Source organism: Streptomyces sp. NPDC002788 (genome assembly GCF_053592115.1).
The window spans coordinates 1-55,180 of record NZ_JBSFVB010000013.1; the positions used below are offsets into that span (position 1 = coordinate 1).

General features: G+C 71.9%; 52 protein-coding genes and 3 pseudogenes (1 of these 55 cut by a window edge). 21 read left to right on the top strand and 34 right to left on the bottom strand.

Annotation, left to right across the window (positions count from 1 at the left end; translation table 11 throughout):
* The first annotated feature begins 523 nt into the window (after nt 1–523).
* Together ACWD1U_RS23550 and ACWD1U_RS23555 are read left to right on the top strand one after the other, a co-directional pair.
* Nucleotides 524–649, top strand: coding sequence for a hypothetical protein (locus ACWD1U_RS23550; protein ID WP_451110231.1), 126 nt, complete (start codon nt 524–526; stop codon nt 647–649).
* Nucleotides 625–1,005, top strand: a pseudogene (locus ACWD1U_RS23555) (tryptophan--tRNA ligase); the annotation flags it as partial. The gene ACWD1U_RS23550 and the pseudogene ACWD1U_RS23555, both read left to right, overlap by 25 nt.
* Nucleotides 1,006–1,052: 47 nt before the next feature.
* Here ACWD1U_RS23555 and proC read toward each other — a convergent pair.
* From proC to ACWD1U_RS23580, 5 genes are all read right to left on the bottom strand, one after another.
* Nucleotides 1,053–1,865: a pyrroline-5-carboxylate reductase gene (gene proC / locus ACWD1U_RS23560; RefSeq protein ID WP_451110233.1), complete on the bottom strand. Its 813-nt coding sequence runs from the start codon at nt 1,863–1,865 to the stop codon at nt 1,053–1,055.
* Between the two features lie 137 nt (nt 1,866–2,002).
* The gene (locus ACWD1U_RS23565; RefSeq protein ID WP_451110235.1) at nt 2,003–2,791 is read right to left on the bottom strand and encodes an ABC transporter permease; all 789 of its coding nucleotides are present in this window, start codon (nt 2,789–2,791) and stop codon (nt 2,003–2,005) included.
* The gene (locus ACWD1U_RS23570; RefSeq protein WP_451110237.1) at nt 2,788–3,603 is read right to left on the bottom strand and encodes an ABC transporter ATP-binding protein; all 816 of its coding nucleotides are present in this window, start codon (nt 3,601–3,603) and stop codon (nt 2,788–2,790) included. Before ACWD1U_RS23570 ends, ACWD1U_RS23565 begins: the two co-directional genes overlap by 4 nt.
* Nucleotides 3,604–3,666: 63 nt before the next feature.
* Nucleotides 3,667–4,491, bottom strand: coding sequence for a class I SAM-dependent methyltransferase (locus ACWD1U_RS23575; protein ID WP_451110239.1), 825 nt, complete (start codon nt 4,489–4,491; stop codon nt 3,667–3,669).
* Nucleotides 4,492–4,887: 396 nt separating this feature from the next.
* Nucleotides 4,888–5,211 carry an SH3 domain-containing protein gene (locus tag ACWD1U_RS23580; RefSeq protein WP_451110241.1) on the bottom strand — a complete coding sequence of 108 codons (324 nt, stop codon included), beginning with the start codon at nt 5,209–5,211 and terminating at the stop codon, nt 4,888–4,890.
* 185 nt (nt 5,212–5,396) lie between these two features.
* Here ACWD1U_RS23580 and ACWD1U_RS23585 point away from each other — a divergent pair, with 185 nt between their 5' ends.
* Nucleotides 5,397–7,505 (top strand): serine/threonine-protein kinase, encoded by a 2,109-nt coding sequence (locus ACWD1U_RS23585; protein WP_451110242.1) that lies wholly within the window; start codon nt 5,397–5,399, stop codon nt 7,503–7,505.
* A 63-nt stretch (nt 7,506–7,568) separates the two neighbouring features.
* Here the strand turns inward: ACWD1U_RS23585 and ilvD are convergent, their stop codons facing one another.
* The 4 genes from ilvD to ACWD1U_RS23605 all read right to left on the bottom strand — a co-directional run bounded on the left by ilvD (nt 7,569) and on the right by ACWD1U_RS23605 (nt 12,066).
* Nucleotides 7,569–9,422, bottom strand: a complete 1,854-nt coding sequence (ilvD, locus tag ACWD1U_RS23590; RefSeq protein WP_451110243.1) for a dihydroxy-acid dehydratase — start codon at nt 9,420–9,422, stop codon at nt 7,569–7,571.
* Nucleotides 9,423–9,492: 70 nt separating this feature from the next.
* A complete protein-coding gene (locus tag ACWD1U_RS23595; protein WP_451110245.1) occupies nt 9,493–10,194 on the bottom strand; it encodes a TetR/AcrR family transcriptional regulator in 702 nt (233 codons plus the stop codon).
* Nucleotides 10,191–11,015 carry a sugar phosphate isomerase/epimerase family protein gene (locus ACWD1U_RS23600; protein WP_451110247.1) on the bottom strand — a complete coding sequence of 275 codons (825 nt, stop codon included), beginning with the start codon at nt 11,013–11,015 and terminating at the stop codon, nt 10,191–10,193. The genes ACWD1U_RS23595 and ACWD1U_RS23600 overlap by 4 nt, the downstream gene beginning before the upstream one ends.
* 118 nt (nt 11,016–11,133) lie before the next feature.
* Nucleotides 11,134–12,066 (bottom strand): Ppx/GppA phosphatase family protein, encoded by a 933-nt coding sequence (locus ACWD1U_RS23605; protein WP_451110249.1) that lies wholly within the window; start codon nt 12,064–12,066, stop codon nt 11,134–11,136.
* Nucleotides 12,067–12,137: 71 nt separating this feature from the next.
* On the opposite strand from ACWD1U_RS23605, the gene ACWD1U_RS23610 reads away from it, so the two are divergent.
* On the top strand, nt 12,138–12,938 hold the full coding sequence (locus tag ACWD1U_RS23610; RefSeq protein WP_451110251.1) for a hypothetical protein: 801 nt from the start codon (nt 12,138–12,140) through the stop codon (nt 12,936–12,938).
* 173 nt (nt 12,939–13,111) lie between these two features.
* Here ACWD1U_RS23610 and ACWD1U_RS23615 read toward each other — a convergent pair whose 3' ends face one another.
* Nucleotides 13,112–14,815 (bottom strand): BACON domain-containing protein, encoded by a 1,704-nt coding sequence (locus ACWD1U_RS23615; protein ID WP_451110253.1) that lies wholly within the window; start codon nt 14,813–14,815, stop codon nt 13,112–13,114.
* A gap of 196 nt (nt 14,816–15,011) precedes the next feature.
* Here ACWD1U_RS23615 and radA point away from each other — a divergent pair, with 196 nt between their 5' ends.
* Nucleotides 15,012–16,421 (top strand): DNA repair protein RadA, encoded by a 1,410-nt coding sequence (gene radA, locus ACWD1U_RS23620; protein WP_451110255.1) that lies wholly within the window; start codon nt 15,012–15,014, stop codon nt 16,419–16,421.
* Between the two features lie 80 nt (nt 16,422–16,501).
* Complete coding sequence (gene disA, locus ACWD1U_RS23625; protein ID WP_451110257.1) at nt 16,502–17,626, top strand: DNA integrity scanning diadenylate cyclase DisA; 1,125 nt, start codon at nt 16,502–16,504, stop codon at nt 17,624–17,626.
* A gap of 70 nt (nt 17,627–17,696) precedes the next feature.
* On the opposite strand, the gene ACWD1U_RS23630 is transcribed toward disA, so the two are convergent.
* Nucleotides 17,697–18,557 (bottom strand): hypothetical protein, encoded by an 861-nt coding sequence (locus ACWD1U_RS23630; protein ID WP_451110258.1) that lies wholly within the window; start codon nt 18,555–18,557, stop codon nt 17,697–17,699.
* A gap of 175 nt (nt 18,558–18,732) precedes the next feature.
* On the opposite strand from ACWD1U_RS23630, the pseudogene ACWD1U_RS23635 reads away from it, so the two are divergent.
* A pseudogene (locus ACWD1U_RS23635) lies at nt 18,733–19,400 on the top strand (phosphatase PAP2 family protein).
* Between the two features lie 111 nt (nt 19,401–19,511).
* Here ACWD1U_RS23635 and ACWD1U_RS23640 read toward each other — a convergent pair.
* Together ACWD1U_RS23640 and ACWD1U_RS23645 are read right to left on the bottom strand one after the other, a co-directional pair.
* Nucleotides 19,512–19,595 (bottom strand): annotated as a pseudogene (locus tag ACWD1U_RS23640) (DNA-binding response regulator); the annotation flags it as partial.
* Between the two features lie 23 nt (nt 19,596–19,618).
* Nucleotides 19,619–20,398: a histidine kinase gene (locus tag ACWD1U_RS23645; RefSeq protein WP_451110260.1), complete on the bottom strand. Its 780-nt coding sequence runs from the start codon at nt 20,396–20,398 to the stop codon at nt 19,619–19,621.
* Between the two features lie 246 nt (nt 20,399–20,644).
* Between ACWD1U_RS23645 and ACWD1U_RS23650 the strand changes: the two genes are divergently transcribed.
* The 5 genes from ACWD1U_RS23650 (at nt 20,645) to cseC (ending at nt 25,235) form a co-directional block, all read left to right on the top strand.
* On the top strand, nt 20,645–21,583 hold the full coding sequence (locus ACWD1U_RS23650) for an A/G-specific adenine glycosylase (protein WP_451110262.1): 939 nt from the start codon (nt 20,645–20,647) through the stop codon (nt 21,581–21,583).
* A 282-nt stretch (nt 21,584–21,865) separates the two neighbouring features.
* On the top strand, nt 21,866–22,405 hold the full coding sequence (locus tag ACWD1U_RS23655) for a SigE family RNA polymerase sigma factor (protein WP_053673910.1): 540 nt from the start codon (nt 21,866–21,868) through the stop codon (nt 22,403–22,405).
* Complete coding sequence (locus tag ACWD1U_RS23660) at nt 22,393–23,046, top strand: hypothetical protein (protein ID WP_451110264.1); 654 nt, start codon at nt 22,393–22,395, stop codon at nt 23,044–23,046. The genes ACWD1U_RS23655 and ACWD1U_RS23660 overlap by 13 nt, the downstream gene beginning before the upstream one ends.
* 128 nt (nt 23,047–23,174) lie before the next feature.
* Nucleotides 23,175–23,876, top strand: coding sequence for a two-component system response regulator CseB (gene cseB, locus ACWD1U_RS23665; RefSeq protein WP_451110266.1), 702 nt, complete (start codon nt 23,175–23,177; stop codon nt 23,874–23,876).
* 9 nt (nt 23,877–23,885) lie between these two features.
* Complete coding sequence (gene cseC, locus ACWD1U_RS23670) at nt 23,886–25,235, top strand: two-component system sensor histidine kinase CseC (protein ID WP_451110268.1); 1,350 nt, start codon at nt 23,886–23,888, stop codon at nt 25,233–25,235.
* A gap of 19 nt (nt 25,236–25,254) precedes the next feature.
* On the opposite strand, the gene ACWD1U_RS23675 is transcribed toward cseC, so the two are convergent.
* From ACWD1U_RS23675 to ACWD1U_RS23685, 3 genes are all read right to left on the bottom strand, one after another.
* Nucleotides 25,255–25,701 (bottom strand): VOC family protein, encoded by a 447-nt coding sequence (locus ACWD1U_RS23675; RefSeq protein WP_451110269.1) that lies wholly within the window; start codon nt 25,699–25,701, stop codon nt 25,255–25,257.
* A 63-nt stretch (nt 25,702–25,764) separates the two neighbouring features.
* Nucleotides 25,765–26,247, bottom strand: coding sequence for a helix-turn-helix transcriptional regulator (locus ACWD1U_RS23680; protein WP_451110271.1), 483 nt, complete (start codon nt 26,245–26,247; stop codon nt 25,765–25,767).
* A gap of 102 nt (nt 26,248–26,349) precedes the next feature.
* Nucleotides 26,350–27,948 (bottom strand): MDR family MFS transporter, encoded by a 1,599-nt coding sequence (locus ACWD1U_RS23685; protein WP_451110273.1) that lies wholly within the window; start codon nt 27,946–27,948, stop codon nt 26,350–26,352.
* Nucleotides 27,949–28,072: 124 nt separating this feature from the next.
* Between ACWD1U_RS23685 and ACWD1U_RS23690 the strand changes: the two genes are divergently transcribed.
* Complete coding sequence (locus ACWD1U_RS23690) at nt 28,073–28,669, top strand: TetR/AcrR family transcriptional regulator (protein WP_451110274.1); 597 nt, start codon at nt 28,073–28,075, stop codon at nt 28,667–28,669.
* A 13-nt stretch (nt 28,670–28,682) separates the two neighbouring features.
* Here the strand turns inward: ACWD1U_RS23690 and ACWD1U_RS23695 are convergent, their stop codons facing one another.
* Entirely contained in the window at nt 28,683–29,363 is a 681-nt protein-coding gene (locus ACWD1U_RS23695; RefSeq protein ID WP_451110276.1) for a M23 family metallopeptidase, read from the bottom strand.
* Nucleotides 29,364–29,802: 439 nt separating this feature from the next.
* On the opposite strand from ACWD1U_RS23695, the gene ACWD1U_RS23700 reads away from it, so the two are divergent.
* A complete protein-coding gene (locus ACWD1U_RS23700) occupies nt 29,803–30,441 on the top strand; it encodes an HAD family acid phosphatase (protein ID WP_451110277.1) in 639 nt (212 codons plus the stop codon).
* A gap of 339 nt (nt 30,442–30,780) precedes the next feature.
* On the opposite strand, the gene ACWD1U_RS23705 is transcribed toward ACWD1U_RS23700, so the two are convergent.
* Nucleotides 30,781–33,306 carry an ATP-dependent Clp protease ATP-binding subunit gene (locus ACWD1U_RS23705; protein WP_451110278.1) on the bottom strand — a complete coding sequence of 842 codons (2,526 nt, stop codon included), beginning with the start codon at nt 33,304–33,306 and terminating at the stop codon, nt 30,781–30,783.
* Nucleotides 33,307–33,736: 430 nt separating this feature from the next.
* Here ACWD1U_RS23705 and ACWD1U_RS23710 point away from each other — a divergent pair, with 430 nt between their 5' ends.
* Nucleotides 33,737–34,573, top strand: a complete 837-nt coding sequence (locus tag ACWD1U_RS23710; RefSeq protein WP_451110279.1) for an SCO3374 family protein — start codon at nt 33,737–33,739, stop codon at nt 34,571–34,573.
* Nucleotides 34,574–34,582: 9 nt separating this feature from the next.
* Here ACWD1U_RS23710 and ACWD1U_RS23715 read toward each other — a convergent pair whose 3' ends face one another.
* The 10 genes from ACWD1U_RS23715 to ACWD1U_RS23760 form a co-directional block, all read right to left on the bottom strand.
* A complete protein-coding gene (locus ACWD1U_RS23715) occupies nt 34,583–34,918 on the bottom strand; it encodes a histone-like nucleoid-structuring protein Lsr2 (protein ID WP_451110280.1) in 336 nt (111 codons plus the stop codon).
* A 273-nt stretch (nt 34,919–35,191) separates the two neighbouring features.
* Nucleotides 35,192–35,725 (bottom strand): amino-acid N-acetyltransferase, encoded by a 534-nt coding sequence (locus ACWD1U_RS23720; RefSeq protein ID WP_451110281.1) that lies wholly within the window; start codon nt 35,723–35,725, stop codon nt 35,192–35,194.
* A gap of 9 nt (nt 35,726–35,734) precedes the next feature.
* Complete coding sequence (locus ACWD1U_RS23725; protein WP_451110630.1) at nt 35,735–36,190, bottom strand: BlaI/MecI/CopY family transcriptional regulator; 456 nt, start codon at nt 36,188–36,190, stop codon at nt 35,735–35,737.
* 203 nt (nt 36,191–36,393) lie between these two features.
* Nucleotides 36,394–36,582, bottom strand: coding sequence for a hypothetical protein (locus tag ACWD1U_RS23730; RefSeq protein ID WP_451110283.1), 189 nt, complete (start codon nt 36,580–36,582; stop codon nt 36,394–36,396).
* An 18-nt stretch (nt 36,583–36,600) separates the two neighbouring features.
* Nucleotides 36,601–37,257, bottom strand: coding sequence for a hypothetical protein (locus ACWD1U_RS23735; RefSeq protein WP_451110285.1), 657 nt, complete (start codon nt 37,255–37,257; stop codon nt 36,601–36,603).
* A gap of 247 nt (nt 37,258–37,504) precedes the next feature.
* Nucleotides 37,505–38,302 (bottom strand): type III pantothenate kinase, encoded by a 798-nt coding sequence (locus ACWD1U_RS23740; protein WP_451110287.1) that lies wholly within the window; start codon nt 38,300–38,302, stop codon nt 37,505–37,507.
* A gap of 16 nt (nt 38,303–38,318) precedes the next feature.
* Nucleotides 38,319–39,293, bottom strand: a complete 975-nt coding sequence (gene nadC, locus ACWD1U_RS23745; protein ID WP_451110289.1) for a carboxylating nicotinate-nucleotide diphosphorylase — start codon at nt 39,291–39,293, stop codon at nt 38,319–38,321.
* A gap of 5 nt (nt 39,294–39,298) precedes the next feature.
* Nucleotides 39,299–41,008, bottom strand: a complete 1,710-nt coding sequence (locus ACWD1U_RS23750; protein WP_451110290.1) for an L-aspartate oxidase — start codon at nt 41,006–41,008, stop codon at nt 39,299–39,301.
* Complete coding sequence (gene panC / locus ACWD1U_RS23755) at nt 41,005–42,006, bottom strand: pantoate--beta-alanine ligase (RefSeq protein WP_451110292.1); 1,002 nt, start codon at nt 42,004–42,006, stop codon at nt 41,005–41,007. The genes ACWD1U_RS23750 and panC overlap by 4 nt, the downstream gene beginning before the upstream one ends.
* Nucleotides 42,003–42,932: a Rossmann-like and DUF2520 domain-containing protein gene (locus tag ACWD1U_RS23760; RefSeq protein ID WP_451110293.1), complete on the bottom strand. Its 930-nt coding sequence runs from the start codon at nt 42,930–42,932 to the stop codon at nt 42,003–42,005. Before ACWD1U_RS23760 ends, panC begins: the two co-directional genes overlap by 4 nt.
* A 191-nt stretch (nt 42,933–43,123) precedes the next feature.
* Here ACWD1U_RS23760 and ACWD1U_RS23765 point away from each other — a divergent pair, with 191 nt between their 5' ends.
* Nucleotides 43,124–44,305 (top strand): threonine aldolase family protein, encoded by a 1,182-nt coding sequence (locus ACWD1U_RS23765; RefSeq protein ID WP_451110294.1) that lies wholly within the window; start codon nt 43,124–43,126, stop codon nt 44,303–44,305.
* Here the strand turns inward: ACWD1U_RS23765 and ACWD1U_RS23770 are convergent.
* A complete protein-coding gene (locus ACWD1U_RS23770) occupies nt 44,298–44,501 on the bottom strand; it encodes a hypothetical protein (RefSeq protein WP_451110295.1) in 204 nt (67 codons plus the stop codon). The genes ACWD1U_RS23765 and ACWD1U_RS23770 overlap by 8 nt on opposite strands.
* A 159-nt stretch (nt 44,502–44,660) precedes the next feature.
* Between ACWD1U_RS23770 and ACWD1U_RS23775 the strand changes: the two genes are divergently transcribed.
* Complete coding sequence (locus ACWD1U_RS23775; protein ID WP_451110297.1) at nt 44,661–45,770, top strand: DUF5937 family protein; 1,110 nt, start codon at nt 44,661–44,663, stop codon at nt 45,768–45,770.
* An 18-nt stretch (nt 45,771–45,788) separates the two neighbouring features.
* Here the strand turns inward: ACWD1U_RS23775 and ACWD1U_RS23780 are convergent, their stop codons facing one another.
* Nucleotides 45,789–46,460 carry a response regulator gene (locus ACWD1U_RS23780; RefSeq protein ID WP_451110299.1) on the bottom strand — a complete coding sequence of 224 codons (672 nt, stop codon included), beginning with the start codon at nt 46,458–46,460 and terminating at the stop codon, nt 45,789–45,791.
* A gap of 102 nt (nt 46,461–46,562) precedes the next feature.
* Nucleotides 46,563–47,753 (bottom strand): sensor histidine kinase, encoded by a 1,191-nt coding sequence (locus ACWD1U_RS23785; protein WP_451110300.1) that lies wholly within the window; start codon nt 47,751–47,753, stop codon nt 46,563–46,565.
* 282 nt (nt 47,754–48,035) lie between these two features.
* Between ACWD1U_RS23785 and ACWD1U_RS23790 the strand changes: the two genes are divergently transcribed.
* The gene (locus ACWD1U_RS23790; RefSeq protein ID WP_451110302.1) at nt 48,036–49,055 is read left to right on the top strand and encodes an SAM-dependent methyltransferase; all 1,020 of its coding nucleotides are present in this window, start codon (nt 48,036–48,038) and stop codon (nt 49,053–49,055) included.
* Between the two features lie 4 nt (nt 49,056–49,059).
* On the opposite strand, the gene ACWD1U_RS23795 is transcribed toward ACWD1U_RS23790, so the two are convergent.
* Nucleotides 49,060–50,211 carry an NADH-quinone oxidoreductase subunit D gene (locus ACWD1U_RS23795; protein ID WP_451110303.1) on the bottom strand — a complete coding sequence of 384 codons (1,152 nt, stop codon included), beginning with the start codon at nt 50,209–50,211 and terminating at the stop codon, nt 49,060–49,062.
* A gap of 352 nt (nt 50,212–50,563) precedes the next feature.
* Between ACWD1U_RS23795 and ACWD1U_RS23800 the strand changes: the two genes are divergently transcribed.
* Together ACWD1U_RS23800 and ACWD1U_RS23805 are read left to right on the top strand one after the other, a co-directional pair.
* On the top strand, nt 50,564–50,986 hold the full coding sequence (locus ACWD1U_RS23800; protein ID WP_451110631.1) for a PH domain-containing protein: 423 nt from the start codon (nt 50,564–50,566) through the stop codon (nt 50,984–50,986).
* Nucleotides 50,983–52,323 (top strand): PH domain-containing protein, encoded by a 1,341-nt coding sequence (locus ACWD1U_RS23805; RefSeq protein WP_451110305.1) that lies wholly within the window; start codon nt 50,983–50,985, stop codon nt 52,321–52,323. The genes ACWD1U_RS23800 and ACWD1U_RS23805 overlap by 4 nt, the downstream gene beginning before the upstream one ends.
* Nucleotides 52,324–52,390: 67 nt before the next feature.
* On the opposite strand, the gene ACWD1U_RS23810 is transcribed toward ACWD1U_RS23805, so the two are convergent.
* On the bottom strand, nt 52,391–53,557 hold the full coding sequence (locus ACWD1U_RS23810; RefSeq protein ID WP_451110307.1) for a hypothetical protein: 1,167 nt from the start codon (nt 53,555–53,557) through the stop codon (nt 52,391–52,393).
* A 146-nt stretch (nt 53,558–53,703) separates the two neighbouring features.
* Nucleotides 53,704–54,822, bottom strand: a complete 1,119-nt coding sequence (locus ACWD1U_RS23815) for an alpha/beta hydrolase (RefSeq protein ID WP_451110308.1) — start codon at nt 54,820–54,822, stop codon at nt 53,704–53,706.
* Between the two features lie 234 nt (nt 54,823–55,056).
* Here ACWD1U_RS23815 and ACWD1U_RS23820 point away from each other — a divergent pair, with 234 nt between their 5' ends.
* Nucleotides 55,057–55,180, top strand: partial view of a phosphatidylglycerol lysyltransferase domain-containing protein gene (locus tag ACWD1U_RS23820; protein ID WP_451110310.1) — the beginning only. 1,718 nt of this gene lie beyond the right edge of the window; only the first 124 of its 1,842 coding nucleotides appear in the window; the start codon lies at nt 55,057–55,059; its stop codon lies off the right edge, out of view.

Below are 55,180 nucleotides of genomic sequence, written 5' to 3' on the forward strand. Positions count from 1 at the left end.
TTTCCCTTTCCGGCGGTTCTGACTCTATCAGATCCTTTCGGGCCCGATTCCCTGTCAGCAGGGTTTGCCTTCGCGGCTGTTGGGCCGTTCCGACGAGTGAGACTTTAGCGGATTCCCCGGCTCCCGAGCCAATCGGGGGCCGCGTCCTTTCGAACGGGGATTCCTCATTCCGCACATACGCATACCGATGAAACGACGACAGAGTCCTGCGCCGAGTATTGGTGGGTTCCTGCGGATTGGCTGCCCGGGGACCGACCGGGGTCGGCGCTCACGTCGGGCAACTCGGAGAACACTACGGATCGGGTGTGGGCGTGTCAACTCAAGGGCGGACGGCACTCCCGGGACGTACTCTGGGGGGCATGACGACGCGTACGTGTACCCAGTTCTGGTGGGCCGCCTGACGGCGGCCGTCCTCACGTATGCACTCAACGGCCGCCGCTTCGGCGGCCGTTCTTGTTTCTCCCTCCAGGACACCGAGGGTCGGCCGCCGGGGCGGTGGTCCCGACCGGAAGGTGGAGGAGAGATGACACGGGTCTTCAGCGGGGTCAAGCCGACGGGGCATCTGACGCTGGGGAACTACCTGGGAGCCGTGCGGCGGTGGGCTGACGTCGACCAGCACGAGGCCGACGCCTTGTCATGCGCGCCGTGACCGACAGCGGGCAGGAGGTCGTGTACGACCGGGAGGCCCGGCCGGGGCTCGCGAATCTGCTGGAGATTCTCGCGGCCTGCACCGGTGGGGAGCCCGAGGAGCTGAGTCGTGCGTACGCGTCGTACGGGGATCTGAAGAGGGACACGGCCGAGGCTGTGGTCGAGGTGCTCCGGCCTGTGCGGGAGAGGCACAAAAAGTTGTGTGCGGATCCCGGTTACGTGGAGGCGGTGCTGCGGGACGGGGCGGAGCGGGCCCGGGGGATGGCTCGGCCGACGGTGGACGGCGCGTATCGCGCGATCGGGTTGCTGCCGGCTGTGGAGGAGGCGGCCGATGCCGGGGCCGTGGTGACGGTGTGAGGTGACGGGCGGCGGTGGGGGCGGCTTCGGGCCGCCCCCACCGGTGGTCAGCTGTTGTTGCCGGAGGCCAGGGCGCGGCTGCGGTCGCGGGCGGCTTCGAGGGCGGCGATGAGGGCGGCCCGTACGCCGTGGTTCTCGAGCTCGCGGATCGCGTTGATCGTGGTGCCGGCGGGGGACGTGACGTTCTCGCGGAGCTTGACCGGGTGTTCGCCGCTGTCGCGGAGCATCGTCGCGGCGCCGATGGCGGACTGGACGATCAGGTCGTGGGCCTTGTCGCGGGGCAGGCCGAGGAGGATGCCGGCGTCGGTCATGGCTTCGACCAGGTAGAAGAAGTAGGCCGGTCCGGAGCCGGAGAGGGCGGTGCAGGCGTCCTGCTGTGACTCGGGGACGCGGAGCGTCTTGCCGACGGCGCCGAAGATCTCCTCGGTGTGGGCGAGGTGGTCGGCGGTGGCGTGGGTGCCGGCGGAGATGACGGACATCGCCTCGTCGACCAGGGCGGGTGTGTTCGTCATGACGCGGACGACCGGGGTGTCGGGCGCGAGGCGCTCCTCGAAGTACGCCGTGGGGATGCCGGCGGCTCCGCTGATGACCAGGCGGTCGGCGGGGACGTGCGGGGCGAGCTCGTCGAGGAGGGTGCCCATGTCCTGCGGCTTGACGGTGAGGATCAGGGTGTCGGCGGTCTTGGCGGCTTCGGGGTTGGTGACCGGGGTGACGCCGTAGCGGGTGCGGAGTTCCTCCGCCCGTTCCCGGCGGCGGGCGGTGACCAGGAGGTCTGCCGGGGTCCATCCGCCTCGGATCATTCCGCTGAGCAGCGCTTCGCCGATCTTGCCGGTGCCGAGGACTGCGACTTTCTGAGTCATGGCTTTCGGTGCCCTCCGGGGGTTGCGCGTCGTCCGGGTTCATCCTCGCACCCGGGGTGCCGGGGTGGGGCTCGTGTCCGGTGGGCGGGATGTGGGCCCGGGCTGGGGCCCCGCGCCGGGTCTTGCCGCGGCGTCGGCTACATCGTGCGGCGGCGCAGGGTGGCTGCTCCGAGCATCAGGACCAGGAGTGCGCAGCCGGCGACGATCAGTATGTCGCGGACGAACGTGGCGGTCATGTCCGTGTGGCGGAGGACCTCGTTCATGCCGTCGACGGCATAGGACATGGGCAGGACGTCGGAGACGGCCTCCAGGACCGGGTGCATGTTGTCGCGCGGGGTGAACAGGCCGCAGAGGAGGAGCTGGGGGAAGATCACCGCCGGCATGAACTGGACCGCCTGGAATTCGGAGGCCGCGAAGGCCGAGACGAAGAGGCCGAGGGCCGTGCCGAGGAGGGCGTCGAGCAGGGCCACCAGGAGGAGGAGCCAGGGGCTGCCGGTGACGTCGAGGCCGAGGAACCAGAGCGCGAGGCCCGTGGCCAGGGCGGACTGGACGATCGCCAGGGTGCCGAAGGCGAGGGCGTAGCCGGCGATCAGGTCGCCCTTACCGAGGGGCATGGCGAGGAGGCGTTCGAGGGTGCCCGAGGTGCGTTCGCGCAGGGTGGCGATGGACGTCACCAGGAACATCGTGATCAGCGGAAAGATGCCGAGGAGGGACGCGCCGATGCTGTCGAAGGTGCGCGGGCTGCCGTCGAAGACGTAGCGCAGCAGGAACAGCATCACGCAGGGGATGAGGATCAGCAGCGCGATGGTGCGGGGGTCGTGGGTGAGCTGGCGCAGGACCCGGGCCGCGGTGGCGGTGGTGCGGGAGACGTTCAGGGCCCTCGGTGGGGTGATCGACGTGGTCGGCCTGGTCACGGTGGTGGTCATCGGGTCGTCTCCTTCGTGCGGGCTGCCGCTTTCGCCTCGTCCACCAGGCGGAGGAAGGCCTCCTCGACGGTGTCGGCGCCGGTGCGGGTGCGCAGGGCGTCGGGAGTGTCGTCGGCGAGGAGTTCGCCCTCGCGCATGAGGAGGAGGCGGTGGCAGCGCTCGGCCTCGTCCATGACGTGGGAGGAGACCAGGAGGGTCACGCCGCGGCTCGTCGCGATGTCGTGGAAGAGGCCCCAGAGATCGCGGCGCAGGACGGGGTCGAGGCCGACGGTGGGTTCGTCGAGGACCAGGAGCTCCGGGGTGCCGAGGAGGGCCACGGCCAGGGAGACGCGGTTGCGCTGGCCGCCGGAGAGGTTGCCGGCCAGGGCGTCGGCGTGGGTGGTGAGGTCGACGTCGGCTATCGCGCGGGTGACGTTCTCGTGGCGGCGGTCGGCTGCGGGGCGGCCGGGGTCGAGTACCGCGGCGAAGTAGTCGAGGTTCTGGCGGACGGTCAGGTCGTCGTAGACGGAGGGGGCCTGGGTGACGTAGCCGATGCGGGTACGCAGGGTGGGGTGGCCGGCCGGGTGGCCGAGGACGTCGAGGGTGCCGGTGACCTTGGCCTGGGTGCCGACGATCGCGCGCATGAGCGTGGACTTGCCGCAGCCGGAGGGGCCGAGGAGGCCGGTGATCTGGCCGCGGGGAACGGTGAAGCCGAGGTCGTGGAGGACCGTGCGGGGGCCGCGGACGACGGTGAGGTGGTCGGCCTGGACGGCTGTGGGTTCCGGGGGTGGGGGTTGGTCGGGGCGTGGCGAGCCTGGAGCATTATTCATCATGTGATGAATAATGCTCCCGGTGGTGGGAGGCGTCAAGCGGCTGGGCGTCGAGCGGGTGCGGCGTCAGGCCGGGGCCTTGGCGAGCAGGAGGACGACCTCGTAGACCTCCTCCACGTAGCCGTCCGGGAAGACCTTGAGCAGGTGCTCGCGCTCCTGGGCCAGGAAGGACGCGGTGTGTGCCTGGTCGTGGACCAGGAAGACCGAGTGGCTGCCGATGTTCGCGAGGTGGGTGTCGACGGGGACGCGGCGGCTCCAGCGGACCGTGCGGCGGGTGAAGTCGACGCGGCCGGTGGGGTCGGCGGCGCGGGTGTCGACGTTCCGTTTCTCGGCGGCGACGTCGATGCCGAAGTGGCGGGCGGTGCGTTCGGCGGCCTCGGCGATCCAGGGGACGTCGAGGGCGTCGGTGTTCCACCACAGGGCGAGGGCGCCGCCGGGGCGCAGGACGCGGAGGGCCTCCGGGACGGAGCGGGCGGGGTCGGTCCAGTGCCAGGCCTGGGCGTAGGTGACGAGGTCGACGGAGGCGTCGGCGAGGGGAACGTCGTCGCCCGTACCTCGGATGACCGGGATGCCGGGGAGGGTGCGGCGGAACTGGGCCGCCATGCCGTCGCCGGGCTCCACGGCGATGACGTGCGCGCCCCTCGCGTGCAGGAGGGCGGTGGCTATGCCGGTGCCGGCGCCGATGTCTGCGACGCGGGTGCCTGCGAGGGGGTGGCCGGTCAGGGCTTCTACCGCGTCGAAGAGGCCTGCGGGGTAGGTGGGGCGGTTGGCCGCGTATTGGGCGGCGGCGGCGTTGAAGGAGTGGGCTCGGGTGGAGCGGGTGGGGGCGGTGGCGCGTTCTGTGGTGGGGCCGACTCCGGTGGGGTGGTGGGCGGAGGGAGATGTGGTCATACGGCCATGGTGGCCTGGGGTGAGGTGGGGGGCGGTGGATTTCGGTGAGAGGGCCGGGGTCGTAATGCAGCCGCGTCGTACCGAAGAAGCGGATGGGTTCGGGACGGGGGCCGAGGGTGTCGGCCGTGGAGCCCGCGGGGGGGGGGCGGCTGGGGTGCCGGCGTCTGGGCTCACGGATCGATCACGACCCCTGTGCGGCCGCGGGGCTCCGTGCAGGTTCAGCCGCAGCGGGGGCGACGTGGCCGTCGCTGCGCGTCTTCACGTAGGTGTCGGAGATGAACTGCCTGTCCGAGATGGCGCCCCGGATGTTCGACTGCCACAGGGGCCCGTCCGTGTAGTGCCCGGCGTCGTTCGATGCCGGCCCCCTTGACGGTGGGACGAGCCGGAGTGGTGCGGTCAGGAGCAGCGCGGACGGACGTAGCCGTCGCTGCCGGTGTTCACATAGGCGTCCGAGACGTACTCGCCGTCGTTGATGTTGTCCCAGATGTTCGACGTGCCGTAGGGGCCCGTCACCGTCGTGCCCGGCGACTGGCAGAAGATGGTGACCCTGGCTCCCTCGGGCAGGACGCGGACGACGGAGTAGCCGGTGCCGGGGCCACTGCGGACGTTGAGCCGGACGCCCGGAGCCACCGAGTACGAGCGCAGGGTCGACATCGCCGCCAGCGTGACGGCCTCCCCCTCGCCTCTGCCCTCGAGCTCCTCGACATGGTCGACAGACATGAAAACCTCCCCCGTTGAGCCCCATGACTGCCATGGGGTCCCGTTGATTCCCCCGAATCACATCATGAAACACAGGTACGCCTCTCGTGCGTACACGGGAGCAGGAGAGCCGTCTCTGTCGCGTACGAGTCATCGACTAGAGTCCGTGCGTCGCGCGCGCGGACGAACAGCACGGGGGTGGTTCCATGGCGCCACAGCGAAACGCCGGGGCGGGAGCGGAAGCGGAACTTCCCGAATACGCCGGTCACTACCGCCTGGAATCCTGTCTGGGCTCGGGCGGCATGGGTGTCGTGCATCTGGCCCGGAGCACCTCCGGGATGAAGCTCGCGGTGAAGGTAGTGCACGCCCGGCTTGCCGAGGACCCCGAGTTCAGGGGGCGTTTTCGGCAGGAGGTGGCGGCGGCGCGCAGGGTGAGCGGTGCGTTCACCGCACCCGTCGTCGACGCCGACCCGGACAGCGAACGGCCGTGGATGGCCACGCTGTTCATCCCGGGACCGACCCTGGCCGAGCAGGTGAAGCGGAACGGGCCCATGGAACCGGCCCAGGTGCGGCGCCTGATGGCCGGGCTGGCCGAGGCACTGCGCGACATCCATCGAGCCGGGGTCGTTCACCGGGATCTGAAACCGAGCAACGTCCTGCTCGCCGATGACGGGCCGAAGGTCATCGACTTCGGTATCTCCCGACCGCTGGACAGCGAACTGCGGACCGAGACCGGAAAGTTGATCGGTACGCCGCCCTTCATGGCGCCCGAGCAGTTCCGGCGCCCGCGCGAGGTGGGTCCGGCCGCGGATGTCTTCGCGCTGGGGTCGGTGATGGTGCACGCGGCCACGGGACAGGGGCCGTTCGACTCCGACAGCCCTTACATCGTCGCCTACCAAGTGGTGCATGACGAGCCCGACCTGACCGGCGTTCCGGACGAGATCGCGCCCCTGGTGCTGCGGTGCCTCGCCAAGGAGCCGGAGGAACGGCCGACGCCGGATGAGTTGATGCGGGAGCTGCGGTCGGTCGCCGCCTCGTACGACACCCAGACGTTCATACCGGCACCGCGAACAGGGGACATTCCGGGGCCGCAGCCCTCCGCCGAGGACCCCGGCCGTGAGGCGGAACCCGATCGCAGGCGCGGAAGGCGCCTCGGCAGACGAGCGGCCCTCGGAGCCGGGGCGGTCGGCCTGGCCGTCGTCGGTGTTCTGGTCTCGCTCCCGTTGCTCGACGGTGACGGCTCGGCTCCGCAGAACGCCACTCCGCGCACCACGTCCGCCGCGTTCAGCGGGTGGGAGACGACACCGGCGTCCAAGGAGAGCGCGCCCCAGTGCTCCTACGGGGCCGACCGGTTGCTCTGTGCCGTGTCCGGGCTGGTCTTCGCCCTGGATCCGTCCGACGGGCGCCTGGTGTGGCGGCATCCCGTCAGCGCCGGGCCCCGGGGGGAACCGCCGGTGCTGTCGGGTGGACTCGTACAGCCCCCGGCCGGTCAGGAGCGTCGCCTGGAGGCGCTCGAACCGGCCTCGGGGAAGGCCCGTTGGCAGCGGGACATGCCCGCCCACTCCGGCCTGGCCTCCGCGGGCGGCATGCTCCTGCTCACAGGTGCCGACGGGACGGTCACCGGCCTGGACGGTGCCTCCGGTGACCCGCGGTGGAGCCACCGGATCCCAGGCCACGAGGTGCCGTACTTCGTCACGTTCACCGGTGACCCGCTGGCCTACGCCACGAACGCCTCGGGCGACGGGTCGAGCACCCGGGTCACCGCGGTGGATCCGGAGACGGGCGACGTGCGGTGGGACGCCCGGCTGGACGGGTCGCTGAAGCCCTTCGGCACGGTGGGCGGATCGGTGGTGTTCCTGTCCGTCGACACGGTGTACGCAGAGGCGCGGGCCGTGGTGCGCTACACCCCGGACACCGGAGCGACACACCGCGTGCCCCTCGCTGTCCCGCTCCAGCAGGCCCATGGGGCCGTGCGCGGGAACCTGGCCCACCTGATGGGTACCGGGGGTTCGCTGGTCGCCGTCGATCTCGAGGCGAAGAGGCAGCTCTGGAGTCTGGAGACGGGAATCGTCCGGGGCTCCACGCCGGTCGCCGACGACCGGCATGTGTATGTCACCGCTCCGGACGGGCGGCTGCTCGCCGTCGACGCGCGACGCGGCAAGCTCGTCGGGCAGACGGCTCCTCGGCCGGGGACTCGGCCGGACCGGGTTCCGGGGGCGCTTCCCGAGCCCGTGCTGGTGGGTGATCGGGTCTGTGCCAGTGCGCCGGACGGCTCCGTCTTCGCCGTGAACAGGCGCGATCCGGCGGCCTGGTAGGGCCGGAACAGCACGAAAGCCGCCCCCCGGCAGCGGGGAAGCGGCCCTCAGCGGCTGAGAGGCTCAGCCCAGCTTCGACACGTCCCGCACGGCGCCCTTGTCCGCGCTGGTCGCCATCGCGGCGTAGGCGCGCAGGGCCGCGGACACCTTGCGGTCGCGGTTCTTCGGGGCGTACACGCCGTTCAGAGCCTGCTCGCGGCGGGCCAGCTCGGCGTCGTCGACCAGCAGGTCGATCGAGCGGTTCGGGATGTCGATGCGGATGCGGTCGCCGTCCTCGACCAGGGCGATCGTGCCGCCCGCGGCCGCCTCGGGCGAGGCGTGGCCGATGGAGAGGCCGGAGGTGCCGCCGGAGAAACGGCCGTCCGTGACCAGCGCGCAGGTCTTCCCCAGGCCGCGGCCCTTCAGGTACGAGGTCGGGTAGAGCATCTCCTGCATGCCGGGGCCGCCCTTGGGGCCCTCGTAGCGGATGACGACGACGTCGCCGTCCTTGACCTGCTGGGTGAGGATCTTCTGGACGGCCTCCTCCTGCGACTCGCAGACGACCGCCGGGCCCTCGAAGGTCCAGACGGACTCGTCGACGCCGGCCGTCTTCACGACGCAGCCGTCCACGGCCAGGTTTCCCTTGAGGACCGCGAGGCCGCCGTCCTTGGAGTAGGCGTGCTCGGCGGAGCGGATGCAGCCGCCCTCGGCGTCCTCGTCCAGGGCCTCCCAGCGCTCGGACTGGGAGAAGGCCTCGGCGGAGCGGACGCAGCCGGGAGCCGCGTGCCACAGCTCGACGGCCTCGGCGGACGGGGAGCCGCCGCGCACGTCCCAGGTCTTCAGCCAGTCGGCCAGGGACGGGCTGTGGACCGCGTGCACGTCCTCGTTGAGCAGGCCCGCGCGGTGCAGTTCGCCGAGCAGGGCCGGGATGCCGCCGGCGCGGTGCACGTCCTCCATGTAGTACGTGCGGTCCTTGGCGACGTTCGGCGCGACCTTGGCCAGGCAGGGCACGCGGCGGGAGACCTCGTTGATCTCCTCCAGGCCGAACGGGACACCGGCCTCCTGGGCCGCGGCCAGCAGGTGCAGGATCGTGTTGGTGGAGCCGCCCATGGCGATGTCGAGCGCCATGGCGTTCTCGAAGGCCGCGAAGGACGCCACGCTGCGGGGCAGGACCGTCTCGTCGTCCTGCTCGTAGTAGCGGCGGGTGATGTCCATGACCGTCTTGGCCGCGTTGACGTACAGCTGTTTGCGGGCCGTGTGCGTGGCGAGGACCGAGCCGTTGCCGGGCAGGGACAGGCCGATGGCCTCGGTCAGGCAGTTCATCGAGTTGGCGGTGAACATGCCAGAACAGGAGCCGCAGGTCGGGCAGGCGTTCTCCTCGATGCGGAGGATGTCCTCGTCCGAGATCTTGTCGTTCACGGCGTCGGAGATCGCGTCGACCAGGTCGAGCGTGCGGACCGTGCCGTCGACGAGGGTGGCGCGGCCGGACTCCATCGGGCCGCCGGAGACGAAGACCGTCGGGATGTTCAGGCGCAGGGCCGCGTTGAGCATGCCCGGGGTGATCTTGTCGCAGTTGGAGATGCAGATCAGGGCGTCGGCGCAGTGGGCCTCGACCATGTACTCCACGCTGTCCGCGATCAGGTCGCGGGAGGGCAGGGAGTAGAGCATGCCGCCATGGCCCATGGCGATGCCGTCGTCCACGGCGATCGTGTTGAACTCGCGCGGGATGCCGCCGGCCGCGATCACGGCCTCGCTGACGATCCGGCCGACCGGCGCCAGGTGCGTGTGGCCGGGCACGAACTCGGTGAAGCTGTTGGCGACCGCGATGATCGGCTTGCGGCCGATGTCCGCACCCGGTACACCGGAGGCCCGCATAAGGGCGCGGGCGCCCGCCATGTTGCGGCCGTGGGTGACTGTGCGGGACCTCAGCTCGGGCATCGTCGCTCGCTCCTTCAAAGACGGCGTCAGAGGATTCGGAGATTTCTGACTGCTACTGAGCGTACGCCGGTCATCCAGAGGGCGGGACGGAGTGTCCGGAATGCGGGACGCCTGTCTCGGTCGACGGCCCACTCAGGGCTTGTGGATCGGTCAGGTGTCCCTGCACGACCGGTGCCAGGCGCGCGATGATCTGTTCCGGGTCCGCCGAGGCCAGTGGCTCCACCTTGATGACGTACCGCAGGACGGCCGTGCCCACGAGCTGGGCGGCGGCCAGCTCGGCGCGCAGCTCGGCGTCCGGCAGCTCCAGTCGTACGGCGATGCGGCGCAGCACCTGGGTGGCGATGATCCGGCGGAAGACGGTCGCCGCGGTGTCGTTGGTGACGGCGGAGCGGACGATGGCGAGCAGGGGCGCGCGGGTCGCCGGGTTCTCCCAGACGCCGAAGAAGAAGCGGGCCAGGCGCTCCCCCACGCCGTCGAGCGGTCCCTCCTCGATGGCCTTCGGGGCCTGCAGGGCCGGCCCGAAGGACTGGGTGATCGCCGCCTCGAACACCTGCTCCTTGGTGCCGAAGTAGTGGTGCACGAGCGCAGAGTCGACCCCGGCCGCCTTGGCGATGCCGCGTACGGACGTCTTCTCGTAGCCGCGCTCGGAGAACTCGTCGCGGGCGACGGTCAGGATGCGGTCCCGGGTGCCGGCGGACTCGGTGCGCGGGGGACGACCGCGGCGGCGGGCGGTGGTCCCGGCGCCACTGCCGGGCGGGGGCGAGTCGCTCATCGCCGCGGCACCCGCGCCGCCGACGCCAGGTGGAGACGGGTGAAGGCCAGTGCCTCCGCAAGGTCGGCCTCGCGCTCCGCGCTCGACATGGCGCGGCGGGTGTTGACCTCGATGACGACGTGCCCGTCGAAGCCGGTCAGGGCGAGCCGCTCCAGCACCTCGGCGCAGGGCTGGGTGCCGCGGCCGGGCACCAGATGCTCGTCCTTGGCGGAGCCCCTGCCGTCGGCGAGGTGGACGTGGCCGAGGCGGTCCCCCATGCGGTCGACCATGTCCAGGGCGTCGGTGCGGGCCGTCGCGGTGTGGCTGAGGTCGATCGTGAAGTGACGGTAGTCGTCCCTCGTGACGTCCCAGTCGGGGGCGTACGCCAGCATCTCGCGGTCGCGGTAGCGCCAGGGGTACATGTTCTCGACGGCGAACCGTACGTCCGTCTCGTTGGCCATGCGCCAGATGCCGGTCACGAAGTCCCGGGCGTACTGGCGCTGCCAGCGGAAGGGCGGGTGGACGACGACCGTGCTCGCGTCGAGCTTCTCGGCCGCCGCGCGGGCCCGCTGGAGCTTGGTCCAGGGGTCGGTGGACCAGACGCGCTGCGTGATGAGCAGGCAGGGGGCGTGCACGGCCAGGATCGGGATCCGGTGGTAGTCGCTGAGTCTGCGCAGGGCCTCGATGTCCTGGCTGACGGGGTCGGTCCAGACCATGACCTCGACTCCGTCGTAGCCGAGGCGCGCGGCGATCTCGAAGGCCGTGGCCGTCGACTCCGGGTAGACCGAGGCCGTCGAGAGGGCGACCTTCGCGTCCGGGATCTTTACGGCTGGCTCTGCCATGCAGGACAGATTACGGGGTGTGGTGGGGAGAAAGTGGAGGGCCTCTTCGCCGTTGTGGTGAGTACCACGTGGCGGATGCGGCCTCACCGTGACGCGCCGTGCCCCTCGGGGAAGATCGCTACGCGGACTCCATGTGATCCAGCCGGCGCAGGATCACGCCCTCCCGCAACGCCCACGGGCAGATGTCCACACGCTCCACGCGGAACAGGTCCAGCGCCGCCTCGGCCACCAGGGCGCCCGCCAGCAACTGGCCGGCTCTGCCCTCCGAGACTCCGGGCAGCTCGGCTCGCTCCGCCTCCGTCATGGCGGCCAGCCTCGGGACCCAGCCCTCCAGGGACTCCCGCTTGAGTTCGCGCTGGACGTACAGGCCCTCGGCGGAGCGGGCGGCGCCGGCGATGCGGGCCAGCTGCTTGAAGGTCTTGGACGTGGCGACGACATGGTCGGGGGCGCCGAGGCGGCTGAACTCGCCGACCGTGCGGGCGATCTCGGTGCGGACGTGACGGCGCAGGGCCCGGACGTCGTCGGGGGCGGGCGGGTCACCGGGCAGCCAGCCGGCGGTGAGGCGGCCGGCGCCCAGCGGCAGCGAGGCGGCCGCGTCGGGCTCCTCGTCCATGCCGTAGGCGATCTCCAGGGAACCGCCGCCGATGTCCAGGACCAGCAGCTTTCCGGCCGACCAGCCGAACCAGCGGCGGGCGGCGAGGAAGGTGAGCCGGGCCTCCTCCTCGCCGGTGAGGACCTGGAGCTCGACGCCGGTCTCGGTGCGCACACGCGCGAGGACGTCGTCGGCGTTGCGTGCCTCGCGTACGGCGGAGGTGGCGAACGGCAGCAGGTCCTCGACACCCTTGTCCTCGGCGGCCTGGAGCGCCTCCCGGATGACCGAGACCAGCCGGTCGACTCCCTGGGGGCCGATCGCGCCGTCGTCGTCGAGGAGCTGGGCGAGGCGCAGTTCCGCCTTGTGCGAGTGCGCGGGCAGCGGGCACGCGCCGGGGTGCGCGTCCACCACGAGCAGATGCACCGTGTTCGAACCCACGTCGAGGACACCGAGTCTCATGTACGGCACGCTACTGCCCGCCGGGGCGTCCGCCGTCCTCGGTGGGGGTATCCGGCCCGTACCCTGGACTCGTGCCAAAGACGAAAAAGGCCAAGCGCGACAAATCACCTGGCGTCGCTGAACCCGACGAGAAGGGCCTCGACTTCGCCCGCGCGTGGGTGGAGTTTCCTGATCCGGCGGACGACGAGCAGGTCTTCCGCTGCGATCTGACATGGCTGACCTCTCGCTGGAACTGCATCTTCGGCAGCGGCTGCCAGGGCATCCAGGCGGGCCGCGCGGATGACGGGTGCTGCACGTTGGGTGCCCACTTCTCGGACGAGGACGACGAGAAGCGCGTCGCCGGGCATGTGGCCAGGCTCACGCCGGACATCTGGCAGCACCACGCCGAGGGCACGCGGAACGGCTGGGTCTCCGAGGACGAGGACGGCGACCGGCAGACCCGTCCCTTCCAGGGCTCCTGCGTCTTCCAGAACCGGCCCGGCTTCCCGGGCGGCGCGGGCTGCTCGCTGCACATCCTCGCCCTGAAGGAGGGCCGCGAGCCGCTGGAGACCAAGCCGGACGTGTGCTGGCAGCTGCCGGTACGCCGGACGTACGAGTGGATCGACCGGCCCGACGACACGCGTGTGCTCCAGGTGTCGATCGGTGAGTACGACCGCCGCGGCTGGGGACCGGGCGGGCACGACCTGCACTGGTGGTGCACCTCGGCGACCTCGGCGCACGGCGCGGGCGAGCCCGTCTACGTCTCCTACCGGCCCGAGCTGATCGAGCTGATGGGCAAGGCCGGCTACGACCGGCTGGTCGAGCTGTGCGAGGAGCGGCTGGCCTCGCAGCTGCCGTTGCTGGCGCCTCATCCTGCGGATCCGGTGTCCTGACGACCGGCTGGTGCCGCGGCAGGCAACGTCAGCCCCGTCGCGACGCCCGGCACGCCCTCTCGCCGCACCGGCCGAAATCCCGAGTACATCCAGTACGAGGGCTTCCGGCCGGCACGCCGAGAGCACGCACCGGACGCCGCTCCTCAACGGGGCAAACGTTGCCTGCCGAGGCACTAGGACGTGGCCGGGCTCGGGTCACCGCTGTCCGAGGGCGGCGTCGAGCTCGCCGGGTCGGTCGGGGCCGGGTCCGTCGGCGTGGGCGTGGGGTCCGGGTCGGGTGACGGGGGCGGGGTGGTCGGCGTCGGGTCCGGGGCCGGGGCGGAGGTCGTGGGCGTCGGGTCGGGACGGGTCGGGGGCGGGTCGCCCGGGCCGCCGGGGCGGGGGCCGGGGGTGGGCGCGGTGCCGTAGCCCTTGATGTGGACGACGGCGCCGACCGGTGCGACCGCCACCTGCGCGTGCCAGGGGCCGGCGGGCTCCCGCAGGTGGTCGACGTACACCTTGATCGTCAATGACTCGCCGGGCAGGAGCGTTCCCGAGGACTGGCTGAGGTAGAGCCAGTCGGCTCCGGTGGAGGCGGACCAGCGGACCGGGGCCGAGCCCGTGGCGGTCAGGGTGACGAGGGTGGTGTCGCCGCTGTTGTCGGCCGTGACTTCCAGGGCGGCCGCGCGGCCGGCGCCGGCGACGCCGATCACCTCGACGGAGACGTCGGCCTTGCCGTCCTTGCCGAAGCGGGGGCCCGGGCGGGTGCTCGCGTTGCCGGTGTTCTGGTAGCCGCCGCCCGCCATCTCGCCGTCCAGGGCGAACGGGGCGTCCGCCTCGCGTGCGGAGACGGATCGGCCGTCGTGACCCTCGCCGACCGGGGTGCCTCGGTAGGCGGCCCACAGGGCGAGCACGGGTGCGGCCACGACGGTGGCGACGACGGTCGTGGTGACGGCACGCGCGCGAAGACGGTCCCTTCGGGCGGCGTGGTCCTTGGGGTCCATCGGGAAGCCGCGCCGGTCGAACCGGGGTGCGGCGCCCCGCGCGCGCGGGTGGCGGGCCATGGCGACGTGCAGGGCCGCCCGGGGCGCCGGCAGGACGGGCAGTTCGGCGGGCGTGACACTGGTGCCGGGCCAACGGCCGGGGATGGCGCGCTCGGCGGCGCGGCGGCAGCGCGGGCAGTCGTCGACGTGTCTGACGAGTTCGCGGCGCAGGGCCGTGCCGAGCACGAGCCGGTCGTCGCCGACGAGGTGGGCGACGCTCGGACACGCCCCGGTCTCGACGACGGCGAGGGCCGCACGCGTGCGTTCCACTTCGCAGGCGGCGGAGGCGAGCAGATCGCGGGCGGCGGCCACGTCCATGCCGAGTACGGCGGCGACCTCGCGGGCGGCGAGGTGGTGGCGCACGGCCAGTTCGAGCGCCTCCCGCTGCTCCGGGGTGGTGCCGGCGGCCTCCGGCCAGGCCAGCAGGGCCAGTTCGTCGCGGCGCCGCTCCTGGACCTCCTCGGAGGGGGCCGGGGCGGACGGACGGTCGGCGTGCTGCCGGTCGGAACGGCCCGCCGCGTGGCTGCTCTGACGTTTCTGCTTGGCCTCGGCCAGCTTGCGCAGGCACGCCCAGCGGGCCAGCGCGTACATCCAGGCCCTGCGGTCCGCGGGCGCCTCGGGGACGTGCCGGCCGCGGCGTTCGGCGAGCGCGAGGACCTCGCCCAGGGCGGCGGTCGCGGCGTCGTGGTCGCACAGCACGGACAGGCAGTAGGTGAACAGGCCGTCCAGGTAGGGCTCGTAGCGCGCGGGCGGCCGCTGCGCCAGCGTGCGCGCCGCCCCGCGGTCACGCGTTTCCCGGTGCGCCCGGTGCGCGCCGGCCGTGCGGGTCGAGATCTCCGGAGTACCGCTCATCATTCGGCGACCGTAGGGTGCCGGGAGTGGCACCTTCAGGCGGCTTGAGCACATTTAATCCATACGGGTGAAACGATCCCTCAATCGGGGACGGGAACCACTGGCTCCGCCGCTGGCGGGGGGTGGCGGTGCCCTGGCGCGCAGAGGGCCGCCTGCGGCCGGTCCCGCGTTGTCAGTGGCGGCGGCTACGGTTTCGTCCATGGCTGCCCGTACGAAATCCACCAAGGACCGCCCGTCCTACCGCTGCACGGAGTGCGGCTGGCAGACGGCGAAGTGGCTCGGCCGCTGCCCCGAGTGCCAGGCCTGGGGGACGGTCGAGGAGTACGGCGCGCCCGCGGTCCGTACGACGACACCCGGGCGGGTCACGACCTCCGCCCTGCCCATCGGCCAGGTGGACGGCCGCCAGGCCGCCGCCCGCTCCACCGGCGTGCCCGAGCTGGACCGCGTGCTCGGCGGCGGGCTGGTCCCCGGTGCCGTGGTCCTGGTCGCGGGCGAGCCGGGCGTCGGCAAGTCGACGCTCCTGCTGGACGTGGCGGCCAAGTCGGCGAGCGACGAGCACCGCACGCTGTACGTCACGGGCGAGGAGTCGGCGAGCCAGGTCCGGCTGCGCGCCGACCGCATCCACGCCATCGACGACCACCTGTACCTGGCGGCCGAGACGGATCTGGCGGCGGTGCTGGGCCACTTGGACGCGGTTAAGCCGTCGCTGCTGATCCTGGACTCGGTCCAGACGGTCGCCTCCCCGGAGATCGACGGCGCGCCGGGCGGCATGGCCCAGGTGCGCGAGGTCGCAGGCGCCCTGATCCGGGCCTCCAAGGAACGCGGCATGTCCACGCTGCTGGTGGGCCATGTCACCAAGGACGGCGCGATCGCGGGCCCGCGCCTGCTGGAGCACCTGGTGGACGTCGTCCTGAGCTTCGAGGGCGACCGGCATGCGCGCCTGCGGCTCGTACGAGGCGTCAAGAACCGCTACGGGACGACCGACGAGGTCGGCTGCTTCGAGCTGCACGACGAGGGCATCACGGGCCTCGCGGACCCGAGCGGACTTTTCCTGACACGTCGGGCCGAACCGGTCCCGGGCACCTGCCTGACCGTCACCCTGGAGGGCCGCCGCCCCCTGGTCGCCGAGGTCCAGGCGCTCACGGTGGACTCGCAGATCCCCTCCCCCCGCCGCACCACCTCGGGTCTGGAGACCTCCCGCGTCTCGATGATGCTGGCGGTGCTGGAACAGCGCGGACGGATCAGCGCCTTGGGCAAAAGGGACATCTACTCCGCGACGGTCGGCGGGGTGAAGCTCTCGGAGCCCGCCGCCGACCTGGCCGTCGCCCTCGCCCTGGCCAGCGCGGCGAGTGACACACCTCTCCCCAAGAACCTCGTCGCCATCGGCGAAGTGGGCCTCGCCGGCGAGGTGAGACGGGTCACGGGCGTGCAGCGCAGGCTGGCCGAAGCCCACCGTCTGGGCTTCACGCACGCGCTCGTACCGGGCGACCCCGGCAAGATCCCCTCGGGCATGAAGGTCCTGGAAGTCGCGGACATAGGGGACGCCCTGCGGGTCCTTCCCCGCTCCCGTCGCAGGGAGGCCCCACGGGACGACGAGGGTCGCCGGTAGACTTTGCCCTGGTCTCGCCCGTCCGTGCGAACCGAGCGCGCGACACGGGGGCGCCCAGAACCTGCGACCGGAGGAGTGCAGTGGCAGCCAACGACCGGGCATCAGCTCCCGGAAAGTCCGGCGGGAGTGCCGGTACCGATGGCCTGATGCGCGCCTCTTTGAGCGCCGTGGCACCCGGCACCGCCCTGCGTGACGGCCTGGAGCGGGTGCTCCGCGGCAACACCGGCGGACTCATCGTGCTGGGCTCCGACAAGACGGTCGAGGCACTGTGCAGCGGCGGTTTCGTGCTGGATGTCGAGTTCACCGCGACCCGCCTGCGCGAGCTGTGCAAGCTCGACGGCGGCATCGTGCTGTCCTCGGACCTGTCGAAGATCCTGCGCGCGGGCGTGCAGCTGGTCCCGGACCCGACGATCCCCACGGAGGAGACGGGCACCCGGCACCGCACCGCGGACCGCGTCAGCAAGCAGGTCGGCTTCCCGGTCGTCTCGGTCTCCCAGTCGATGCGGCTGATCGCCCTGTACGTCGACGGCCAGCGCCGCGTCCTGGAGGACTCGGCGGCGATCCTGTCCCGCGCCAACCAGGCCCTCGCGACCCTGGAGCGCTACAAGCTCCGCCTCGACGAGGTCGCGGGGACGCTGTCGGCGCTGGAGATCGAGGACCTGGTGACCGTCCGGGACGTCTCGGCGGTCGCCCAGCGGCTGGAGATGGTGCGCCGCATCGCCACGGAGATCGCCGAGTACGTGGTGGAGCTGGGCACGGACGGCCGGCTGCTGGCGCTCCAGCTGGACGAGCTGATCGCCGGCGTGGAGCCCGAGCGTGAGCTGGTCGTACGGGACTACGTCCCCGAGCCCACGGCCAAGCGCTCCCGCACGGTCGACGAGGCGCTGTCCGAACTCGACGCCCTGACCCACGCGGAGCTGCTGGAACTGCCCACGGTGGCGCGGGCATTGGGTTACACGGGCTCGCCCGAGACGCTGGACTCGGCGGTGTCCCCGCGTGGTTTCCGCCTCCTGGCCAAGGTGCCGCGGCTGCCCGGCGCGATCATCGACCGCCTGGTGGAGCACTTCGGCGGTCTGCAGAAGCTGCTCGCCGCGAGCGTCGACGACCTCCAGACGGTGGACGGCGTGGGCGAGGCCCGGGCGCGCAGCGTGCGGGAGGGGCTGTCGCGACTGGCGGAGTCCTCGATCCTGGAGCGGTACGTCTAGGGCCTGTCGACACGGGCGAGGGCGGTCCCCGGCAAGGGGCACCGCCCTCCGGCGTCTTTGCCGCCTGCCTCTAGTCGGCCGACAGCACGAACGACGTCTGCACCTTCGCATAGCCCGGAGCCTTGGCTTCCACCAGGTACGTGCCCGGCTTGGCCGAGCCGGCCGGCGGCGTGGCGCACTCGGGGGCGCTCGGCTTGCGGTTCCACGTCACGGTGTAGGTGATGCCGCTGCCCGCGGGGACCCGGTACAGCTGATGGGCGGCTGCCTTCGGGCAGTCCTCGGAGGACCAGTAGTCCTCGTCGCTGCTCGCCTGGGTGATCGTGAACACCGCGTTCTTCGGCCCGAGATCGACCTTGCAGTCGCTGCCGGAGACGTTCCGCGCGGTGAGCAGGAACGTGGGCGTCTGCTCGGGGTCGTAGGTGTTGTGCCGGCTGCGCAGGCTGAACTTGACCGCTTCCGCAGTGCAGTTGGGCAGGGTGGAACCGGCCGGCAGGGTGTCACCCACGCCGACGCCGCCCGCCGCGGCACCGCTCCCGGAACCGTCGGCGCCGCCCGACCCCTCGGAGCCGCCGGAGCCGGACCCGCCGCCGGAGCCCGTGCCGGAACCGTCCCCGGATCCGTCAGCCGATCCGTCACCGGAGCCGTCACCGGACCCGGACGACGAGCCGCCGGAGCCCGCACCGCCCGAATCGTCGCGACCGCCGGGCGCTTGGCTGATGGCCGGGCCCGAACTCGACGGGCCGGGCGTGATGGAGGGCGCGGGATTCTTGCCGTTGGCGCCGTTGTCGCCGTCCTTGCCGCCCCCGCCGCCCATGGTCACGATCCAGGTGATCAGCAATGCCAACAGGGCGACCACGGACACCAGTACGACCCTCCGACGCCAGTAGATGGAGGAGGGAAGCGGCCCGACCGGATTGCGCAGAGATCCCACGGCGCAAACCTTACGAGAGATCAGCGCGTTCGCCTGTCCCACCCGCCGCTGAGAGCCACAACTTTTCAGGATCATCATCCCGGAGATCCCGGCTCCACCCCTGTCTTTCGTCAGGTACGAGACGCGACGATCGCTGGGTGTGACGGTATGGGACCGTCGCCTACCGTGCGTGACCATGACCTTGGAGGACAGCGGGCTCTACCGCGACATCACCGACTTCGCCCACGCCACCCCGCCGTGGGTTCAGCAGGGGGCCGGCATATGGACGGAGGCCGGACTGCTCGTCCTCGTCGCGCTGTTCGCCGCCGCCTGGTGGCGCGCCCGCCGCGACAGCCCCGGGCGTTCGCGATCGCGGCCCTTACACCTATGGCCACGGCCGTGACCTGCATGTGCAGCGAAGTACTCAAGTCCGCTGTCGCGGAGGAGCGTCCGTGCCGTACGGTCGCCGGGGCTGCCGTGTCCCTGGCCGAGTGCCCGCCGCACGGCGACTGGTCCTTCCCGTCCAACCACGCCGCGATCGCGGGCGGCTCGGCGGTCGCCCTGGCCCTGGTCCGGCGCACGCTGCTGTGGCTGACGGCCCCCCTCGCCCTGCTCATGGCCTTCTCCCGGGTCTTCGTCGGCGTGCACTGTCCGCACGCCGTCGTCGCGGGGTTGGCGCTGGGCACGCTCGTCGCGCTGCTCGCCGTACGGCTGGGCACGGACCCGATGACGCGGCTGGCCGGGACGATGCGGACCTCGCCGGCACCGGCCGTGCGGTGGGTGGCCGGGCCGGGATGTGCGGCGGTCACACCGTCGCACGAGATGCACGGGGGTGACCGGGCGGATCGGCACGCGCGCCGCTGAGTCGGCGCGCGCGGTGTCCCGACGCGCCAGGACACCTGGTGCGCCGCCGAGCCGGGGCGCACGCGCCTCGCCGGACGGCACGCGCTCCCCACCGCCGAGCCGCCCCGGCCGCTACGGCTCCACCAGCCCCGCCTCGTATGCCACGATCGCCGCCTGCACCCGGTTGCGTACGCCCAGGCGGTCCAGGACCGCACTCGGTATGTGCCGTGCCGCGTCGGTCAGCGCCTCCCGGACCACGCGGTGCAGCAGCCGTTCGGCGATCCCGCCGGGCTCGCCGGCAGGGTCCTGCCGCCCGGCGGGCTCCAGCGCACGGGCAGGCCCGACTCCGCGGCGCGGGCGACGAGTTGCTCCAGCGTCTCGTCGGCCGGGGCGAGCGGGACCGGCTCGTCGTCGTCCTCGCGCAGCACGCCGATGATGCGGTGCAGCCGGTCCGTGGCGTCGGCGGCGGCAGCGCGCAGGTCGGCCACCGCGGCCCGGTGCCCGTCTGCGAGGCCGGGGGCGACCTGGAGGACGCCCGCGCGCAGGGCGATGAGGCTCAGCTCGTGGCCGAGGGAGTCGTGCATGTCCTGGGCGATCCGGGCCCGTTCGCGCAGCCGGGCGCGTTCCTCGGTGAGGCGCTGCTCGTCCTCCGGCCGGGCGGCCCGCAGCCAGCCCGCCTCGGCCGGCTCGCGGCTCTGCCGCCAGTAGCGCCCGCCGAGCCAGGGGAAGACACAGCCGAAAAGCAGCGTGCCCGTCATGACGAACCACTCGGAGGCCGGATCGACCCCGGCCGACGCGATCCGGACGGTGCCCGCGCAGCCGACGGCCGCGAAGCACAGCATCGCGGGGCGCGCTCGGTCCGCCCGCAGCCCGAGCAGCAGCGCGGACACGCCGAGGGCGGGGCCGTAGGAGACGCTGAACAGGGCCGGTGCGAGGGCGAGACCCAGGGCGGCCGCCAGGCCGAAGGCGAGGAGGGGCAGCCGCCGGGACACGGCGGCCGCGACGGCCGGCACCACCACGCCGACCGCCTGCTGCCAGGCCGACGCGGCTCGTTCAGCCCGACCCGGTCCGCCGTGAGCGCGGGAACGGCGAGGGCCGCCCAGAGCAGGGCGCCCCGGGCGAGTGAGGCCGGGCGGGGACGTTCCATGCGCGTGACGCTACAAGCGCCGGGCAGGCGGCACTGTTGCCGATCGTCAGGTACCTGTCTCCCCCGGGGGTGGCGGTGTGCCCGAAACGACGGCTCTGCGTGGCACCATCGAGAGGCCATGACTGCTCCCACGAAGCCCCCGCACTCCGTCTCCTCCCCCACCGACACCTCCGGCCCGCCCAGCGGAGAGAACCTGCACTCCCCCGTCATCGACTGGTTCGACGAGAACGCCCGCGATCTGCCGTGGCGGCGCCCCGAGGCCGGGGCATGGGGGGTGATGGTCAGTGAGTTCATGCTCCAGCAGACGCCGGTGAACCGCGTGCTGCCCGTCTACGAGCAGTGGCTGGACCGCTGGCCGCGCCCCGCCGACCTGGCCAAGGAGGCACCCGGTGAGGCCGTCCGCGCCTGGGGCCGGCTCGGCTACCCGCGCCGCGCGCTGCGGCTGCACGGCGCCGCGGTCGCCATAACGGAACGGCACGGCGGAGACGTACCGGCCGACCACGCGCAGCTGCTGGCCCTGCCCGGCATCGGCGAGTACACGGCCGCCGCCGTCGCCTCCTTCGCGTACGGGCAGCGCCACCCGGTGCTGGACACCAATGTGCGCCGGGTCTTCGCCCGCGCGGTCGCCGGCGTGCAGTACCCGCCGAACGCCACCACCGCCGCCGAACGCAAGCTGGCCCGCGCGCTGCTGCCCGAGGACGAGCCGACCGCCGCCCGCTGGGCCGCCGCCTCCATGGAGCTGGGCGCGCTGGTGTGCACGGCGAAGAGCGAGTCGTGCCACCGCTGCCCGATCGCCGCGCAGTGCGCCTGGCGACTGGCCGGCAAGCCGGAGCACGACGGGCCGCCGCGCCGGGGCCAGACGTACGCGGGCACCGACCGGCAGGTGCGCGGGCGGCTGCTCGCCGTGCTGCGCGAGGCCCACGCTCCGGTTCCGCAGGCGGCCCTGGACCGGGTGTGGCACGAGCCGGTGCAGCGGGCCCGCGCTCTGGACGGTCTCGTCGCCGACGGTCTGGTGGAGCCGATGGCGGGCGGGCTGTACCGGCTGCCGCTGACCTGACGTACAGGCAGATCACAGGGGTGGGCCTTCCGTCACAGTGACCCGAGTGGGCAAATCGCCCTAAAACCTCCCCAACACCCCTGGTGCTCCACCCCGTTCCGGCTTCCGTTACACAACCGACGGACAGCCGAGTGCTAGCCGCAGGCTGCTTCGGACAGTGCCGTGACAACGCCTCCGTACCTTCAGATGCGTTCCCGGAAGACACGGGGACGGCTGAGGATCACAGGAAGTACACGGGCGGCGGGAAGCCGGCCGGAACGGGGAAACGGGAGGCGGTTCACCATGGCGCAGGGCGAGGTGCTCGAGTTCGAGGAGTACGTCCGCACCCGGCAGGACGCGCTGTTGCGCAGTGCCCGCCGCCTGGTCCCTGACCCCACGGACGCGCAGGACCTGCTGCAGACGGCGCTCGTGCGGACGTACGGCCGCTGGGAGACGATCGAGGACAAGCGGCTGGCGGACGCCTACCTGCGCCGGGTGATGATCAACACGCGGACGGAGTGGTGGCGGGCGCGGAAGCTGGAGGAGGTCCCGACCGAGCAGCTTCCGGACGCCTCGGTCGACGACGCCACCGAGCAGCACGCGGACCGCGCCCTGCTGATGGACGTCCTGAAGGTGCTCGCCCCGAAGCAGCGCAGTGTCGTGGTGCTGCGACACTGGGAGCAGATGTCCACGGAGGAGACGGCCGCCGCCCTCGGCATGTCGGCCGGAACGGTCAAGAGCACGCTGCACCGGGCGCTCGCCCGGCTCCGTGAGGAGCTGGAGTCCCGCGATCTGGACGCACGCGCGCTGGAGCGTGAGGAGCGGGAGCGGTGCGCGGCCTGACCGGTGAGGGTTCTGCACGGGCCCGGGGCGGTATCCAGGCGGTGAGCGCGGCCCTGGCCGTGCCCACCGCCCTCGCCCTTTTGATGTCCGGATGCGGTGCCGACGGCACCGGCGCCCGCGACGAGGGCCCCGCGAGCGCCGACTCCGTGGCGGGCGCCGCCGCCACTCCGTCCGCTGCGCCGTCCAAGACGCCCGACAGCGTGAACGCGGTCAAGCTCGTCAAGAACGACCCGCAGGTCGCGCCCGAGGTGAAGCGGGAACTGAAGCCGTGCGTCGCCGACGAGTACCCCGTCGACGTCTCCTACGGCAAGCTGACCGGCGGGTCGGCCGACGACGTCGTCGTCAACGTGCTGACCTGCGGTGACGCCGTGGGTGTGGGCAGTTACGTGTATCGCGAGCAGGGCGGCTCGTACAAGAATGTGTTCAAGGCCGAGGAGCCTCCGGTGTACGCGGAGATCGACCGCGGCGACCTGGTGGTGACCAAGCAGGTGTACGAGAAGGGCGACCCGGTGTCGAGCCCGTCCGGGGAGAACGTGATCACGTACCGGTGGGCCTCGGGCCGGTTCACCGAGGAGTACCGCACGCACAATGACTACGGAAAGGTCGTCGGCGACAGCGCGACGCCGTCACCGGCGAGCTGACGCGAGGCGCGGGGCCGCGTGAACCGATCGAGCCGCTCGGTCCGATCCACCGGTGAACGCGGCGCACGGATCGTGCGTCCCAGCAGACGGAACGCACCCACGGACCACGAAGGACTGAGAGCACCGGGATGGCAGATCAGACCCACGTCCTGTTCGTCGAGGACGACGACGTCATCCGCGAGGCCACGCAGCTCTCCCTGGAACGGGACGGCTTCGTGGTCACCGCCATGCCCGACGGACTGTCGGGCCTGGAGGCGTTCCGGGCGGACCGCCCCGACATCGCGCTGCTCGACGTCATGGTCCCCGGCCTCGACGGGGTCAGCCTGTGCCGCCGTATCCGGGACGAGTCGACCGTGCCGGTCATCATGCTGTCGGCGCGTGCCGACTCCATCGACGTCGTCCTGGGCCTGGAGGCGGGCGCCGACGACTATGTGACCAAGCCGTTCGACGGAGCCGTGCTGGTCGCCCGGATCCGCGCGGTGCTGCGCCGCTTCGGGCACGCGGGCAGCGGCCGGGGCGAGGAGCCGGCCGGCCCGGCGGGCGGCGGGGTGCTGACCTTCGGTGACCTGGAGATCGACACCGAGGGCATGGAGGTCCGCCGGGCCGGGCAGCCGGTGGCGCTGACGCCGACGGAGATGCGGCTGCTGCTGGAGTTCTCCTCCGCGCCGGGCACGGTGCTCTCCCGCGACAAGCTGCTGGAGCGGGTGTGGGACTACGGCTGGGGCGGGGACACCCGCGTGGTCGACGTGCACGTGCAGCGGTTGCGGCAGAAGATCGGCCAGGACCGGATCGAGACGGTCCGCGGCTTCGGCTACAAGTTGAAGGCCTGAGCAGGGGTTATGAGGGGGCACTTCCGGCGCCTGGTCGCCACGGGCCTGGACCGGGCGGGCATCCGTACGGGTCTCAGGTGGAAGCTGAGCGCGGCCATCGCGCTGGTCGGGGCGCTGGTGGCGATCGCGCTGAGCCTGGTGGTGCACAACGCCGCCCGGGTGTCGATGCTGGACAACGCGCGTGACCTCGCCGACGAGCGCATCATGATCGCCCAGCGGAACTTCGAGCTGTCGGGTCGGGTGAACTTCCCCAACACCAAGATCAACGACCCGGATCTGCCGCAGGCGCTGCGGGACCGGGTCGCGGCGGGCCAACGGGCGACCTACGTGGCCGACCGGCCGGGTGGCGTGCCCGACATATGGGCCGCCGTGCCGCTGAAGAACGGGCAGGTGATGTCCCAGCACTCGGGCTTCACCGACCGCAGCTCGGACATCCTGCAGGACCTCGACCAGGCCCTGCTCATCGGGTCCATCGCGGTCGTCCTCGGCGGCAGCGCGCTCGGCGTGCTCATCGGCGGGCACCTCTCGCGGCGGCTGCGCAAGGCGGCCATCGCGGCGGGCCAGCTCGCGGGCGGCGAGACGGACGTGCGCGTTCGGGACGCCATGGGCGGGGTCGTCCGGGACGAGACCGACGACCTGGCGAGCGCGGTGGACGCCATGGCGGACGCGCTGCGGCAGCGCATCGAGGCCGAGCGGCGGGTCACCGCCGACATCGCGCACGAGCTGCGCACACCGGTGACGGGGCTGCTGACCGCCGCCGAACTCCTGCCGCCCGGCCGCCCGACCGAGCTGGTGCTGGACCGGGCCAAGGCCATGCGCACGCTCGTGGAGGACGTGCTGGAGGTGGCCCGGCTGGACGGGGCCTCGGAGCGGGCGGAGCTGCAGGACATCATGCTGGGCGAGTTCGTCGCCCGGCGGGTCGCGGCCAAGGACCCGGACGTCGAGGTGCGGATCGTGCACGAGTCGGAGGTCACGACCGATCCGCGGCGGCTGGAGCGGGTGTTGTTCAACCTGCTGGCCAACGCGGCCCGGCACGGCAAGCCGCCCATCGAGGTCACCGTCGAGGGCCGGGTCATCCGGGTCCGCGACCACGGACCGGGCTTCCCCGAGGACCTGCTCGCCGAGGGGCCGAGCCGCTTCCGCACCGGCAGCAAGGACCGGTCCGGCCAGGGGCACGGCCTGGGCCTGACCATCGCGGCCGGGCAGGCCCGGGTGCTGGGCGCCCGGCTCACCTTCCGCAACGTCCGCACGCCGGGGTCGCCGGAGGGTGTGACGGCCGAGGGCGCGGTGGCGGTGCTGTGGCTGCCGGAGCACGCGCCGACCAACACGGGAAGCTATCCGGTGCTGACGGGGTCGTAGGCCTCGCGGGCCTCCCGGATCAACAGGACCAGTCCTGCTCCATGTCGAGTCCGCCCTCGCGGGGCTGGGTGAAGGAGAACCAGTTGCCGGAGTCGTCGCGGAACAGCGCTTCCGTGCCGTACGGGCGCTCCTGCGGCTCCTGGAGGAACTCCACGCCCCGGTCCTTGAGCTTCTTGTAGTCGCCGTGAATGTCGTCGGTCGTCAGCACGCCCGCACCGAGCGCCCCCTTCGTCACCAGCTTCTTGAGCATCTCGGCGGACTCGGGGTCCATCGCGGGCCCTCCCGGCACCATCAGGGTGAGCTCGACGTCGGGCTGGTTCGGCGAGCCGACCGTGAGCCACCGCATGCCGCCCTCGCCCATGGTGATGTCCGTACGGACCTCCAGGCCCAGTTTCTCCGTGTAGAACTCCCTGGCCCGGTCCTGGTCGAGGACCCAGACGGTCGAGATGGCGAGACCCTTGATCATGACGCGCTCCTGCTGCTCGGCGGCTGTTCGGTGCTTGCCCTGCCACGGTAGGCAGCGGGGGCGTCAGCCCGCTTCTTCGGAGTTGCGCTCCCTGCGTGGTCCGGCTTCCGGCGGCCGGCCGACGCCGGGTGCGGGCCGCTTGCCGGGGTCGGGCGCCGTGCGGAAGCCGCCCGCCCAGAGCATGGCGTAGCAGCCGGGTATGAGGGCGGCTCCGCGGCCCACGTGCTTCGTCCGGTACTCGCTCGGGGTCAGTCCGGTCCACGCCTTGAAGCGCGCCGAGAACGTGCCGACGCTGCTGAAGCCGACCAGGTGGCAGATCTCCGTCACGGACAGGTTCGCCGTGCGCAGCAGGTCCTCGGCTCGCTCTATACGGCGGTGGGTGAGGTACTGGCCGGGGGTCTCGCCGTACGCCTCCTTGAAGGCGCGGATGAAGTGGTACCGCGAGTACCCGGCGTGCGCCGCCACGGTGTCCAGGTCGAGCTCCGGATCGGCCCAGTCCCGGTCCATGGCGTCCTTGGCGAGCCGCACCTGCCGCGTCTTGTCCATGCGACCGATGGTGGCACGGGGTCTGACAGCGGCCCGGGCCCGTACGCGGGCATGGCGCAGGCCCCGGGTGGACACCGCCCGGGGCCTGCCGTCAGGGGCCGGTCAGAGCGCCTCGGCCATCGGCGCCCGTGCCGCCGGGCCGTCCACCTTGCCGTCCTCCGAAGCCTTCGGCCCCGCTCCCCTCAGCGGCACCTCCTTCACGAACACCGCCGCCGCCAGCGCGAGGACCGCGACCACGGACCCGAGCAGGAACGCCGAGTGCGTGCCGGCGGACACCGCGTGCTGGTAGGCGTCCCGTGCCGCCTCCGGCAGCCTCGCCAGGCTCGCCCGGTCGAGCTGCGCGGACTGCTCGGTCACCTTGGACCCCAGTGCCCCGGCCCGCTCGGCCATGACCTCCTGGACGCGGTTGTTGAACAGCGCGCCCATGATCGCGACGCCGAAGGAGGAGCCGAGCGTGCGGAAGAGCGTCGTGGACGAGGACGCGACGCCCATGTCCTTCATCTCCACGCTGTTCTGCGCGACCAGCATGGTGATCTGCATCAGGCAGCCCATGCCGAACCCGACCACGGCCATGAAGACACCGGAGGTGAACCGCGAGGTCTCCGTGTCCATCGTGGACAGCAGGTACAGGCCGACGATCATCAGCGCGCTGCCGAGGACGGGGAAGACCTTGTACCTGCCGGTGCTGGTGGTGACCCGCCCGGCGACCATCGAGGTGACCAGCATCGCGCCGAGCATCGGCAGGAGCAGCAGCCCGGAGTTGGTCGCGGAGGCTCCCTGCACCGCCTGCTGGTAGAACGGCAGGAACAACGTGGCGCCGAACATCACGAAGCCGGTGATGAAGCCGATGACGGACATCAGCGTGAAGTTGCGGTTGCGGAAGATGTGCAGCGGCAGCACCGGCTCCGCGGCCTTGGTCTGCCAGAACACGAATCCGACGAGCGCGGCGACCCCGATGCCGATCAGCTCCATGATCCGGGCGGAGTCCCAGGCGTACTCGGTGCCGCCCCATGTGGTGACGAGCACGATCGCGGTGATGCCGATGGTCAGCAGCCCGGCGCCCAGGTAGTCGATGCGCGCCTGCGCCCGCTTCTTCGGCAGGTGCAGCACGGCGCTGACGGCGACCAGCGCGACCACACCGAGCGGCAGGTTGATGTAGAACGCCCAGCGCCAGCCCCAGTTGTCGGTGATGGTGCCGCCGACCAGCGGGCCGCCGATCATCGCCAGCGCCATGACGCCGGCCATCATGCCCTGGTACTTGCCGCGCTCCCGGGGCGGGATCAGGTCACCGATGATCGCCATCACGCCGACCATCAGACCGCCGGCGCCGAGGCCCTGCACGGCCCGGAAGCCGATGAGCTCGCCCATGTTCTGGGCCATGCCGCTGAGCGCGGAGCCGATCAGGAAGATGACGATGGACGACAAGAACGTGCCCTTGCGGCCGTACATGTCGCCGAGCTTGCCCCACAGCGGGGTGGAGGCCGCTGTCGCGAGCGTGTAGGCGGTGACCACCCAGGAGAGGTGCTCGAGCCCGCCCAGCTCACCGACGATCGTCGGCATCGCGGTGCCGATGATCATGTTGTCGAGCATCGCGAGCATCATCGCGATCATGAGCGCGAGCAGCACGACCCGTACGCTCTTCGGCTGTTCGGCCCCGGCGTCGGCGCCGACCGCCGCAGATCCGTCCGTTGTGTCCGTCATCGCTTCCCACTCCCCCTGCTACCGCTACTTACTTGCCGACCGGCTAGTGACTACACTCGGAAACTAGCCGCGGAACTAGCCGGGCGTCAAGTAAGTTTTATGGAAAGCGGGGCGACGTAGGAGGATGGGCGGCACCATGGACGGCACCAAGCATCGGCGCCGCGGGGACACCCGCCGGCGCATCCAGGACGTGGCCCTCGACCTCTTCGCGGAGCAGGGCTACGAGAAGACGTCCCTGCGCGAGATCGCCGAGTGCCTGGACGTCACCAAGGCGGCGCTCTACTACCACTTCAAGACGAAGGAAGAGATCCTCGTCAGCATCTTCGAGGACCTCACCCAGCCGATCGAGGACCTGATCGACTGGGGCCGGCAGCAGCCGCACACCCTGGACACCAAGCAGGAGATCGTCCGCCGCTACGCCGACACCCTCGCCCAGGCGGCCCCGCTGTTCCGCTTCATGCACGAGAACCAGGCGACGGTACGCGAGCTGCGCATCGGCGACTCCTTCAAGGAACGCATCCGCAGCCTGCGCGACATCATCATCGACCCGGACGCGGACATGGTCGACCAGGTCCGCTGCCTCAGCGCGCTCTTCACGCTGCACGCCGGGATGTTCCTGATGCAGGACATGGAAGGCGACCCCGAGGAGAAGAACCGAGCCGTCCTCGAGGTCGCCACGGACCTGGTGACCCAGGCCCACCGGGGAGCCGGGGGCTCCTAGGGCCGGGATCGGGTCAGACCTTCACGCCCTTGGCGCGCAGGAACTTCACCGGGTCGACCGCCGAGCCGTAGTTCGGGGTCGTACGGATCTCGAAGTGCAGGTGCGGACCGCTCGAGTTGCCGGTGTTGCCGGACCGGGCGATCTCCTGGCCGGTCTTGACGATCTGGCCGATCCTCACCTTGACCTGCGACAGGTGGGCGTACTGCGAGTACGTGCCGCTGCCGTGCTTGATCACGACGGCGTTGCCGTAGGCGGGGCCGTCGCCGGCGCCGTTGCCACCGGCCTTGACCACGGTGCCGCCGTGCGTGGCGACGACCTGGGTGCCGGTCGGTACGGCGAAGTCCTGGCCGCTGTGGGTGGACTGCCACATGCCGCCGCTCTGGGCGAAGCTCGCGGACAGCTTGTACTTCTTCACCGGGTCGACCCAGGACGGCGTGGCCTTCTTGGCGGCCTTCTTCGCGGCCGCCTTCTTGGCGGCGGCGGCCTTGGCGGCCTTCTCGGCCTTCGCGGCCTCGGCCTGGGCGGCGGCCTGCGCCTGGACGGCACCGGCGGCACCGGACGCGGCCGTGGTGTCGGCGGCGGACGCGACCCCGGCTCCCAGTGCGACCGAGACACCGAGGCCGGCGGCCAGCACGGTCGCACGGGTGCGGAGCTGGGACGTACGGAAAGAGCGGGACGTGACGCGCTGGGACATCGAAACCTCGTATGGAAGGGGACGGAGAAAACCACCCGGCGCACAGTCGCTCACCGAATGGCCATCCCTTGGTAACCCGAAGTCCGACAAACTCCCAAAAGCGTGATCTACGGCCTGAGTTAGTACTTTGGTTCAGTGTTCTACGTCTCTTGACACAGCACCCATTCAGGGCCAATCAGGGCATTAGCTCGTACTTCACCCCAGACGGCAGGGCAGGGAACTCTTTCTCACCAGCCCGTTAGCCACTATTCCGGGTAGTAAGGGACATATCGCCTGTGCGGCATGTCACCGGAGGCCCTCTTCAGCCATTCCGGAAATGTGGCGTACGCCTCTAGGCGCCTACCGCCCGGTAACCCTACGGTTCCCCTCGCGCCACCCTCGCGAACGAACATGCACACGCCATGTTGGCAGCGTCACGGACGTGAGAGGACCCCACGACATGCAGATCCGACGCCCCTGGTTGCGCCGTGCGTCAGCGGCCGCCGTCTCGGCGGCCGCCCTCGTGGCGATGGCCGCACCGGCCGACGCCACGACCGCCACCCGGGCCTCCACGGCCGCCGCCCCGAGCGCCGCCGCCGCCGCAGACGTCGACCACGGGACCTGGCAGAAGGACTGCCAGGCCGTGATGGACCAGGCCCTGCCCTACCTGAAGCAGCGGATCGCGGCGGCCGAGCCTGGCGAGAAGCAGGCGATCGTCTTCGACATCGACAACACCACGCTCGAGACCGACTTCGGCTTCAGCTACCCGCAGCCGGCCAACAAGCCGGTCCTGGACGTCGCCGGATACGCGCAGGAGCGCGGGGTCGCCCTGTTCTTCGTGACCGCCCGCCCGGACATCGTCCACGCCTTCACCGAGTACAACCTGAAGCAGGTCGGCTACCAGGTCTCCGGGCTGCACGTTCGCAACTTCATCGACCTCTTCAGGAACGTCGCGGAGTACAAGACGGCCCAGCGCGTCGCCATCGAACGGAAGGGCTACACGATCATCGCGAACATCGGCAACAGCGCCACCGACCTCTCCGGCGGCCACGCCGAGAAGACGTTCAAGCTGCCGGACTACGACGGGCAGCTGTCGTGACGTGCTTCCTGGCCTGAAGTCCAAGATCGCCGTTTCGATGCCGGTCAACAGCCTCAAGGGCGTCTCCGCCCGCCGGATACGGCTGGGGGCACCTCCCGGCTGAAGGCCGGGGGAGCGTCCACCGGCCAGACCGACCGTGCCATCACACACAGGCACCTGTGGTCGCCGCCGTGTTCCCTCGCGTCGTGCGGCGCGGCGCCGTCGGCGACCGTCCGCCAGTACACCGAGCAGCGAGAACGCCCGCTTCAAGGCGCACGTCGGAGCAGCCTTGCAGGAGCCCGGCACGCGGAAGGGGCCGGTGCCTTTCGGCACCGGCCCCTTCTCATTCGGCTGTGACGCTTACGCGTCCTTGCTCAGGTTGGGACCCGAGCCGCCGGCCGCCTGCTCGATCGGCGGGACGTCGGGCAGGGCCGCCTTCTCCTCACCCCGGAAGGTGAAGGTCTTGGTCTCGCCCTCGCCCTCGGTGTCCACCACCACGATGTGACCGGGACGCAGCTCGCCGAAGAGGATCTTCTCCGACAGCGAGTCCTCGATCTCGCGCTGGATGGTGCGACGCAGCGGACGCGCACCCAGCACCGGGTCGTAGCCCTTCTTGGCCAGCAGCTCCTTGGCGGACTGGGAGAGCTCGATGCCCATGTCCCGGTCCTTCAGGCGCTCGTCGACCTTGCCGATCATCAGGTCGACGATCCGCAGGATGTCGCCCTGGGTCAGCTGCGGGAAGACGACCACGTCGTCGACGCGGTTGAGGAACTCGGGCCGGAAGTGCTGCTTGAGCTCGTCCGAGACCTTGTTCTTCATGCGCTCGTAGTTGGTCTTCGTGTCACCGGAGGCCGCGAAGCCCAGGTTGAAGCCCTTGGAGATGTCCCGGGTGCCGAGGTTGGTCGTCATGATGATGACCGTGTTCTTGAAGTCCACGACCCGGCCCTGGGAGTCGGTCAGGCGACCGTCCTCCAGGATCTGCAGCAGCGAGTTGAAGATGTCCGGGTGGGCCTTCTCGACCTCGTCGAAGAGGACGACGGAGAACGGCTTGCGGCGGACCTTCTCGGTCAGCTGGCCGCCCTCCTCGTAGCCCACGTAGCCGGGGGGCGAACCGAAGAGACGCGAGACCGTGTGCTTCTCGCTGAACTCCGACATGTCGAGGGAGATCAGCGCGTCCTCGTCGCCGAAGAGGAACTCGGCGAGCGCCTTGGACAGCTCGGTCTTACCCACACCGGACGGGCCGGCGAAGATGAACGAGCCACCCGGACGCTTCGGGTCCTTGAGTCCCGCACGCGTACGGCGGATCGCCTTCGACAGCGCCTTGACGGCGTCGTTCTGGCCGATGACCCGCTTGTGGAGCTCCTCCTCCATGCGCAGCAGGCGGGAGGACTCCTCCTCGGTGAGCTTGAAGACCGGGATGCCGGTGGCGGTCGCGAGGACCTCGGCGATCAGGTCGCCGTCGACCTCGGCGACGACGTCCATGTCGCCGGCCTTCCACTCCTTCTCCCGCTTGGCCTTGGCGGCCAGGAGCTGCTTCTCCTTGTCGCGGAGGGAGGCGGCCTTCTCGAAGTCCTGCGAGTCGATCGCGGACTCCTTGTCGCGGCGGACGCCGGCGATCTTCTCGTCGAACTCGCGCAGGTCCGGCGGCGCGGTCATCCGGCGGATGCGCATCCGGGAACCGGCCTCGTCGATCAGGTCGATCGCCTTGTCCGGAAGGAAGCGGTCCGAGATGTACCGGTCGGCCAGGGTGGCGGCCTGGACCAGCGCCTCGTCCGTGATGGAGACGCGGTGGTGTGCCTCGTACCGGTCACGCAGGCCCTTGAGGATCTCGATCGTGTGCGGCAGGGACGGCTCCGCGACCTGGATGGGCTGGAAGCGGCGCTCGAGGGCCGCGTCCTTCTCCAGGTGCTTGCGGTACTCGTCCAGGGTGGTCGCACCGATGGTCTGCAGCTCACCGCGGGCGAGCATCGGCTTCAGGATGGAGGCCGCGTCGATGGCGCCCTCGGCGGCACCCGCACCGACCAGCGTGTGCAGCTCGTCGATGAACAGGATGATGTCGCCGCGGGTGCGGATCTCCTTGAGAACCTTCTTCAGGCGCTCCTCGAAGTCACCGCGGTAGCGGGAGCCGGCGACCAGCGCGCCGAGGTCCAGGGTGTAGAGGTGCTTGTCCTTGAGGGTCTCGGGCACCTCGCCCTTGACGATGGCCTGAGCGAGACCCTCGACGACGGCGGTCTTGCCGACGCCGGGCTCACCGATCAGGACGGGGTTGTTCTTCGTACGGCGGGACAGCACCTGCATGACCCGCTCGATCTCCTTCTCGCGCCCGATGACCGGGTCGAGCTTGGACTCACGAGCGGCCTGGGTGAGGTTCCGGCCGAACTGGTCGAGGACCAGGGACGTGGAGGGCGTGCCCTCGGCAGGACCGCCGGCGGTGGCGGTCTCCTTGCCCTGGTAACCGGAGAGCAGCTGGATCACCTGCTGCCGCACGCGGTTCAGATCTGCGCCCAGCTTGACGAGAACCTGGGCGGCGACGCCCTCGCCCTCGCGGATCAGGCCGAGCAGGATGTGCTCCGTGCCGATGTAGTTGTGGCCCAGCTGAAGGGCCTCGCGGAGCGACAGCTCCAGGACCTTCTTGGCACGGGGGGTGAAGGGGATGTGGCCGGACGGGGCCTGCTGGCCCTGGCCGATGATCTCCTCCACCTGCTGGCGGACCGCCTCGAGCGAAATCCCGAGGCTCTCAAGGGCCTTGGCGGCGACACCTTCACCCTCGTGGATCAGGCCCAGGAGGATGTGCTCAGTGCCGATGTAGTTGTGGTTGAGCATCCGGGCTTCTTCCTGAGCCAGGACGACAACCCGCCGCGCGCGGTCGGTGAACCTCTCGAACATCGTTAATCGCTCCTCAGAGCGGTCAGGCAGTGGGGGGAACTTCCCCTCCCTGTCCTTCCGCAGCTTAGTCCCGCAAGCGGGGACCGCTCATTCCAACTGCCGACACCGTCCTTGGCCTCCTGACCCCGAACGCCGACATCTGCTCCAACCCGATGGTGCGAGACGATGTTCCCGCAGGCCAGGCAGATACCCCACTCGCCAGTACGCCGATGGCGAACGTGAGACGTCCTTTCCTGCGTGTCGCCCCCTCCCACTAGGGATGTCTTACCCGTAGGGACCGGAAGTCCATGCCGAGCGCCCCCGTTCCCTCCGCTACGGGCGAACAACCTTGCGCCTCCCCGGGCCCCCTGCGCGCCCCCGTTTGGCCACTCGGTGCACTCACTGCACCACTTGCCGTAACCGGCAGGCCCTTCCGACTGTTGCACTTGGCATGTTCGGCGCCCCCCACGCGGTGACCGCGTCCACGCTCCGTCTCGTCCCGCTCCCCCGCCGGCCGCTCGATCCTTCCGGCTCCGACGAGACGGGCCCCGAAGCGAGCGGTCAGGTCCGGCGGTGGTACGCGAACGAACTGGGCTGGCCGACGGCGTCCGGCGATCCTCTGCGGCTGGTGGTGGGAGCGCGCTTCGACGTCCTGGACGTACCGGCCGAGGCGGGCCGCGGGGCCCTGCGGCATCTGGTGCCGGGATCACCCGTGGCGGTGCACGGCGGCCGGATGCGGCTCCTGGTGGCACCGGGCAGCGCGGAGGAGTTGCCGGGGCTGCTGGAGTGGCTGGACTGGGGGTCGCTGCCGCTGGACCTGGTGGCGATCGGTGCGGGCGGCCTCATGGACGCGCCGTTGCCCCCCGGGTTCTGCGAGGAGAGGGGCGCGCCCCGGGCGCGCGAGACGGGCGGGCCGCTGCCCGGCGAGTCGGATGCCGCGATGCCCCGCGGGACGGGCGTTCCGTCGCCCCGCGAGACGGATGTCCCCTTGCCCCCCGGCACGGACACACCGCTCAGGCACGCGCTGCCGCCCTCCGGTCCCGGTTCCCGCGCCGGTCGGCCGCTTCCCCTGGGACCAGTCGGTTCCCAGGGGGCCGCCGTATGGCTGCGGCCCCCCGAGCCGGGATGCGAGGTCGAGGCCTCGCTGCCGACGCTGTCGGCCTTGGGGGGCGGTGGAGACGCCCCCGATCTCGTACGGCTGGTGGACACGGTGGCCACGCGATGCCACCGGATCCGGCTGCGGCGCGCATGCGCCCAGCCGCCGGCCTTGCGTGCGCAGGGTCGGTAGTGCCGCTGTTCAGCCGTTGGCCTTCTCGTAGGCCTCGCGGATGGTCGCGGGGACACGGCCGCGGTCGTTGACCTCGTAGCCGTTCTCCTTGGCCCAGGCGCGGATGGCCGCGGTGTCCTGGCTGCCGCCCGAAGTCGCGCGCGCCTTTCCGCGTCCGCCCGAAGCGCGGCCTCCGGTACGACGACCGCCCTTCACGTAAGGCTCGAGAAGGCCACGGAGCTTGTCCGCATTGGCGGTGGTGAGATCGATCTCGTACGTCTTGCCGTCCAGCGCGAACGTCACGGTCTCGTCCGCCTCGCCACCGTCGAGGTCGTCGACAAGAAGGACCTGAACCTTCTGTGCCACCGGATTTCCTTTCATCGATATCTTCAGGGCCGGGGGGTGCAGGCTTCCGCCGTATCGCCGTCCCCTGTTATATGCAGTACTGCAGTACGTCGGAAAGCAAACCGCTTTTGCCGGAAAAACACAAACCCTCGGCAGAGACCGGCAGGCCCGCCTCCGTCCGGAAACGTGCGCGTTTCGGACATAGGGCACCGGGGAAGGGGGTGGCGCCGCAGAATATGCCTTGCCGAACCGGGGCGGGCCGTCTTGTGGCCGGTCTGTTGTCCGCCCCGGCGATCACAGATGCAGAAGCATCCGGCTGTTGCCCAAGGTGTTCGGTTTCACTCGTTCGAGACCGAGGAACTCCGCGACACCCTCGTCATAGGAACGCAGCAGCTCCGCGTAGACATCCGTGTCGACGGGTGTCTCACCGATCTCGACGAAGCCGTGCTTGGCGAAGAAGTCGACTTCGAAGGTCAGACAGAAAACGCGGCGAACGCCGAGCCAGCGAGCGGTCTGCAGCAACTTCTCCAGCACTCGGTGTCCGACGCCCGCGCCCTTCAGGCCCGGCTTCACCGCGAGAGTGCGGACTTCCGCGAGGTCTTCCCACATCACGTGCAGCGCGCCGCAGCCGACGACCTCGGCGTTGTCGTCCCGTTCCGCGACCCAGAACTCCTGGATGTCCTCGTAAAGCGTCACCGTTGCTTTGTCGAGCAGGATGCCGCCGCGGACGTAGGCGTCGAGGAGTCGGCGTACCGCGGGGACATCGCTGGTGCGGGCCCGTCGGACGGTGATGGCTTTTGCGGTGACTTCGGGGCTCTTCGCGGACATGACGGGACGCTATCGCCCGCCGGGATCCGAAGCCGAGGCGGGGTTCTCCGGCGGGCCTTCCGGGTCTTCCACTGGTCGCGGAGGTTCCGCGGGTTCCGTCGGTCCGGTGGATTCCGACGGTTCGGTCGGTTCCTGGGTTTCCGGTCCCTGGACGATGCGTACGGCATCGGTGAGAGCCTGGCGCTGTTCCTCGCTCATCATGCCGAAGAAGGCGACGAGAGCTGCGGCGGGGTTGTCGCTCTGCGACCAGGCGTCGTTCATCAGGGCGGCGGCGTAGGCAGCACGGGTGGAGACGGCCTCATATCGATAGGCACGGCCTTCCGCCTCGCGGCGCACCCAGCCCTTCTGATGAAGATTGTCCAAAACGGTCATCACCGTGGTGTAGGCGATGGACCGCTCCTTCTGAAGATCTTCCAGGACTTCTCGAACGGTCACCGGGCGGTTCCACTTCCACACCCGCGACATGACCGCGTCTTCGAGTTCTCCCAATGGGCGAGGCACAGCTCAGAACAATAGTGGGAGATCTCGGTAATGGCGTGACGGACGTGCGCTTCACCGGCGAACGGGAGCAAAAAGGGCGTACCACTCGAATGCGCGGGCCACGCGGGGCGGGCGCCGGACGGTGCGGGTACGGGCTCGCGGAGTCGTACGCCGTCGGAGGGGCGAGGTCAGGCCTCGGCCCTGGGGGGCGTCGCGGCGGACTGACGGGCGCCCTCCACGCGCGCGAGGGCCGCGTCCACGGCCGCGTCCTCCTTGGCCTTGTTGGCGCCGCCCTGGGTCTTCACGATCACCCGGATCACGCCGATGAAGAAGACGGCCATGACGACCGGGGGCAGGAGCGCGGAGACGTAGTCCATGGCCCCAGGGTAGCCACGTCAGCCCGCGGCGAGCTGCTGGGGGCTCGACGGGGGTGGCGGAGTCGGCTTGCGGCGCGGGAAGACCTCGCCCGGGGTGGGGATCGGGCGGGAGGGCTTCGGGGTGCCCGGGGCGGGGGCCGGGTCCGGGGCCGGGGAGGGCTTGGGGGCGGGCTTGGGCTGCTCCGGCTTCCGCGCGGGCTTCTTCTCGGGCTGCTTGTCGGCACCGCCGGGGAGGGCCAGGAGGCGGGTGCGGGTGCGCGCACGGGAAGCGGGGACGGTGTCGGCGGGGGCCGGCCCTGTGGTGACGAGGGTGACCGTGCAGCGGTCCAGGAGGGCCGCGGCGGTGGGGTTGCCGCGCAGGGCGCGGAGGGCGGCGAGGTCGTCGGGGTGGGGGCGGTAGCCGGCGGCCAGGGCCTCGTCCAGGAGGGTGAGGTAGCCGGCGGCGGTGCCCGGGAGGGCGGCGCGGTACAGGCCCAGGTCGGCCACGAGGAAGGCACGCAGCCTGGCTCCCTCCCGCATCGCCTCGTCGAGCGACTCTGCGAGGCGGAGGCAGTCCTGGACGTCGTCGGACGAGGCAGGGGTGGGGTGGAGGGCGAGGGCGAGAGCGCGGCGGAGCACACGCAGCTCCTCCACGCCGAACGCCATGCCGCCGCGGGATCCGTATGGCGTGGGCATGCGGCGACGATACTCGCTAATCAGACAAATTCCGACATAGGGGGCAGGTGTGGCGTGGGGGACCACTCGGGTGGGGGTGGGCCGGGGCCGGGTGTGCCGACACGTCCCCTTCCGCGAGCCGGCGGGTCCAGGCGCCTTGCGGCACCCCCGGCTGCGGGCAGTCGTGCCTCCGGGGCGGCAAGGGTGGGCGCAGCGGCACCCCGCTCCGCCGAGTCGCGTGACGCCCCCCGCACCGCCGCGCGCCGGATCACATACGCGACACGTTCCGCTCGTAGACCAGCCGCAGGCCGATCAGCGTGAGCCACGGCTCGTGCTCGTCGATGACCGATGACTCGCCCAGGACCATGGGTGCCAGGCCGCCCGTCGCGATGACCGTGACGTCGTCCGGGTCCTCCGACAGCTCGCGGGCCACGCGGTTGACGACCCCGTCGACCTGGCCGGCGAAGCCGTAGATGATGCCCGACTGCATCGCCTCGACCGTGTTCTTGCCGATGACGCTGCGCGGCCGGGCCACCTCGATCTTGCGGAGCTGGGCGCCGCGGACGCCGAGGGCCTCCACGGAGATCTCGATGCCGGGGGCGATGACGCCGCCGACGTACTCGCCGCGCGCGCTGACCGCGTCGAACGTCGTCGCCGTGCCGAAGTCGACGACGATCGCGGGACCGCCGTAGAGCTCGACCGCCGCGACCGCGTTGATGATGCGGTCCGCGCCGACCTCCTTGGGGTTGTCCATCAGGATCGGGACGCCCGTCTTGACGCCCGGTTCGACGAGGACCGCCGGGACGTCACCGTAGTAGCGGCGCGTCACCTCGCGGAGCTCGTGCAGGACCGACGGGACGGTCGCGCAGATGGCGATGCCGTCGATGCCGTCGCCCAGTTCGTCGCCCAGGAGCGGGTGCATCCCCATCAGGCCCTGGAGGAGGACCGCCAGTTCGTCGGCGGTGCGGCGGGCGTCCGTGGAGATGCGCCAGTGTTCGACGATCTCGTCGCCGTCGAACAGGCCGAGGACGGTGTGGGTGTTTCCTACGTCGATCGTCAGCAGCATGGCCGTACCCGCTCCCTTACTCCGCCGGCCGCAGGTCCAGGCCGATGTCCAGGATCGGCGAGGAGTGGGTGAGGGATCCGACGGCGAGGTAGTCGACGCCGGTGTCCGCGTACGCCTTGGCGTTGTCGAGTGTGAGGCGGCCCGAGGCCTCCAGGGCGGCGCGGCCCTGGACGATGGCGACGGCCTGCGCGCACTCGCCCGGCGTGAAGTTGTCCAGGAGGATCAGATCGGCACCGGCGTCCAGGACCTCGCGGAGCTGGTCCAGGGTGTCGACCTCGACCTCGACCGGGACGTCGGGGAAGCGTTCGCGGACCGCCTGGAAGGCCTCGGCGACGCCGCCGGCGGCGACCACGTGGTTGTCCTTGACCAGGGCCGCGTCCGAGAGGGACATGCGGTGGTTGGCGCCGCCGCCGCAGCGGACCGCGTACTTCTCGAGCGAGCGCAGGCCGGGTGTCGTCTTGCGGGTGTCGCGGACCCTGGCGCTGGTGCCCTCCAGGACGTCCGCCCACGCGCGCGTGGCCGTCGCGATGCCCGACAGGCGGCACAGGATGTTCAGGGCGCTGCGCTCTGCCGTGAGGAGGTCGCGGGTGCGGGTGGTGACCGACAGGAGCTTCTGGCCCGCTTCGACGCGGTCGCCGTCCTCGGCGTGGCGCTCGATCTCCAGTTCCTCTTCGCAGACGACCGAGATGACCGCCTCGGCGATGCGGAGGCCGGCCACGACGCCCGTCTCGCGCGCGGTGAAGTCGGCGGTGGCCACCGCGTCCTCGGGGATCGTCGCGACCGTCGTCACGTCCACGCCGTGGGCCAGGTCCTCCTGGATGGCCACGTTGGCGATGTCCTCGACCTCGACGGGGTCGAGGCCGGCGTCGGCCAGGAGCTGGGCGAGTGCGGGGTCCAGGCCGCACTCCAGGTATGCCTCGTCGTCCGCGCCGCAGGCGCAGCCGTCTCCGCAGCCTCCGGTGGAGGCGAGGGGAAGGTCGGGGGTGCTCACGTCGGTCACTGCTCCTGGGGGGCCTGGGGCGGGAGGGTTGTGGGGAAGTGTGTGGTGTCCGTGGTGTGCACGGCCAGCGTGCGGTCCGGGTTCAGCCGTACGACGATGTGGCGGCGCCAGGTGGTGTCGTCGCGCTCCGGGCGGTCCTCGCGCCAGTGGCAGCCCCGGGTCTCCTCGCGCAGCCGGGCGGCGGCGACCAGGACCCGGGCCACGCACAGGAGGTTGGTGGCCTCCCACGTGTCGACGCCGGGCTCGGCCGTCTTGCCGTGCTCGGCGAGGGCCTCCCGGGCGTCCGTGTGGAGCCGCTCCAGCTGGTCGGCGGCCCGGGTGAGGGACTTTGCCGAGCGCAGGACGCCTGCCCCGCCGGTCATGATCCGCTGGATCGTGAAGCGGGCCTCGGGGGCCTGCAGGGGGTGCTCGGGGATCTCCGGGTACGGGAGGGGCTGCGGCACACGCGCGTGCAGGCCGGCCGCCGCGATGTCGGCCGCGATGCGCTCGGCGTAGACGAGGCCCTCCAGGAGGGAATTGGAGGCCAGCCGGTTGGCGCCGTGCACGCCGGTGCAGGCGACCTCACCGCACGCGTACAGGCCCGGGACGGTCGTACGGCCGTGGGAGTCGGTGCGGACGCCGCCGGAGGCGTAGTGGGCGGCCGGGGCGACGGGAATGGGCTCGGTGACCGGGTCGATGCCGTGGGCACGGCAGGCGGCGAGGATCGTCGGGAAGCGGTGCTCCCACATGTCGGCGCCGAAGTGGCGGGCGTCGAGGAACATGTGCTCGGCGTCCTTCTCCTGCATGCGGCGCGTGATGCCCTTGGCGACGATGTCCCGGGGGGCGAGTTCGGCGAGTTCGTGCTGTCCGGTCATGAAGCGCACGCCGTCGGCGTCGACCAGGTGGGCGCCCTCGCCGCGCACGGCCTCGGAGACCAGGGGCTGCTGGCCCTCGGCGTCGGGGCCGAGGAAGAGGACGGTCGGGTGGAACTGGACGAACTCCAGGTCGCTGACCTCGGCGCCCGCGCGGAGCGCCAGGGCCACGCCGTCACCCGTGGAGACCGACGGGTTGGTGGTCGCGGAGAACACCTGGCCCATGCCGCCGGTGGCGAGGACCACCGCGGGGGCGTGGACAGCGCCCACGCCGTCGTGCTGGCCCTCGCCCATGACGTGCAGGGTGACGCCGGCGGTGCGGCCCTCGGCGTCCGTGAGAAGGTCCAGGACGAGCGCGTTCTCGACGGTGCGCGTGCCCCGCGCCCGTACCGCCTCGACCAGGGCGCGGGAGATCTCGGCGCCGGTGGCGTCGCCGCCGGCGTGGGCGATGCGGCGGCGGTGGTGGCCGCCTTCGCGGGTCAGTTCCAGTCCGCCCTCGGAGGACTCGTCGAACTGGGCGCCGGTCTCGATGAGGCGGCGTACGGCGTCGGGCCCCTCGGTGACGAGGATGCGGACCGCTTCCTCGTCGCACAGGCCGGCGCCCGCGACCAGGGTGTCGTCGAGGTGCTGCTCGGGGGTGTCGCCCTCGCCGAGGGCAGCGGCGATGCCGCCCTGGGCCCAGCGGGTGGAGCCGTCGTCGAGACGGGCCTTGGTGACGACCACGGTGCTCAGGCCCGCCGCCTCGCAGCGCAGGGCGGCGGTCAGGCCGGCGACGCCGGAGCCGACGACGACCACGTCCGCGGCGATGGACCAGCCCGGGGCGGGGGCGTGCAGTCGTATGCCTGTGGTGGTCACGAGGCGGCTCCGAAGGTTCCGAAGGTGAGCGGGATGTTGTCGATCAGCCGGGTCGTCCCGACCCGGGCGGCGACGGCGAGCACCGCCTCACCGGTGAAGTCGTCGGCGATCTCGGTGAAGTCCGACGGGTCGACCAGGGCGAGGTAGTCCAGCGCGAGCGGCGGATCGAGGCGGGCGGCCTCGTCGAGGACCTGGCGGGCGGCCGCGCGGACGGCCGCCGGGCCGCCCGGGACCGCCGTCGCGACGGCGTGCGCGTCGGCCGCCGCGCGGGACTCCCCGATGGCGCTGAGCGCCTCGGCACGCGCGCGTGTGGCGGGCACCTCGCGGGCCCGGGCGCGCAGCGCCTCCTGCGCGGCGTGCCGGTCCTGGCCCGCGAACAGGGCCCTGGACAGCGCCCGGGCGGTGCGCCGCTCGGCGGGCGAGAGGTAGCGGTTGCGGCTGGACAGGGCCAGGCCGTCCTCCTCGCGGACCGTGGGGACGCCGACGATCTCCACGCCGAAGTTCAGGTCCCGCACCATGCGGCGGATCAGGGCGAGCTGCTGGGCGTCCTTCTGGCCGTACAGCGCGACGTCCGGGCGGGTCAGGTGCAGCAGTTTGGCGACGACGGTGAGCATGCCGTCGAAGTGGCCGGGGCGGGAGGAGCCCTCCAGTCGCTCGCCCATCGGACCCGCGGTGATGCGGACCTGGGGCTCGCCGCCCGGGTAGACCTCGTCGACGGCGGGGGCGAACACGACGTCGGCGCCGGACTGTTCGGCGAGCTTGAGGTCGGCGTCCAGGGTGCGCGGGTAGCGGTCGAGGTCCTCGCCCTCGCCGAACTGCAGCGGGTTGACGAAGACGGTGACGACGACCTCGCCGTCGGGGCCGGCGATGCGGCGCGCGGTGCGGATGAGCGTGGCGTGGCCCTCGTGCAGGGCGCCCATGGTCATCACCACGGCACGACGGCCCCCACGCGCGCGTGCGTGCAGTTCGCCGGCGGTGCGCAGCAGGGTGGTGGTCATCGGGCGTCCCCTTCGGTGCCGTCGGTCCCGTGGGCGAGTACCCCGAGGAGGTCCTCGGCGAGTTCCGGCTTCAGCAGGCCGTGGGCCAGGGCCCGGTCGGCGGTGGCGCGGGCCATCGCCAGGTAGCCGGCGACGGTCTGCGGGGCGTGCCGGCGCAGCTCGGTGACGTGCGCGGCGACCGTGCCCGCGTCCCCACGCGCGACGGGGCCGGTGAGAGCGGCGTCACCGGAGCGCAGGGCGTTGTCCAGGGCCGCGCCGAGCAGCGGGCCGAGCATCCGGTCGGGGGCCGCGACGCCGGCCGCGCCCAGCAGCTCCATGGACTGGGCGACCAGGGTGACCAGGTGGTTGGCGCCCAGGGCGAGGGCCGCGTGGTAGAGCGGCCGGTTCTCCTCGGCGATCCACTCCGGCTCGCCGCCCATCTCGATGACCAGGGCTTCGGCGGCGAGCCGCAGCTCCTCGGGCGCGGTGACGCCGAAGGAGCAGCCGGCCAGGCGCTGGACGTCCACGGGGGTGCCGGTGAAGGTCATCGCCGGGTGCAGGGCCAGCGGCAGGGCGCCCGCGCGCAGGGCGGGGTCGAGCACCCGCGCGCCGTACCGCCCGGAGGTGTGGACGAGGAGCTGGCCCGGACGGACGGACCCGGTGTCGGCGAGGCCGGTGACCAGGTCGGGCAGGGCGTCGTCGGGAACCGTCAGCAGCACCAGGTCGGCCCGCTTCAGGACCTCGGCGGGCGGCATCACCGGCACGTCGGGAAGCAGTTCGGCGGCGCGGCGCCGGGAGGCGTCGGAGACCGCGGAGACGGCGACCGGGCGGTGCCCTGCGAGTTCGAGGGACGCCGCGAGTGCGGGTCCCACCCGGCCGGCGCCGATGACGCCGACGGTGAGCCGCGCGGGGCGGTCCTTGGGGTCTGGCTGTGGGGTTGTGTTCACTCGACGGCGGCCTTCCCGTTCCAGTCCGCTCCGGGTACCGGACGATTTCTCGTCATGTTAACGCGATCGGTTCGCGGGGCGTTCGGTCGTCCACAGGGTGTGCATGCCCCGAGCGGCGTTCCCCGCGCGACGGCCACGGGTTGCGGAAATGCGGATGCCCGGCCGCACCCGCGCGGGGGAGGATCCGGACCATGACCGACACGGCGGAACGCGACGAGCAGACGGCGGACGAGGACCGGGGGGCGGGGCTGCGGGAGCGGCGGCTGGCCGTCCATCGCGGCGCACGGCGCGTGTTCGCGCGCTTCGGCTTCCACCGGACACTCCGGGAGCGCCTGGCGGTGCTGGACGAGGCGGGGAGCCACTACGACCTGGACGAGCTGTCCGACGTGTACGGCGACGGCGTCGTCGAGGTCCTGGAGAGGAAGGTCGCCGGGCTGCTCGGCACCGAGGCCGCCGCGTTCTTCCCGACCGGGACGATGGCCCAGCAGGTGGCCCTGCGCTGCTGGGCGGGCCGCACCGGCGACCCGGCCGTCGCCCTGCACGCGCTCAGCCATCCCGAGGTGCACGAGCGGAACGCGTTCAGCGAGGTCGGCGGCCTGCGCACGGTGCGGTTGACGAGCGAGCCGCGACTGCCGACCGCCGCCGAGGTGCGCGACTTCGAGGAGCCCTTCGGGGCGCTGATGCTGGAACTGCCCCTGCGGGACGCCGGTTTCGTGCTGCCGTCCTGGGAGGAGCTCACCGCGGTCGTCGAGGCCGCGCGGGAGCGGGACGCGGTCGTGCACTTCGACGGGGCCCGGCTGTGGGAGTCCACCGTGCACTTCGGCCGGACCCTAGAGGAGATCGCGGGCCTGGCCGACAGCGTCTACGTGTCGTTCTACAAGTCCCTCGAGGGGTACGGCGGAGCGGCCCTCGCCGGCCCGGGGGAGCTCGTCGAGGAGGCGAAGGCCTGGCGGCACCGGTACGGCGGCCTGGTCTTCCAGCAGTTCCCGACGGCCCTGTCGGCGCTGGCGGGGCTGGAACGGGAACTGCCCCGGCTGCCTGGCTACGTCGCCCACGCGCGCGTGGTGGCCGCCGCCCTGCGCGAGGGGTTCGCCGCGGCCGGGCTGCCGTGGGTGCGCGTGCACCCGGAGGTGCCGCACACCCATGACTTCCAGGTCTGGCTGCCCTTCGACGCGGACGTCCTCGCCGAGGCGGCGGTCCGTACGGCCGAGGAGACGGGTGTGGTGCTGTTCGGCGGTGCCTGGGACCGGGGCGGTCCGGGCCTGGCGCTCACGGAGGTGCATGTGCGGGCCGCCGGGCTGGAATGGACCGCCGAGGACGTGAAGGCGGCGGTGGCCGAGTTCGTGGCCCGGCTGCCCGAGCAGGTCAGATAGGGCGCCGCCACCACCGCGTCAGGGTGTCCCGGAGCCGGTGGCGGGCCGGTCGGCCCGCCAGGACCGCCCGGAACCGCCGCTCGCCGCGCCACTCCCGTACGACCTGCCGGTCGTGCGTGCCCGGCGCGGGCGGGGCGGGCTCGCCCAGGGAGCGGGCGCGGTAGGTGTCGAGGAGGTACTGCTGCGTGCTGCTCATGGTGGATCGCCTCTGCGGGACGGGGTGAGGGAGGTCCGAAGGCTCCGCGGCTGCCCCGGTGCACCCACCGTGCGTGAGCGCCGCGGGCGAAGTCCCGTCGATTGACGAGGCCCGTCAATCGACGGGGGCGTTGTCGGCGGCGGGGTGCACCATGAAGTCATGAGCGTGCGCATCGACATCACGGGGCTGCGGCGGGAGAGCGTCGCCGTCGTGCCGTCGCCCCTGGCCGAGCTGGGCATGGCGCTGCACGCGCTGTCGGAGCCGGGGCACCACCCGGGCCTGCAGGGCTGGGTGACGGGCGTGGCCGCCCGGCTCGATCCGCATCTGGCCGACCGGATGTGCGAGGCCGACTTTCTGTGGCGGACGACGTTCTCGGACCTGTTCCTGCCCTGCGCGGCGGGCCTGCCGGACCGCACCGCGCTCCCGGGCGGCACGCTCGCCGAGGAACTGGACCTGCTCGACAAGCTGTCCGACGAACAATTCGTGGACACCGCGCTGGAGTTCACCTGTGCCATCGGGTACGAGGAGTGCGGGCCCACCGCGCTGTCCGACCCCGAGGTGCGCCGCCGGACGCTGGACCTGGCCGCGGCGCGCGGGCCGCGGCAGTTGCGCTTCAGCGAGCGGCTGCTGGCCGACCCGCCGAGGATCCGGGCGTGGCTGCGGCAGTTCCTGCGGGACTGTGACGAGGCGTTCTTCGCGGAGACCTGGTCCCGGCTGCGTCACCAACTCGCGGCGGACACCCGGCACAAGACGGACCTGCTCCGCCGCAAGGGCCTGGCCGGGGCCCTGGCCGCCGTCTCCCCGGCGGTCACCCTCGACGAGGCGGCCGCCCTGATCACGGTCGACAAGCTGGGCGACGGCCGCACGGCCACGGGCGACGGCGGCCTGCTGCTCGTCCCGACGAGCCTGGGCTGGCCGCATCTGTTGGTCCTGCACCGGTACGGCTGGCAGCCGGTGCTGCACTACCCGGTCGGCTCCCCCGAGCTCGCCGCCCCGCCCACTCTGGAGCAGCTGGCCCTGCGCATGAGCGCGTTGTCCCACCCGGTCCGGATGCGCATCTGCCGCCATCTGGCCCGCAGCGCGTACACCACCGGCGAACTGGCGCAGGTGCACGGCATGACGGCCCCGGAGATATCCCGGCACCTCGCCGTGCTGAAGAAGGCGGGCCTGATCACCACCCGCCGCCGCGGGCGCTACGTCCTGCACCAGCTGGACGTGACGGTGGTGGCCCGGCTCGGCAGCGAGTTCCTGGAGGGGATCCTCAGGTAGCCGGCCGGGGTAGGCCGGTCAGCCGTGCCCGCCGGCCCGGACCAGCCCCGTCTCGTAGGCCAGCACCACCACCTGCACCCGGTCCCGGAGGCCCAGCTTGGTCAGGATGCGGCCCACGTGTGTCTTCACGGTCGCCTCCGACAGCACGAGCCGGGCCGCGATCTCGCCGTTGGACAGGCCCTGCGCGACCAGCACCATGACCTCGCGCTCGCGGCCGGTGAGCCGCTCCAGCTCCTTGTACTGGGGCTGCTGCCCGGCGCTCGGCAGCATCGGCGCGAAGCGGTCCAGGAGCCGTCGGGTGGTGGAGGGCGCGACGACCGCGTCACCGCTGTGCACGGCCCGGATCGCGGCGAGCAGCTCGCCGGGGGGCACGTCCTTGAGCATGAAACCGGAGGCGCCGGCCTTCAGACCCGAGAAGGCGTACTCGTCGAGGTCGAAGGTGGTCAGGATGAGGACCTTCGGCGGGTCGGTGTCCGCGCAGATCCGGCGGGTGGTCTCCACCCCGTCGAGCTTCGGCATGCGGACATCCATCAGCACGACGTCGACCGCTGTCGTGCGCAGCGCCTGCAGGGCCTCGACCCCGTCGCCCGCCTCCGCGACGACCTCCATGTCCGGCTGGGCGGCGAGCACCATCCGGAACCCGGTGCGCAGCAGCACCTGGTCGTCGACGAGCATCACGCGGATCGTCATCGGGGCCTCTTCCGTGTGTCTGGGGACTTCCGTGGCGGTGAAAAGGGCGTTCAGGGCGAATCTCGGGTCGTGACAGGTGTCAGCGAGGGGCGTGCGCCGACGTCAGTGCGCGGGTTTGAGCGGCAGCAGGGCGCTGATGCGGAATCCTCCGCCGGGGCGCGGGCCCGCGTCCAGGGTGCCGCCGACCATACCGACCCGCTCGCGCATGCCGATCAGGCCGTGGCCCTGGCCGTCGAGACCGCCCTCCTCGTACAGCTCGTGCGGGGCGCCCTTGCCGTCGTCCTCGACGAGCAGGCCGAGGCCGTCGTCGAAGTACACCAGGCGCACGCTGGCGCCCGCGTCGGGCCCGCCGTGCTTGCGGGTGTTGGTGAGCGCCTCCTGCACGATGCGGTAGGCGGTGAGCTCGACGCCGCTGGGCAGCGGGCGGGGTGTGCCCTCGACCTTGAAGTCGACGGGCAGTCCGGATCCGCGGCACTGCTCGACGAGGTCCTCGATCTGCTGCACGTCGGGCTGCGGCACGTACTCGCCGGCCTCCTGGTGCTCCCCGGTGCGCAGCACGCCGAGCAGGCGGCGCATCTCGGCGAGGGCCTGACGGCCGGTGGAGGAGATGGTCTCCAGGGCCTTCTTCGCCTGGTCGGGCGCGGCGTCGAGGACGTAGGCGGCGCCGTCGGCCTGGACCACCATCACGGAGACGTTGTGCGCGACGACGTCGTGCAACTCGCGGGCGATCCGGGCGCGTTCGGCGGCGACGGCGACCTTGGACTGTGCCTCGCGCTCCTTCTCCAGGCGGGCGGCCCGCTCCTCCAACTGCGCGAAGTAGGCGCGGCGGGTGCGGAAGGAGTCGCCGAGCACCCAGGCGAGGGCGAAGGGCACCGTCATGAAGATCGTCGCGGCGATGTCGCCCGCGACGCCCGTGTGGCCGTTCGGCCAGCGCAGGTGGGCCAGAGGGGCGGCGCACAGGCCGGCGCCCAGCGCGAAGCGGGAGGCCCAGCGCGCGCCTTCCGCCGCGACCGTGTAGACGATCACCAGCATGGCGAAGTCGGCCGGGCCCATCTCGACGTCGGTGATCAGCTGGGCCACTCCGACCGCGGCCGTGAGCAGCAGCATCTTCTCCGGCATGCGGCGGCGCAGCGCGACGACGAGGCACAGCAGCACCGTGAGCGGAACGGCGGCGGCCGGAGGGCCGAACTCGCCCGACGCTCCGCCGACCATGGAAATCCCGAGGAGGATCACGGCCCACGAGCCGTCGACCCACGTCGGGTGCCTGCGGAGGAAGTCATAGAGGCGTTGCACGTAACCCAGCGTAGGGAAGAGGGATAGGTGCAGGGGTCAACCGGAGGGCCGATCCGTACCCGGCGCGCATACTCCGCAAGGTGGAGTTGCGTTCGTTGCGTGCACTCAGGGGTCCTTGCCCTATGAGCGTCCGATCGGGTCGCGTGGTCCGGTGCCGTGCATCGCGAGACGCCGGAGTGCCCTGGCAGCGGAGCTACCTGGGCGTTTCGGCAACGCGGCGAGGCGCGGTCCAGGCCGCGCGACCCGGGCGGGCACAGTGCGAGGACCCCTTAGCCTGGGCCGGTGACAGCGGGAACCGGGAACGAGTGGCGCGGGTGGCACGCCGCGGCGCGGGACGCGCTGTACGCGCCGGGGGGCTTCTACCGGCGGGCCGGGGCCGGAGGGCCGGCCGGGCACTTCCGTACGTCCGTGCACGCGTCGCCGCTGTTCGCCGGGGCCGTGGCGCGGTTGCTGGTCCGGGTCGACAAGGCCCTGGGGCGGCCGGCGGCCCTGGACTTCGTCGACATGGCGGCCGGGCGGGGCGAACTGGCCGCCGGAGTGCTGGCCGCGCTCCCCGCGGAGGTGGCGGCCCGCACGCGCGCGTACGCCGTCGAGGTCGCCGAGCGGCCCGCGGGGCTCGATCACCGGATCGAGTGGCTGGCCGCACCTCCCGAGGGAGCGACCGGGCTGCTGTTCGCCAACGAGTTCCTGGACAACGTGCCCGTCGAGGTCGCGGAGGTGGACGCCGCGGGCGTCGCGCGGCTGGTGCTGGTCCGGGAGGACGGGAGCGAGCGGCTCGGGGAGCCGGTCGGCGGGGCCGAGGCGCGGTGGCTCGAGCGGTGGTGGCCGCTGCCCGGCGAGCGGGGGCTGCGGGCCGAGATCGGCCTGCCCCGGGACGAGGCCTGGGCCGCGGCGGTCGCGACGCTTCGGCGGGGGCTCGCCGTCGCCGTGGACTACGCGCACACGGCGGACGCGCGCCCGCCCTTCGGGACGCTCACCGGCTTCCGCGAGGGCCGCGAGACCACGCCGGTACCGGACGGCTCCTGCGACATCACGGCCCATGTGGCCCTGGACGCCTGCGCCCTGCCCGGCGGGCGGGTACTCCCCCAGCGCGAGGCGCTGCACGCCCTTGGCGTGACCGGCGCACGCCCCCCGCTCACGCTCGCGTCCACCGACCCCGCCGCATACGTACGCGCCCTCGCGAGCGCCGGGGAGGCCGCCGAGCTCACCGCGGCGGGCGGGCTGGGCGACTTCGGGTGGCTGCTGCAGTCGGTCGGGATCGGGGACGTGCTGCCCCGGAGCCCGGAGGGGCTCCGCGGGTGAGGTCCTACTTGTCGATGTCCCCGACCACGAAGAACATCGAGCCCAGGATCGCCACCATGTCCGCGACCAGCGTCCCCGGCAGCAGCTCCGTCAGCGCCTGGATGTTGTTGTACGACGCCGACCGCAGCTTCAGCCGGTACGGGGTCTTCTCGCCCTTGCTGACCAGGTAGTAGCCGTTGATGCCGAGAGGGTTCTCGGTCCAGGCGTACGTGTGGCCCTCCGGGGCCTTCAGGACCTTCGGGAGCCGCTGGTTGACCGGTCCGGGCGGCAGCTCGGCGAGCCGGTCGAGGCAGGCGTCGGCCAGGTCCAGGGCGTTGTGCGTCTGCTCCAGGAGGCACTCGAAGCGGGCGAGGCAGTCGCCCTCCTGCCGGGTCACGACCTTCAGGACGTCGCCCAGCTCGCCGTAGGCGAGGTACGGCTCGTCCCGGCGCAGGTCGAAGTCGACGCCCGAGGCGCGCCCGACCGGCCCGCTGACGCCGTACGCGTGCACGGCCTCCGGCGAGAGCACGCCCACGTCCCGGGTACGTCCCCGGAAGATCTCGTTGCCGAGCACCAGGTCGTCGAATCGGTCCATACGGGAGCGCACGTCGGCGACGGCGGCACGCGCGCGTGCGGTCCACCCGGCCGGCAGGTCCTCCTTGAGTCCGCCGACGCGGTTGAACATGTAGTGCATCCGCCCGCCGGAGACCTCCTCCATGACGTGCTGGAGCTCCTCGCGCTCCCGGAAGGCGTAGAAGATCGGGGTGATCCCGCCGAGCTCCAGCGGGTACGAGCCGAGGAACATCAGGTGGTTGAGCACCCGGTTCAGCTCGGCGAGCAGCGTGCGCAGCCACACGGCCCGCTCGGGGACCTCCATGCCGAGCATCCGCTCCACGGCGAGGACCACGCCCAGCTCGTTGGAGAACGCCGACAGCCAGTCGTGGCGGTTGGCGAGCATGATGATCTGGCGGTAGTCACGCGCCTCGAACAGCTTCTCCGCGCCGCGGTGCATGTAGCCGATCACCGGCTCCGCGTGTGTGATGCGCTCGCCGTCCAGGACGAGCTTCAGCCGCAGCACGCCGTGCGTGGACGGGTGCTGCGGCCCGATGTTGAGCACCATGTCGGTGCTCTCCGCGGCGCTGCCGATTCCGACCATGGTCTCCGTCGTAGGAGTCATGGACACAGTCTCTCCTACGTACGCTGGCCTCATGGAGACGGGGAGCCCGCACGAAGCGGGGCGGACGGTGGCCGGGAACACGACCGGGGCGGGGCCGGCGAGCGCTGACGGCCCGACCGGGCCGGCGGGAACCGAGGGCGCGGCGGACCCGGTGAGGACGGACGCCCCCGACGGGTCGGCCGGGGCGTCACCGGAACCCGAGGGCCCGACCGGGCCGACGGGAGCCGAGGGCGCGGCCGGGTCGCCGGGAACCGAGGGTCCGACCGGTCCGGCAGCGTCAGAGGGCTCGGCGACCGTGACGCCGGAGACGCCGGCCTTGCAGTGGATCGCCCTTCCCCCCGGCCTGCTCAAGATGCGGCGGCTGCTGCTGGTCGTCTGGTTCGGGCTGATCATTCTGGCCGCCGGGCTCGTGCCGGGGCTGCTGGCCGGGCCCGCCTGGGCCGTCTTCGCGCTGCCGCCGCTGGCGTTGGCGGTGTGGGGCTGGGTGATGATCGAACGCAACTGGCGCTCCTGGCGGTATGCCGAGCGCGCCGACGACCTGCTGATCAGCCGGGGCGTGCTGTGGCGCGAGGAGACGGTCGTGCCGTACGGGCGGATGCAGCTGGTCGAGGTCACCTCCGGGCCCGTCGAGCGGCACTTCGGGCTGGCCAGTGTGCAGTTGCACACCGCCGCCGCGGCGACCGACGCGACCATCCCGGGCCTGGACCCGGCCGAGGCGGAACGGCTGCGCGACCGGCTCACCGAGCTGGGCGAGGCCCGATCGGCGGGGCTGTGACGACGCCCGAGGCCGCCGAGGCGGAGACCGGCCCGGACGTGGACGGGCCGGTCGAGCGGCGGCTGCACCCCGTCACCCCGCTCAGGCGCGCCTGGGCACCGGTCACCGTGATCATCGGCTGGGCCGTGCACGACCCCGACGGGGCGCAGCGCCATCTGACCCGGCTGACGACGACCACGCTCCTCATCGGCCTCGCCGTGCTCGTCCTGGCCGCCGCCCTCTACGGCTTCTGCTCCTGGTGGTTCACGCACTTCGCGGTGACCGGGACCGAACTGCGCATCCGCACCGGGCTCGTGTTCCGGCGGACCGCGCACATCCGGCTGGAGCGGATCCAGGCCATCGACGTCACCCAGCCGCTGCTCGCCCGGGTCGCGGGCGTCGCCAAGCTCAAACTCGACGTCATAGGCACCGACAAGAAGGACGAACTGGCCTTCCTCGGCGCCGACGAGGCCCGGGCGCTGCGCGCCGAACTGCTCGCCCGGGCGGCCGGTTTCGCCCCCGAGACCGCCCACGAGGTCGGCGAGGCCCCGTCCCGGCAGCTGCTGCGGGTGCCGCCCGGGGTCCTCGCCGTGTCGCTGGTGCTGACCGGAGCGACCTGGGGGTCGCTGGCCGCGGCGCTGGTCGTCCCGCCGGTGCTGTGGCTGGCCACCCACAGCCTGTGGACGGTCCTCGCGGTCGCCCTGCCGCTGCTGGGCGCGGCGGGCGCGAGCAGCGTGGGACGGTTCGTCGCCGAGTACGACTGGACGGTGGGCGAGTCGCCCGACGGACTGCGCATCGACCACGGCCTGCTGGACCGGGCCCACGAGACGGTGCCGCCCGGGCGGGTCCAGACCGTGCGGATCGTTGAGCCGCTGCTGTGGCGGCGGCGCGGCTGGGTCCGGGTGGAGCTGGACGTGGCGGGCTCCACCAACTCCGTGCTGCTGCCGGTCGCCCCGCGCGAGATCGCCGAGGACGTCGTCGCACGTGTGCTCCCTGGGGTGACCGTGCCGGACCACGCGGCCCTGTCGCCGTCACCGCGCCGCGCCCGGTGGTGCGTCCCGGTGTGGTGGCGCGGCTACGCACTCGCCGTGACGGGCGCGGTGTTCGCGACCCGGTCCGGGCTGCTGCGGCGGAGCCTCGCGCTGGTGCCGCACGCCAAGGTGCAGAGCGTCCGGCTGTCGCAGGGACCGTGGGAGCGGGCCCGGGGCGTGGCGGACGTGCACGTGGACACGGGCGCCGACAAGACGGTGACGGCGCGGCTGCGGGACGCGGCCGAGGCGCGCGAGCTGCTGGCGGCGCAGGCGGAGCGATCGCGCACCGGCCGCAGGGACGCGCGGCCGGACCGCTGGATGGCGTGACCCTCCGAAAGCCCGGCCGGACAGCCGAAGGCCCCCGCCTCAGCGGGGGCCTGCACTCACGCCGAGGTCAGGAAACCGCGCTCCGCAGCCCCTGCAGGTCGATCTGCTCCGTCTCGTCATGCGCGGTCAGGTCGATGACCTGGCCGATCCCGCGCGACTCCTCGTCGGCCGGCTTGAACCGGGCCTCGGTCTCGGCCTTGTGCACGGCGAGGGCCTCCTGGCCGACGACATCGGCGAGATCCTCGTTCTGCACGGCCTCCAGGGCCGCCCGCGAGGTGTCCTGCTTCGTGCCGAAGAAGTCGAACCCGCCCCCGGCGAGGGGCCGTCGCACCGGCGGCTGCGGCGCGACGGCCACGGCGGTCGGCACCGTGTAGTGACCGGAAACCGCCTGCCCGGCCCGGGCAGGTTCCGGGACTCGCCCGTTGTCGGCCTTGGCTGCGGCGGTCGCGGGCTCGTGCCCGTCGACCGCCTGGGACTGCCCCTGCGGCTCGTCCTCCCGGTGCTGCTCCCGCCGCTCCGGCTGGTCCTGCCTGCGCTCCCGCGCGGGCTCCGCGTCGTCGCCCTTCGGCACGCCGTCGCCGTCGCCGTCCGGGTCCGGGACCGCCGCGCCGTCGAACCGGGCGAGTGCGGCCGCCGCACGCAGGAACAGGCGGGAACCCTCGGGCGAGAACACCGCGGGAACCGCGGGCTCCGCCTCGACGGTGAGAGCGGCAGGCGCCTCGTCCTGCTCGGCGGGAGCGTCCGCCACCCCCGCGGGCAGCGCCGCCCGTACGGGTGCCATCGCCTCGATCTCGAGCATCCGGCGTTCCTCCAGGACGCTCGCGCGCTCGGTCTCCGACGTGGCGTACCGGCGCAGCAGCGCGGCGTGCTCGTTGCGCAGTCCGGCCAGTTCCGTGCGCTTGGCGCGCAGCCGCTGCTCCAGCTTCACGCGCAGCTCGCGCGACTCCTCGAGGTCGGCCTCCAGTTCGGCGACCCGCTCCTCGAAGCGCCACTCGTCACTCGCCCGCGCGCGCGTGAGGTCGGCGACGCGCTTGCCCGCCTGGGTGTCCCAGCGGCGCAGTACGACCGCGCCGATGACCGCCGTCGCCGCGGCGGCCGCGGCCAGAGAGCGGAGCACCATCGGCTCCGTGAACACCCAGGGCCCCAGGGCGCAGACGAGGGAGACGCCTGCGATCGCCGACGGGGGCAGCAGCCTGTGCAAGGGCGGGGAATGGCGATGACGTCCACGTGGCATGGCCAGAAACTTACCGCGCGTAGGCGAATCGTGGTGAGCCACCCCGTAAAAACAAAGCCTTACCCAGAGACTCACACGGCATCAGAACTCGGGAAGATGCGGAACCGGCCGTTCATCCCATTCCGGGGATCATTACCAAGATCATTTCAGTGGCCGTTCAGCCGCTCGCTCATCCACTCCAGCGTCGCCGGAATCTCACGCCGCCAGGTGTTGAAGTTGTGCCCGCCGCTTTCGAGGATGATCGACGAGATCCCCGTCCGTCCGTTGCCCTCCACCCGCTCTATGAACCGCAGCGTGTCCTTGTAGTTGGTCTCTCCCTTCTTGCTGCTGGTGACCAGCAGGGAGGTGTCGGGCGCGGGCATGTGCGCGAGGTACCACCACAGGTCCGCGCGATTCCGCAGCCCCTTGTCGCCCTGGAAGAGATCACCCGTCGTGGCGTCGATCGGCGCCTTGTAGTAGGCGGAGAGACCCGCTCCCGCGCCGTACACACGGGGATGGTGCAGGGCGATCTTCAACGCGCAGTAACCCCCCGTGGAGTTGCCGATGATGCCGAGGCCGCCCGGCTTTTCGGCCACCCTGTAGTGCGAGCGCAACGCGTCGGGCAGATCCCTCGCGAAGAACGACTCGGTCTGCGGACCACCCGGGATGTCCACGCACTCCGTGTCCCGGGGCGGCGCCACGGTCGGCCGCAGCATCACCAGGATCATCGGCCGCGCCCGGCCCTCCCGGGCCAGTTCCAGGGCCGTGCGCGGATAGTGGAGCTTCTCCACCAGCGCCAACGCCGTGCCCGGATAACCGGTCAGCACGACCGCCGTGGGAAATCTCTGGGTCCGGTACCGGGGCTGGAAGTACTCCGGCGGCAGATAGACGTACGCGGGCGTGGCGATGCGGGTCGTACGGCCCACGATGTCGACCTGCTGGATCCGGCCGCCGACCGCCGGCCGCACTCCGCCCACCCCGGGCACCCGCCGCGAGCCGACCACCTCCAGCGGGCCCCCGCCCGGCGTGTGGTCGACGACCACACCCTGGTCCTTCTCCTGACCGAACAGATCCGCCCAGCTCGCGTAGAACCCGAAGGCCTGGTTGGCGGCGAGCCCCACCGCGGCGAACAGCGCCAGCTGCGTGGCCAGCAGCAGGCCGATCCGTCCGCCCACGGCCCGCCAGCCGCGCCGGGCCAGCCGCGGCCACAGCCAGACCGTGCCGGCGAACAGCAGCACGGCGGACAGCACCGCCAGCGCCAGCACCTTGTTGCTCGTGAGACCCATGGATTGGTTACCTGCTCGCGCTCTCCGTCCGGGTCCCGCCCTGCGATCACACCTTCGCAAGGTCTTGTCCCGGACTTTCCTCGACCTTTGAAACGGCTTTGACGTGGGGAGTGAACCTCTCCCCCCGAGACACCGTCCTAGAGGGCGCAATGTCGCCGGATGCCCGAATCGGCACCGGATCCAAGGTCTCTCGCGGAACAACGGGATGCGATGTCTGTCAGGACAGATGAGGAAATGTCGGGCGAGGTTCCGAGCCGTCGAGGCGGCGCGGCTCGCACGGGCCGGGTGAGCCGGGTGCTGCGCGGGCCACGTCCCGAGGCCGTCCCCGTCCTCGTCGGCAGAGCCTGCGCCCTCGTGG

Excerpts from the sequence above, each read along its gene's own strand:
- ACWD1U_RS23550 (WP_451110231.1), top strand. The coding sequence starts at position 524 with ATGACACGGGTCTTCAGCGGGGTCAAGCCGACGGGGCATCTGACGCTG.
- proC (WP_451110233.1), bottom strand. The coding sequence starts at position 1,865 with ATGACTCAGAAAGTCGCAGTCCTCGGCACCGGCAAGATCGGCGAAGCG.
- ACWD1U_RS23565 (WP_451110235.1), bottom strand. The coding sequence starts at position 2,791 with ATGACCACCACCGTGACCAGGCCGACCACGTCGATCACCCCACCGAGG.
- ACWD1U_RS23570 (WP_451110237.1), bottom strand. The coding sequence starts at position 3,603 with ATGATGAATAATGCTCCAGGCTCGCCACGCCCCGACCAACCCCCACCC.
- ACWD1U_RS23575 (WP_451110239.1), bottom strand. The coding sequence starts at position 4,491 with ATGACCACATCTCCCTCCGCCCACCACCCCACCGGAGTCGGCCCCACC.
- ACWD1U_RS23580 (WP_451110241.1), bottom strand. The coding sequence starts at position 5,211 with ATGTCTGTCGACCATGTCGAGGAGCTCGAGGGCAGAGGCGAGGGGGAG.
- ACWD1U_RS23585 (WP_451110242.1), top strand. The coding sequence starts at position 5,397 with ATGGCGCCACAGCGAAACGCCGGGGCGGGAGCGGAAGCGGAACTTCCC.
- ilvD (WP_451110243.1), bottom strand. The coding sequence starts at position 9,422 with ATGCCCGAGCTGAGGTCCCGCACAGTCACCCACGGCCGCAACATGGCG.
- ACWD1U_RS23595 (WP_451110245.1), bottom strand. The coding sequence starts at position 10,194 with ATGAGCGACTCGCCCCCGCCCGGCAGTGGCGCCGGGACCACCGCCCGC.
- ACWD1U_RS23600 (WP_451110247.1), bottom strand. The coding sequence starts at position 11,015 with ATGGCAGAGCCAGCCGTAAAGATCCCGGACGCGAAGGTCGCCCTCTCG.
- ACWD1U_RS23605 (WP_451110249.1), bottom strand. The coding sequence starts at position 12,066 with ATGAGACTCGGTGTCCTCGACGTGGGTTCGAACACGGTGCATCTGCTC.
- ACWD1U_RS23615 (WP_451110253.1), bottom strand. The coding sequence starts at position 14,815 with ATGATGAGCGGTACTCCGGAGATCTCGACCCGCACGGCCGGCGCGCAC.
- radA (WP_451110255.1), top strand. The coding sequence starts at position 15,012 with ATGGCTGCCCGTACGAAATCCACCAAGGACCGCCCGTCCTACCGCTGC.
- ACWD1U_RS23650 (WP_451110262.1), top strand. The coding sequence starts at position 20,645 with ATGACTGCTCCCACGAAGCCCCCGCACTCCGTCTCCTCCCCCACCGAC.
- ACWD1U_RS23655 (WP_053673910.1), top strand. The coding sequence starts at position 21,866 with ATGGCGCAGGGCGAGGTGCTCGAGTTCGAGGAGTACGTCCGCACCCGG.
- cseB (WP_451110266.1), top strand. The coding sequence starts at position 23,175 with ATGGCAGATCAGACCCACGTCCTGTTCGTCGAGGACGACGACGTCATC.
- cseC (WP_451110268.1), top strand. The coding sequence starts at position 23,886 with ATGAGGGGGCACTTCCGGCGCCTGGTCGCCACGGGCCTGGACCGGGCG.
- ACWD1U_RS23675 (WP_451110269.1), bottom strand. The coding sequence starts at position 25,701 with ATGATCAAGGGTCTCGCCATCTCGACCGTCTGGGTCCTCGACCAGGAC.
- ACWD1U_RS23680 (WP_451110271.1), bottom strand. The coding sequence starts at position 26,247 with ATGGACAAGACGCGGCAGGTGCGGCTCGCCAAGGACGCCATGGACCGG.
- ACWD1U_RS23685 (WP_451110273.1), bottom strand. The coding sequence starts at position 27,948 with ATGACGGACACAACGGACGGATCTGCGGCGGTCGGCGCCGACGCCGGG.
- ACWD1U_RS23690 (WP_451110274.1), top strand. The coding sequence starts at position 28,073 with ATGGGCGGCACCATGGACGGCACCAAGCATCGGCGCCGCGGGGACACC.
- ACWD1U_RS23695 (WP_451110276.1), bottom strand. The coding sequence starts at position 29,363 with ATGTCCCAGCGCGTCACGTCCCGCTCTTTCCGTACGTCCCAGCTCCGC.
- ACWD1U_RS23700 (WP_451110277.1), top strand. The coding sequence starts at position 29,803 with ATGCAGATCCGACGCCCCTGGTTGCGCCGTGCGTCAGCGGCCGCCGTC.
- ACWD1U_RS23705 (WP_451110278.1), bottom strand. The coding sequence starts at position 33,306 with ATGTTCGAGAGGTTCACCGACCGCGCGCGGCGGGTTGTCGTCCTGGCT.
- ACWD1U_RS23710 (WP_451110279.1), top strand. The coding sequence starts at position 33,737 with ATGTTCGGCGCCCCCCACGCGGTGACCGCGTCCACGCTCCGTCTCGTC.
- ACWD1U_RS23720 (WP_451110281.1), bottom strand. The coding sequence starts at position 35,725 with ATGTCCGCGAAGAGCCCCGAAGTCACCGCAAAAGCCATCACCGTCCGA.
- ACWD1U_RS23725 (WP_451110630.1), bottom strand. The coding sequence starts at position 36,190 with ATGTCGCGGGTGTGGAAGTGGAACCGCCCGGTGACCGTTCGAGAAGTC.
- ACWD1U_RS23730 (WP_451110283.1), bottom strand. The coding sequence starts at position 36,582 with ATGGACTACGTCTCCGCGCTCCTGCCCCCGGTCGTCATGGCCGTCTTC.
- ACWD1U_RS23735 (WP_451110285.1), bottom strand. The coding sequence starts at position 37,257 with ATGCCCACGCCATACGGATCCCGCGGCGGCATGGCGTTCGGCGTGGAG.
- ACWD1U_RS23740 (WP_451110287.1), bottom strand. The coding sequence starts at position 38,302 with ATGCTGCTGACGATCGACGTAGGAAACACCCACACCGTCCTCGGCCTG.
- panC (WP_451110292.1), bottom strand. The coding sequence starts at position 42,006 with ATGACCACCACCCTGCTGCGCACCGCCGGCGAACTGCACGCACGCGCG.
- ACWD1U_RS23765 (WP_451110294.1), top strand. The coding sequence starts at position 43,124 with ATGACCGACACGGCGGAACGCGACGAGCAGACGGCGGACGAGGACCGG.
- ACWD1U_RS23770 (WP_451110295.1), bottom strand. The coding sequence starts at position 44,501 with ATGAGCAGCACGCAGCAGTACCTCCTCGACACCTACCGCGCCCGCTCC.
- ACWD1U_RS23775 (WP_451110297.1), top strand. The coding sequence starts at position 44,661 with ATGAGCGTGCGCATCGACATCACGGGGCTGCGGCGGGAGAGCGTCGCC.
- ACWD1U_RS23780 (WP_451110299.1), bottom strand. The coding sequence starts at position 46,460 with ATGACGATCCGCGTGATGCTCGTCGACGACCAGGTGCTGCTGCGCACC.
- ACWD1U_RS23795 (WP_451110303.1), bottom strand. The coding sequence starts at position 50,211 with ATGACTCCTACGACGGAGACCATGGTCGGAATCGGCAGCGCCGCGGAG.
- ACWD1U_RS23800 (WP_451110631.1), top strand. The coding sequence starts at position 50,564 with ATGCGGCGGCTGCTGCTGGTCGTCTGGTTCGGGCTGATCATTCTGGCC.
- ACWD1U_RS23810 (WP_451110307.1), bottom strand. The coding sequence starts at position 53,557 with ATGCCACGTGGACGTCATCGCCATTCCCCGCCCTTGCACAGGCTGCTG.
- ACWD1U_RS23815 (WP_451110308.1), bottom strand. The coding sequence starts at position 54,822 with ATGGGTCTCACGAGCAACAAGGTGCTGGCGCTGGCGGTGCTGTCCGCC.